Source organism: Phormidium sp. FACHB-592, assembly GCF_014695795.1.
GTDB lineage: Bacteria > Cyanobacteriota > Cyanobacteriia > Leptolyngbyales > Leptolyngbyaceae > Stenomitos.
This window is the reverse complement of sequence record NZ_JACJOZ010000047.1, coordinates 57,672-114,535: the sequence shown is the minus strand read 5'-3', so window position 1 is coordinate 114,535 and position 56,864 is coordinate 57,672. Positions and strand designations below refer to the sequence as shown.

General features: G+C 49.5%; 44 protein-coding genes and 1 other RNA gene. 20 read left to right on the top strand and 25 right to left on the bottom strand.

Features of this window, described 5'->3' with window-relative positions; translation table 11 throughout:
• Positions 1-265: 265 nt before the first annotated feature.
• Positions 266-616, bottom strand: a complete 351-nt coding sequence (locus tag H6F86_RS13615; RefSeq protein ID WP_190449146.1) for a hypothetical protein — start codon at positions 614-616, stop codon at positions 266-268.
• Between the two features lie 1,101 nt (positions 617-1,717).
• On the opposite strand from H6F86_RS13615, the gene H6F86_RS13610 reads away from it, so the two are divergent.
• Positions 1,718-4,174, top strand: coding sequence for a serine/threonine-protein kinase (locus H6F86_RS13610; protein WP_190449145.1), 2,457 nt, complete (start codon positions 1,718-1,720; stop codon positions 4,172-4,174).
• 21 nt (positions 4,175-4,195) lie between these two features.
• Here H6F86_RS13610 and H6F86_RS13605 read toward each other — a convergent pair whose 3' ends face one another.
• From H6F86_RS13605 to H6F86_RS13590, 5 genes are all read right to left on the bottom strand, one after another.
• Positions 4,196-4,795: a hypothetical protein gene (locus H6F86_RS13605; protein WP_190449144.1), complete on the bottom strand. Its 600-nt coding sequence runs from the start codon at positions 4,793-4,795 to the stop codon at positions 4,196-4,198.
• 20 nt (positions 4,796-4,815) lie between these two features.
• The gene (locus H6F86_RS13600) at positions 4,816-6,039 is read right to left on the bottom strand and encodes a type II secretion system F family protein (RefSeq protein ID WP_190449143.1); all 1,224 of its coding nucleotides are present in this window, start codon (positions 6,037-6,039) and stop codon (positions 4,816-4,818) included.
• Positions 6,040-6,107: 68 nt separating this feature from the next.
• The gene (locus H6F86_RS31915; protein WP_206756038.1) at positions 6,108-6,272 is read right to left on the bottom strand and encodes a hypothetical protein; all 165 of its coding nucleotides are present in this window, start codon (positions 6,270-6,272) and stop codon (positions 6,108-6,110) included.
• A 35-nt stretch (positions 6,273-6,307) separates the two neighbouring features.
• The gene (locus H6F86_RS13595; RefSeq protein ID WP_190449142.1) at positions 6,308-7,420 is read right to left on the bottom strand and encodes a type IV pilus twitching motility protein PilT; all 1,113 of its coding nucleotides are present in this window, start codon (positions 7,418-7,420) and stop codon (positions 6,308-6,310) included.
• 235 nt (positions 7,421-7,655) lie between these two features.
• On the bottom strand, positions 7,656-9,656 hold the full coding sequence (locus H6F86_RS13590; RefSeq protein ID WP_190449141.1) for a GspE/PulE family protein: 2,001 nt from the start codon (positions 9,654-9,656) through the stop codon (positions 7,656-7,658).
• Between the two features lie 558 nt (positions 9,657-10,214).
• Here H6F86_RS13590 and grpE point away from each other — a divergent pair.
• From grpE to H6F86_RS13560, 6 genes are all read left to right on the top strand, one after another.
• Positions 10,215-11,078 (top strand): nucleotide exchange factor GrpE, encoded by an 864-nt coding sequence (gene grpE / locus H6F86_RS13585; RefSeq protein WP_347240311.1) that lies wholly within the window; start codon positions 10,215-10,217, stop codon positions 11,076-11,078.
• Between the two features lie 155 nt (positions 11,079-11,233).
• The gene (gene dnaK / locus H6F86_RS13580; protein WP_190449139.1) at positions 11,234-13,165 is read left to right on the top strand and encodes a molecular chaperone DnaK; all 1,932 of its coding nucleotides are present in this window, start codon (positions 11,234-11,236) and stop codon (positions 13,163-13,165) included.
• Between the two features lie 121 nt (positions 13,166-13,286).
• Positions 13,287-14,423 (top strand): molecular chaperone DnaJ, encoded by a 1,137-nt coding sequence (gene dnaJ / locus H6F86_RS13575; protein WP_190449138.1) that lies wholly within the window; start codon positions 13,287-13,289, stop codon positions 14,421-14,423.
• Entirely contained in the window at positions 14,420-14,692 is a 273-nt protein-coding gene (locus H6F86_RS13570) for a sulfurtransferase TusA family protein (RefSeq protein ID WP_190449137.1), read from the top strand. Before dnaJ ends, H6F86_RS13570 begins: the two co-directional genes overlap by 4 nt.
• Before the next feature lie 122 nt (positions 14,693-14,814).
• Positions 14,815-15,912 (top strand): small ribosomal subunit biogenesis GTPase RsgA, encoded by a 1,098-nt coding sequence (gene rsgA / locus H6F86_RS13565; RefSeq protein WP_190449157.1) that lies wholly within the window; start codon positions 14,815-14,817, stop codon positions 15,910-15,912.
• A gap of 131 nt (positions 15,913-16,043) precedes the next feature.
• Positions 16,044-16,475, top strand: coding sequence for a peptide chain release factor 1 (locus H6F86_RS13560; protein ID WP_190449136.1), 432 nt, complete (start codon positions 16,044-16,046; stop codon positions 16,473-16,475).
• A 5-nt stretch (positions 16,476-16,480) separates the two neighbouring features.
• On the opposite strand, the gene H6F86_RS13555 is transcribed toward H6F86_RS13560, so the two are convergent.
• Together H6F86_RS13555 and H6F86_RS13550 are read right to left on the bottom strand one after the other, a co-directional pair.
• Positions 16,481-16,753, bottom strand: coding sequence for a hypothetical protein (locus tag H6F86_RS13555; protein ID WP_190449135.1), 273 nt, complete (start codon positions 16,751-16,753; stop codon positions 16,481-16,483).
• A gap of 86 nt (positions 16,754-16,839) precedes the next feature.
• Positions 16,840-18,015 (bottom strand): SpoIID/LytB domain-containing protein, encoded by a 1,176-nt coding sequence (locus H6F86_RS13550; RefSeq protein ID WP_199322014.1) that lies wholly within the window; start codon positions 18,013-18,015, stop codon positions 16,840-16,842.
• Positions 18,016-18,429: 414 nt separating this feature from the next.
• Between H6F86_RS13550 and H6F86_RS13545 the strand changes: the two genes are divergently transcribed.
• Positions 18,430-19,383, top strand: coding sequence for a ribonuclease Z (locus H6F86_RS13545; protein WP_190449156.1), 954 nt, complete (start codon positions 18,430-18,432; stop codon positions 19,381-19,383).
• A gap of 35 nt (positions 19,384-19,418) precedes the next feature.
• On the opposite strand, the gene H6F86_RS13540 is transcribed toward H6F86_RS13545, so the two are convergent.
• From H6F86_RS13540 to H6F86_RS13530, 3 genes are all read right to left on the bottom strand, one after another.
• Positions 19,419-19,841: a hypothetical protein gene (locus H6F86_RS13540; protein WP_190449133.1), complete on the bottom strand. Its 423-nt coding sequence runs from the start codon at positions 19,839-19,841 to the stop codon at positions 19,419-19,421.
• A 202-nt stretch (positions 19,842-20,043) separates the two neighbouring features.
• Positions 20,044-20,619, bottom strand: a complete 576-nt coding sequence (cobU, locus tag H6F86_RS13535; protein WP_190449132.1) for a bifunctional adenosylcobinamide kinase/adenosylcobinamide-phosphate guanylyltransferase — start codon at positions 20,617-20,619, stop codon at positions 20,044-20,046.
• An 88-nt stretch (positions 20,620-20,707) separates the two neighbouring features.
• Positions 20,708-23,248, bottom strand: a complete 2,541-nt coding sequence (locus H6F86_RS13530) for an EAL domain-containing protein (protein ID WP_242033511.1) — start codon at positions 23,246-23,248, stop codon at positions 20,708-20,710.
• 711 nt (positions 23,249-23,959) lie between these two features.
• Between H6F86_RS13530 and H6F86_RS13525 the strand changes: the two genes are divergently transcribed.
• On the top strand, positions 23,960-24,502 hold the full coding sequence (locus tag H6F86_RS13525; protein WP_190449131.1) for a hypothetical protein: 543 nt from the start codon (positions 23,960-23,962) through the stop codon (positions 24,500-24,502).
• 263 nt (positions 24,503-24,765) lie between these two features.
• Here H6F86_RS13525 and H6F86_RS13520 read toward each other — a convergent pair whose 3' ends face one another.
• On the bottom strand, positions 24,766-27,525 hold the full coding sequence (locus H6F86_RS13520; protein WP_190449130.1) for an SMC family ATPase: 2,760 nt from the start codon (positions 27,523-27,525) through the stop codon (positions 24,766-24,768).
• A gap of 467 nt (positions 27,526-27,992) precedes the next feature.
• Positions 27,993-28,381: a transfer-messenger RNA gene (gene ssrA, locus H6F86_RS13515) on the bottom strand.
• 130 nt (positions 28,382-28,511) lie between these two features.
• Here ssrA and cobN point away from each other — a divergent pair.
• The 3 genes from cobN to H6F86_RS13500 all read left to right on the top strand — a co-directional run bounded on the left by cobN (position 28,512) and on the right by H6F86_RS13500 (position 35,557).
• A complete protein-coding gene (cobN, locus tag H6F86_RS13510; protein WP_190449129.1) occupies positions 28,512-32,651 on the top strand; it encodes a cobaltochelatase subunit CobN in 4,140 nt (1,379 codons plus the stop codon).
• A 108-nt stretch (positions 32,652-32,759) separates the two neighbouring features.
• Positions 32,760-34,613, top strand: a complete 1,854-nt coding sequence (locus H6F86_RS13505; protein ID WP_190449154.1) for a ShlB/FhaC/HecB family hemolysin secretion/activation protein — start codon at positions 32,760-32,762, stop codon at positions 34,611-34,613.
• Between the two features lie 89 nt (positions 34,614-34,702).
• Positions 34,703-35,557, top strand: a complete 855-nt coding sequence (locus H6F86_RS13500; protein WP_190449128.1) for a type IV pilin-like G/H family protein — start codon at positions 34,703-34,705, stop codon at positions 35,555-35,557.
• Positions 35,558-35,559: 2 nt separating this feature from the next.
• Here the strand turns inward: H6F86_RS13500 and H6F86_RS13495 are convergent, their stop codons facing one another.
• Together H6F86_RS13495 and H6F86_RS13490 are read right to left on the bottom strand one after the other, a co-directional pair.
• Positions 35,560-36,384 (bottom strand): hypothetical protein, encoded by an 825-nt coding sequence (locus H6F86_RS13495; protein WP_347240306.1) that lies wholly within the window; start codon positions 36,382-36,384, stop codon positions 35,560-35,562.
• A gap of 85 nt (positions 36,385-36,469) precedes the next feature.
• Positions 36,470-37,072: a DUF1517 domain-containing protein gene (locus H6F86_RS13490; protein ID WP_190449126.1), complete on the bottom strand. Its 603-nt coding sequence runs from the start codon at positions 37,070-37,072 to the stop codon at positions 36,470-36,472.
• A gap of 396 nt (positions 37,073-37,468) precedes the next feature.
• On the opposite strand from H6F86_RS13490, the gene H6F86_RS13485 reads away from it, so the two are divergent.
• Positions 37,469-39,433 carry an ABC-F family ATP-binding cassette domain-containing protein gene (locus H6F86_RS13485; RefSeq protein ID WP_190449125.1) on the top strand — a complete coding sequence of 655 codons (1,965 nt, stop codon included), beginning with the start codon at positions 37,469-37,471 and terminating at the stop codon, positions 39,431-39,433.
• Positions 39,434-39,539: 106 nt separating this feature from the next.
• Here the strand turns inward: H6F86_RS13485 and H6F86_RS13480 are convergent, their stop codons facing one another.
• On the bottom strand, positions 39,540-40,451 hold the full coding sequence (locus H6F86_RS13480; protein ID WP_190449124.1) for a hypothetical protein: 912 nt from the start codon (positions 40,449-40,451) through the stop codon (positions 39,540-39,542).
• Positions 40,452-40,800: 349 nt separating this feature from the next.
• On the opposite strand from H6F86_RS13480, the gene H6F86_RS13475 reads away from it, so the two are divergent.
• Positions 40,801-41,145: a YbaB/EbfC family nucleoid-associated protein gene (locus tag H6F86_RS13475; protein WP_190449123.1), complete on the top strand. Its 345-nt coding sequence runs from the start codon at positions 40,801-40,803 to the stop codon at positions 41,143-41,145.
• A 216-nt stretch (positions 41,146-41,361) separates the two neighbouring features.
• Entirely contained in the window at positions 41,362-41,853 is a 492-nt protein-coding gene (locus tag H6F86_RS13470) for a low molecular weight protein-tyrosine-phosphatase (protein ID WP_190449122.1), read from the top strand.
• A 63-nt stretch (positions 41,854-41,916) separates the two neighbouring features.
• Here the strand turns inward: H6F86_RS13470 and H6F86_RS13465 are convergent, their stop codons facing one another.
• The 5 genes from H6F86_RS13465 to H6F86_RS13445 form a co-directional block, all read right to left on the bottom strand.
• A complete protein-coding gene (locus tag H6F86_RS13465) occupies positions 41,917-42,789 on the bottom strand; it encodes a lysophospholipid acyltransferase family protein (protein WP_190449121.1) in 873 nt (290 codons plus the stop codon).
• 98 nt (positions 42,790-42,887) lie between these two features.
• Positions 42,888-43,379, bottom strand: coding sequence for a tRNA adenosine(34) deaminase TadA (gene tadA / locus H6F86_RS13460; RefSeq protein WP_277881665.1), 492 nt, complete (start codon positions 43,377-43,379; stop codon positions 42,888-42,890).
• Between the two features lie 105 nt (positions 43,380-43,484).
• Positions 43,485-43,796, bottom strand: coding sequence for a glutaredoxin 3 (gene grxC / locus H6F86_RS13455; RefSeq protein WP_190449120.1), 312 nt, complete (start codon positions 43,794-43,796; stop codon positions 43,485-43,487).
• A gap of 47 nt (positions 43,797-43,843) precedes the next feature.
• Entirely contained in the window at positions 43,844-44,089 is a 246-nt protein-coding gene (locus H6F86_RS13450) for a hypothetical protein (RefSeq protein WP_190449119.1), read from the bottom strand.
• Positions 44,090-44,607: 518 nt separating this feature from the next.
• Positions 44,608-44,853: a Calvin cycle protein CP12 gene (locus H6F86_RS13445; RefSeq protein WP_190449118.1), complete on the bottom strand. Its 246-nt coding sequence runs from the start codon at positions 44,851-44,853 to the stop codon at positions 44,608-44,610.
• Between the two features lie 319 nt (positions 44,854-45,172).
• Between H6F86_RS13445 and glpX the strand changes: the two genes are divergently transcribed.
• Positions 45,173-46,210 carry a class II fructose-bisphosphatase gene (gene glpX / locus H6F86_RS13440; protein WP_190449117.1) on the top strand — a complete coding sequence of 346 codons (1,038 nt, stop codon included), beginning with the start codon at positions 45,173-45,175 and terminating at the stop codon, positions 46,208-46,210.
• Positions 46,211-46,315: 105 nt separating this feature from the next.
• Positions 46,316-47,608, top strand: a complete 1,293-nt coding sequence (locus H6F86_RS13435; protein WP_190449116.1) for a glutamyl-tRNA reductase — start codon at positions 46,316-46,318, stop codon at positions 47,606-47,608.
• A 63-nt stretch (positions 47,609-47,671) separates the two neighbouring features.
• Here the strand turns inward: H6F86_RS13435 and murB are convergent, their stop codons facing one another.
• A complete protein-coding gene (gene murB / locus H6F86_RS13430; protein WP_190449115.1) occupies positions 47,672-48,685 on the bottom strand; it encodes a UDP-N-acetylmuramate dehydrogenase in 1,014 nt (337 codons plus the stop codon).
• Between the two features lie 78 nt (positions 48,686-48,763).
• A complete protein-coding gene (gene murC, locus H6F86_RS13425; protein WP_190449114.1) occupies positions 48,764-50,305 on the bottom strand; it encodes a UDP-N-acetylmuramate--L-alanine ligase in 1,542 nt (513 codons plus the stop codon).
• A 364-nt stretch (positions 50,306-50,669) separates the two neighbouring features.
• Here murC and nadD point away from each other — a divergent pair, with 364 nt between their 5' ends.
• The 3 genes from nadD to mnmE all read left to right on the top strand — a co-directional run bounded on the left by nadD (position 50,670) and on the right by mnmE (position 54,220).
• Positions 50,670-51,416 (top strand): nicotinate (nicotinamide) nucleotide adenylyltransferase, encoded by a 747-nt coding sequence (gene nadD / locus H6F86_RS13420; RefSeq protein WP_242033510.1) that lies wholly within the window; start codon positions 50,670-50,672, stop codon positions 51,414-51,416.
• 210 nt (positions 51,417-51,626) lie between these two features.
• A complete protein-coding gene (locus tag H6F86_RS13415) occupies positions 51,627-52,640 on the top strand; it encodes a type I glyceraldehyde-3-phosphate dehydrogenase (protein WP_190449113.1) in 1,014 nt (337 codons plus the stop codon).
• Between the two features lie 200 nt (positions 52,641-52,840).
• Positions 52,841-54,220 (top strand): tRNA uridine-5-carboxymethylaminomethyl(34) synthesis GTPase MnmE, encoded by a 1,380-nt coding sequence (mnmE, locus tag H6F86_RS13410; RefSeq protein ID WP_199305265.1) that lies wholly within the window; start codon positions 52,841-52,843, stop codon positions 54,218-54,220.
• Positions 54,221-54,230: 10 nt separating this feature from the next.
• Here mnmE and H6F86_RS13405 read toward each other — a convergent pair whose 3' ends face one another.
• Positions 54,231-54,623 carry a hypothetical protein gene (locus H6F86_RS13405; protein ID WP_190449112.1) on the bottom strand — a complete coding sequence of 131 codons (393 nt, stop codon included), beginning with the start codon at positions 54,621-54,623 and terminating at the stop codon, positions 54,231-54,233.
• Between the two features lie 98 nt (positions 54,624-54,721).
• On the bottom strand, positions 54,722-56,686 hold the full coding sequence (gene sir / locus H6F86_RS13400; protein ID WP_190449111.1) for a sulfite reductase, ferredoxin dependent: 1,965 nt from the start codon (positions 56,684-56,686) through the stop codon (positions 54,722-54,724).
• Between the last annotated feature and the right edge of the window lie 178 nt (positions 56,687-56,864).

Below are 56,864 nucleotides of genomic sequence, written 5' to 3'. Positions count from 1 at the left end.
GTAGCTCCCTGCAAAAATAGCTCGGTGCCAGGTTGATTCTTAGGCAAATGGTGGGGTAGTCCAATGCGGCTATTCCACCGTTCTGTTGAGTAACCTCCTGCTTAAATCCTTCTTATAACCATCGCTGTAAGTATTAAGACACAGCATCTTTGAGAACTGACTCCATCATGTGGCGCAGAAAGTCGTACTAATTTCTTAAATACCTATCAGCTACAGATAGCCCTTGGAAAATGGAGTGCTAACCCGTAGCTGAAGCAATAACCGTTTAGGTCATTGCCTCTAATTTTATCCGCATTAATAATCGTAATGTGTCTATGTCTTTGGGCAACTTCCAACGCAAGCCTAACTTGAAATGCTGCCATACTCGCTCATAAGGCTTTGCCCTGCTCAAGGCGTACGGGTTAATTCCTAATGTATGGCAGGGTTGAAACATAAAGATCATGTTGGTCGGAATCTGTAATCGTTTTGCTCTATGAACACCAGCTTGATCCAGTTGCATGATAAAAATGTAGCCCTTATAGCGCTCACTGCCTAAGCCCAAGAACACCTGGAAGCAATTGCTATTGAGATAGGTGAATTCATAGAAGAAGTGTTTGCCTGTAGCGGGTTTCACCATACCATAAAGAGTAAGTCGCCTTGAACTGCCATTGCACTTTGCCTTTAAGCTTGACACTCTTGGTGATGATCCTACGCCCACTAACGGTCTTGAAACCGAGTCTCGTCTCATCTTGGTAAAAACAGCGCGCCTGCTCACTTAGTCCCGGCATAACTACGGCATACTAAGCTAGCAACGTGAGGTTCTAAGCGAGCTTGTTTAGATGCCTCCCGATGGAGGCATCGGTATTCGCTACGCTCACCGACGCGCCATTTTCAGTAAGGTTTTGAAACTGTAATGCACCAGTTGATGCACCGTTTTGTAGAGAGCACTTAGGTTAAGTTGCGTCTCTAACCACTGACAAATCTCACCGTAGCTGGGTTGAAGTCCTCACTTTGGTGCCAACCGTTGGTTAAGTGCCTCTTATGCCCACTGAGGAATGCTTTGCGTCCCGTTTAGGGTGAATGGGTGAGCATAGCGGCGAGACCACCAGTGCAATATACGCGGAGCCACTCTTGCACGATGACGCGATGGTAACTAAGTAGGGTCGGTAGACTAAACTGTAGTTGTCTGCCCAGTCTTGAGCAGATACAGCAGTTGGATGCGTTCTATTCTCAGAGGCAGTCTTTTGGCTGCGAAGCCATTGTTTCAAGTCTATTTCCGTTTCAGTGACCTCGAGCTTGCAAACGCCTGCCATGTCTGCTAATTGAACCCAACTGCTACTTTATACCATCTGTAGCTTAGCCTTGAAGAATTGGTAGAAGGGAGAATAGAAGGCAGTGATAGGAAGAGACAATGCCCTCTATTCAACATGCGCTCAACCAAAACTGATTGCTATGGGCACTGACTGACTTGAACTGCTAAGCCAGAAACATCAGTGACCTTGATCTACCTTGCTATAATCTGGCTCATGTCAAGTGACTGCATAAAATTCGACCCCCAAAACTTTTAAGACATCCTTTTAGCGCTAGATTTCACCTGCTTGCCAGTTGCTTAAATCAACAGGTGATTGCCATTAATGAGTTAAGACTGATCTAAATTGTAGTAGTGCCCTCTATTGCCTGTTCAGCTACATTGGTCAATTGGGTGTGTTGCTTGAAAGTCCCTCATGTAAACCTGAAGATGGCTAGAAAACTGCCGCTACCCAAAACAGAATCGCTGACTATTAAGACTCCTTCAACAACTAAGCGTTTAACCAACACACTGAAGTCTCGACTGCATGCGCCAGAGCCAGGTGGCTTTGGGCATTTTGCAGTGGGTGCATTGGCGATCGCCGCTGCTCTCCTAACTGCTAGCCAGTCCAATCTAAACCAACTCCTAGAGCGGCAGGTACAAACGCTGTTCTTTGAATTACGTGGTCCAGTTGCGCCGCCGGGGGATGTGGTTATTCTGACAATTGACGAAGAGTCAATTGCCCAGGGGACAAGCGTTTATACCAATGACCCCAAAAAATATGCGTTTTTAGAGCCATTGCAGAGATGGCCCTGGAATCGGCTAGCTTATGCCCGTGCGATCGACCGTTTAATGGCAGCAGGTGTGCGCTCAGTGGCGATCGATTTAATTTTTGATTCTCCCAGTAGCAGTGCTGCTGGTGATCGTGCCTTTTTACAAGCGTTACAGCGGCACGCAGGACGAGTAACACTGGCAGCCCAATACGAAGAGACTAATACGTCGCAAGGTATGCTAACGCAGCTCTTGGGACCGCATGATATGTTTCAGACCAAACCAATGTCAGTCGGTCTGATTAATTATTCTCTTGAGCCGAATAGCCGCATTCATCAACTAGGTAGTCAATTTGCACGACAGATGGCGCAAACGAACCCCTCTAAACCACCTCAGGAGTGGTTGATTGGTTCGCAGTCTGTGATGCCATCATTGGCAGAAGCCACGATGCGAACGTCTCAGCTTCTGTATCCAGCACCGCAGGGTGAGAATATGTTTTTCTATGGTCCTGCTGGCACCTTCAAGCAGATATCTTTTTGGCAAGTACTTGATCCTGCTACATGGGAAACGTTAGTACAACGTGGCGCGTTTAAAGACAAGATTGTGCTTATTGGACCTACCTTTAGCTTGTCCCAAGACTTCCATGCTGCACCCTTCTCAGACACTCCTCTGTATCGTCAGCCTATATCTGGGGTAGAAATTAACGCGAATGCGATCGCCACATTGCTAGAGAATAAATCGATCGCCGATGCGATCGCTAATGCTCCACTTCAAGGCGCTTTTGTCTTTGTGATCGTTATAGCCGCGGGCTATGTTCAAAGCCGAGCGAAGCGAGCCTTACGACGCTTTGCGGCAGCAATGGGCATTGTTCTCCTATGGGGTAGCTTTACCTATATTGTGTTTACCCAAGGTCGGTTAGTTTTACCAGCTGCAGTGCCTATGAGTGCCATCGCCCTCACCGGCACTACTTATCTTTTTATCGGCATTGTGAGCGAAAAAGTAAAACTTCGCCGCACTATGAAAGACTATGCAGGCTCACCGCTGATTCAAGAAATCATCAGCAAAAGTGAGCAGGATGATTTGAAAGATTTACTGCCCGAATATCGTGAGCAAGAGATGTTTGGGAAAAAACTTGCAGGGCGCTACACGATCCGAAAAGTACTTGGTTCTGGTGGTTTTGGCGAAACTTATATTGCTGATGATACCCAACGACCCGGTAATCCAGCTTGTGTTGTTAAACAACTTCGCCCTAACAGTAACAATCCTAAACTTTTTCAATTGGCACGACGGCTGTTTAAGCAAGAAGCAGAAACGCTTGAGAAACTTGGTAAGCATGAGCAAATTCCACAGCTTTTGGCATATTTTGAGGAAGAGCAAGAGTTTTACCTCGTCCAGGAATTTATACCAGGGCAACCCCTCAGCAGTGAACTTTCACTTGGCAGACAGATGCCAGAATTTAGGGTGGTAACGATTTTGCAAGAGCTGCTGACAATTCTTACATTTGTCCATAGCCATCATGTCATTCATCGCGACATTAAACCGAATAACATTATTCGTCGGCAATCTGATGGCAAACTCGTCCTGATCGACTTTGGAGCCGTTAAAGAAGTTAGTCAGTTAGCCGCAGACGAGGGGCACACGGGCATGACAGTTAGTATTGGCACTCAAGGCTATATGCCCAATGAGCAATGTGCAGGCAACCCTCGATTCAATAGTGATCTTTACGCTGTGGGCATGATCGGCATTCAAGCCTTGACTGGCTTATTACCTAGCCAGTTAATGCAAGATAAAAGCACAGGCGAGATACCCTGGAAACACCGAGCGCAGGTCAGCTACGCCCTTGCGGGAGTGCTCAATAAAATGGTGCGTTACGACTTTAGAGACCGCTATCAGTCCGCGACAGAAGCACTCCAAGCACTGAATAGTCTAGGCGACAACGTGTTAAAGCCATCCACCCCACTAGCTAATCCTTTACCACAACCTGATCCGTTGCCACTCCAATGGGAAGCGGAGACTGATACACCTGATGCACCGATCTCGGCTTCTACTCAGCCTTGGCCCGCAACTTTTGGGGATGCCAATTCTTATGTACCAACGACAGAAGCGGCGGCTGAAAACGACACCAACTTAAGTTGATATGCATCCTACCGCTAGAAATTAGGGTTCAGTCTCAGCATTGTCGCCTGCTATAACTTCCGTCGCTACAGGCTCGGACAGTTTCTCCCCATCAGCAGTAAGCGTGGGTTGAATCACGAACGGTAAAAAAGCACCTTTCAAGCCTCGTTTGATGCGTTCAGGCGTTTCTTCAAAAACGACAAAGAGGGGATAGGTGTTGTCTGCCCCTTCACTCAAAATGTGCTTATAGCGCAATGGCAGTTCCCACTCATAGCCACGGCTCAACACTACCTGCGTTTGTCGCCATCGGCTAAGTAAATCAGAGAAATCCTCCTGTGATCGATGGATAAAAACAAAAATCTCTACTCCAGTTTTAATCTTCCACTCTGGATCGCACATAAGAATCGCCAGATCGCACGGCAGACAGAGGGCTTCCGTGCCTGTACCCCCTGGACTACTAGCAGCATTACCGTGACGAAACCTGACGATCGGCAACGGGATCGTAATTAGGCTCTCATCAGGACGACGCATACTAGGCAGCATTTCGAGATAAGGGCGATACTGCTTAAGCAGGGCGATCGCCCCTAGTGCATCGCAACACTCAGCCAAAACTGCTTCGTAGTGAGTTCGGTTAATAGACATACTTTCGCTGACGATCAGACCTAGCCCAGCTTTTCAAAGACTGCAAACATTGGCAAGTACATTGAGAGCAAAATCGAACCAACCATGCCTCCCAAAAAGAGGATCATAATCGGCTCCATAATGCTGGTCAACGCTTTCACTGCTTGCTCCACCTCATCCTCATAAAAATCTGCCACTTTCATCAGCATTTGATCGATTTCTCCTGTTTCTTCCCCAATGCTGATCATCTGAATTGCCATCAGTGGAAAAACCTGCTCTCTCTGAAGCGCAATACTAATCATGCCGCCTGTTTGAATTTCTCGTCGTGCTTCATCCACCGCGTTAGCAATAATCTGATTACCCGCTGTGTCACGTACAATTTCTAAACAGGTCAGAATCGGTACGCCTGATCGTGTTAATGCACCAAACGTACGGCAGAAGCGAGCAGTAGCGGTCTTTTCGATTAAATCGCCAAACAAAGGCATTTTTAAGGAGAGACGATCGATCGTTTCACGTCCCACTCGCGTTTTGTAGTATTGCTTGTAAGCAAACATACAGACGGGAATGATAACGATTAGGATCAAAACTCTGGGGCTACGTAAAAATTCACTAATTGACATCATTACCCGCGTAAACAGTGGTAGCTCGACCCCAATATCTGCAAAGATATTTGCAAAGACAGGCAGCAGAAACACCGTCATTGCCACGAAGATGATCGTTGCCAAGACTCCTACCACTACGGGATAAGAAAGCGCCGCCTTGATCTGGTTTTGTAGTCGCGCTACGTCCTCCAGCAGTTTTGCTAAACGGTTTAGCACCTCATCCAACACACCACCGACTTCACCAGCTTGAATCATTGCGACATAGAGGTTGTCGAAGCAGCCAGGATGCTTTCGCATTGCATCTGAGAGGTTCATCCCTTGTTGTACATCAGCACTGATATCTAGTAGAGCTGATTTGAACTTAGGGTTTGTGCATTGTTCAGATAAAACGCCCAGCCCTCTCACCATTGCTACGCCCGCATTAACCAGCACAGCAAACTGTCGGGAGAACACGGCTTTGTCTTTGACTGTCACCTTCGCCATTGAAGCTTGGAACTTCTTCATGTCGAGGTTGAAAGATAACCCTTCATCTTGTTTCAAGTCTTGAATGAACAGACCCCTTTCTCGCAGAGCCGTACGGGCATCACTAATGGTGTCGGCAACGATTTTTTCTTTCTTAGCGTTTCCTTTAACGTCCTGAACACGAGCAACGAAAGTAGGCATAGTGGATACCAAAATAGCAAAATGATTAAACCGATAAACCCGCACGCTCTTAATCGACTTTTAGTACTTCAGGCACTGCTGAGAATGGTACCGAGGTAAGCGTACTTTGAGACGTTGATAACAGATTGTACTGCTGCAAAAAAGCGATCGCTCAACGAACAAGGAGCCAAAGCGGCTAGCGTCCAGTTAAGAATGCCTCTAAAGAATGACAAACCTTGAAAGCGATCGCTCAATTAACTTTAGCTGTCAAAACACAGAGGATAAACTACTAGCGTCTAGCGGCTCCAGCAGGCGCTGCACCCGCAGGCGCTCCACCGATAAGCCGCTGAATTTCATCAGGACGTGATGTTTTTGACATCGCAGCTTCAAAAGAAATTAGACCCGCTTTGTACTGGTCAGCAAGTACCTTCTCTAGGGTTTGCATCCCGATCTTGCCCCCCGTTTGAATCGCAGAGTAGATCTGAGCCGTTTTGCCTTCTCGGATCAGGTTAGAGATTGCAGGTGTAATAATCATGATTTCCTGCGCCATAATCCGACCATATTCACCTGGTTTAGGGTTTTTCTTTGGTACTAGAGTTTGGCTAAAGACCGCTACAAGCGAGTTAGACAACTGAACTCTTACCTGTGTCTGCCGCTCGGAGGGGAAAACGTCAATCATCCGGTCAACGGTTTGCGAGGCTGAACTAGTATGTAGGGTGCCGAAAACAAGGTGCCCTGTTTCAGCGGCAGAGATGGCAAGAGAGATAGTTTCTAGGTCACGCATCTCACCAACGAGCACAATGTCAGGATCTTCACGCAGAGCGGCTTTGAGGGCGTTGGCAAAACTCTTGGTATCTTCGCCTAACTGGCGCTGGTGTACCAGGCTTTTAATAGGTTCGTAGACAAATTCGATCGGGTCTTCGATCGTCAGAATATGTTCAGCACGGGTACGGTTGATCAGGTCGATCATGGCAGCCAGAGTGGTCGTCTTACCAGAACCAGTGGGTCCAGTTACCAAGATCAAGCCTCTGGGTTTTTCAGTCATGTCGCGGACAACATCTGGAAGACCAAGTTTCTCAAAGTTAGGGATCTTTGAGCTGAGCGCTCTTAAGCAAGCGGCGTAGGTGCCTCGATCTTTATAGACGTTGACCCGGAACCGTGCTAAACCGCGTACCCCATAGGAACAGTCTAGCTCCCAGTTTTGCTCCAAATTTTTTCGCTGCGTGTTGTTGAGCATACTGAAAATCAGCCGTTGACATTCTTCAGCCGTAAGTGACTGGTCGCCGATCGGCTGCAAGTGACCGCTGATGCGAAAGTACGGTGGTAGACCAGCCGTCAGGTGCAAGTCGGAGCCACCCATCTCGATCAACTGCTCCATCAGGTCTTCAATCATCAACTCCATAGAGCTTGCTCCTTTGGGAAATGGTTTAGTGCATTGTCGATCGTCTGCCATTAAGGGAACGATCGCCTGATCTAGAAAATGATCACGGGTTCAAAGAATGTGAACAGCTAGGCATATAGTCTACCCATTCATCATGCCTGAACCCTCAGAGTTGAAATGACTTTTTTGCTTTAATGAGCGTGCTTGCCAACCAAAAGCTAACGATAAAGAACCAACTATTTCCTAAGTTCAATTCTTAATCCTGAAAGCGTTGGGTCATACAGTACGGACAATCGATCCACTCCTGTTTGAGGTCGGCGCTGCAAACGCGGCAAGTCAAGGCAGACTTACGCTTGGCGCGTAGTTCAGCTTCCAAGCCAGTATCAGTAAAGGTAACTCGTTCAACCTCCTCAAGCGTTGTTTGACCAGTGCGAACAAGATTCAAGCTATACGCTAATAGCGTTTGCATCCCCTCTTCGACGGCAACCTCTTTGATCGCTTCAGTCGGAGCACCATCAGTGATAAGGTTTTGCAGCCGTTCAGTGATCCGCATAACTTCATAGACACCAGAACGTCCTTTATAGCCAGCCCCACCGCATTTGGCGCAGAGTTGGTTGCGCGCTCGCGCTTCCTGAATTTCGTTTGGTTGTAAAAAGTTAGCTTTATAAAGCGTCAGCTCACCTTCACTAGAAGCAGATAAACCGAAGCGGGCTAACTCTTCCCTGGTAGGCGTGTAAGGAATACGGCAATCACTACAAACGCGGCGCATTAGACGTTGTGCCACTACTCCCAGTAGAGCACCAGAAACCATAAAGGGTTCAACGCCCATTTCATCTAGACGGGCGATCGCGCCCGCTGCATCATTAGTATGCAGTGTCGTTAACACTAAGTGTCCGGTCAAAGCCGCTTCGATCGCTGTCTTGGCTGTCTCTCGGTCACGAGTTTCACCCACCAGAATTACATCTGGATCTTGACGCAGAAAAGCTCTCAGAATGGCAGCAAAGTCCATCCCCTTCTCTCGAATAACCTGTACCTGTGTCAAACCAGGTAAGGAATATTCAATCGGGTCTTCGGCTGTGCTGATATTGACACCGGGATCGTTACGTTCTGCTAACGCCGAATAGAGTGTAGTCGTCTTTCCAGACCCCGTTGGACCGGTCACCAGAATCAAGCCAAAGGGTCGCCGCACCATCTCCTGCACAATTTGCAGCGATTCCGGGTCAGTAATTAATTTATCCAACCCTAGCTGCGTAGCAGAGTTGTCAAGAATCCGCAACACAACTTTCTCACCGTAGCGACTTGGCAGTGTGTTAACCCGGAAATCCACTTTGCGACCGTCATAAATACGGCGAATTCGACCATCCTGAGGTGCGCGACGTTCAGCAATATCGAGTTGGGCAATAATCTTGAAACGAGCCGTAACAGCGGGAATAATCTTTTTAGGGAAGGGTTCGGCAAATGGTTCTCTCAACACACCGTCTTTGCGAAACCGCACACGCAAAGTTTCTTCCTGCGGCTCAATATGGATGTCTGAAACACCTTCCTGGAGCGCCTTGATCATGATCTTGTTAACTAGGGCGATGACAGGTGCAGCTTCGGCATCTGAAACATCCAGGTTGGCATCATCTTCATCAGGGGCATCCTGCAAATCCAGGTAGCCCAACCCTTCAAGATCCTTGTTGACATCAACTTTGGACTGATCTTCTAGTTGCTTATCGCGCTTCTCTTTCTCGTCTAGATATTGATTAATAAGGCGGCGGTAATCTTCTACCGTGATGACGAGCCGCTGTAACGCCAATCCTTGAGGGCGCAAGCGACGATTCAGGTCATCCTGAGCTTGCAGGTTATCTGGGTCAACCATTGCCACCAGCACAAATGGTGGCTGATTGTCACTTTTGGAGAGCGGTACAAGGTTATAACGACGGCATAGATCGATCGGGATTAGCGTATCGATCAACTCGCTCACTTGAGTGCTAGTAATCTCGCTGACTTCAGGGTCAAGTGACTCTACACCATAAAGAATCTTCAACTCAAAGAGCTGCTGCTTCTTATACTGACGGAGTAGATCAGGCGGCAGTTGCTGTCCTGTGATTGACTCCAGCACGTCGAGCAGCGCTTTGCCAGACTTGCGGCTTTCGATCAGCGCCTGTTGCATCTGGGCGTTGTTGACGTAGCCAGACTGGACGAGCTTGTTACCAAAGGGAGAAAAATTATTTTGAACGACGAGCGCACGACGTGGAGAAGAAGAGTTAGTCATAGCGAGTTGAAGAAGGTCTCCTGGTTTACTAGAATATGCCCACAAAACTTACAAAGAATCTCTAAAGCACTGTCTACGTTTTTCGGCGATCGCCCTACAGATCTGCTTCTTACCAACTGTGACGCTAAGACTAAGCAACGATCGAGGTACCAAAACTGATTGCTAAATTATGCTTACTAACTGCTGAATCGAAAAATTACTAAGTAGAAAAACTACTACCACCCGTCTACGCGCATCGCCTATAGCTACATGGCATAACTAAAGTCGCTGTGTGAGAGTCCGGGAGGAAACCGCGATCGACTAAGCCATAAGTGAGTTAGCCGTAACATATATAAATGAAACCATTAGGCTCGGCTACCTAACCTGGCTGATCCATGTCAAATTTTAACTTGTAAAAATCATAGCCCCTACAGCCTAGTTCGTCAGACGTTTGCAAGGTGTTTCATTTGAGTTCGCATGCGATCGCGGAGTAATTAGGCTGCATAATGCATCTGACTCACTTTAGACTCGATACAATACTTTGTATCGATGTGAGGCACAAAGCGGCATCTAGCATTTGTGTCGCTACGCAGATTTAGAGGCGTTCAGACGAATTTCTGCCATCGCTTCATTCTCAAAGCGTATAGGATTAAGTCTGGTAGCCGACCAAGCAGTCTTGAGGATTGGGATGAAACAGCAATGATTGATGAAGAGAATCAGCATGAGAGTGCACAAAGTTCAACATCTGGCACGTCAGAGTCCTCGGTGAATGCCGTTGATGCCCCGCTTCCAGATGGCTTTGGTGGAGAGCCTGCAATTGACTCTACCCTAACCGATAGCGACGTGACGGATATTCCTGTCGAGAACGCACAGGCTACCGTCGTGAATGAAGAACCGCTTCCGAGTCAAGGTGGTTCGGCTGCATCAGCAGAGAAGGACAATGAAATCAATCTTTTGAGAGCGCAGCTAGAAGAGCGCACTGGTCAATACGTACGTATTGCTGCCGATTTTGATAACTATCGCAAACGTACTCAGCGAGAAAAAGAGGATCTGGAGCTACAAGTAAAATGCTCAACGATTAATGAATTGTTGCCAGTAGTTGATAACTTTGAGCGCGCTCGATCGCACATTAAGCCTCAAACGGAGCAAGAAACAACAATTCACAAAAGTTATCAAAGTGTTTACAAGCAACTAGTCGATTGCCTCAAACGGATTGGGGTGGCACCAATGCGCTCTGAGGGCAAAGAGTTTGACCCAGCTCTTCATGAAGCTGTCATGCGCGAGCCGACCGATCAGCACCCTGAAGGCACAGTGATGGAAGAACTAGTCCGTGGCTATGTCTTAGGTGAACGTGTGCTGCGCCACGCGCTGGTGAAAGTTGCTGCTGCCCCAGAGCCCGTGATAACCTCTGAGGAGACTGATCAGAGCGGTGCAGAAACCTAATTTTGCTTGATACGTTTAATTTCAAATTAAATTTGGGAATGCTTGAAACCAGCACAGGCGAATGCCGTTTTCGTTGAAGAACATCAGCTTGACTCTTTGTCTGTGCTAGTTTCAAGCACTCACGTCCACCCCACGTATTCTTACCGCCACTTGTTATGGGAAAAGTCATTGGTATCGACCTGGGCACGACAAATAGCTGCGTTGCTGTTTTAGAAGGCGGTCAACCGATTGTCATCTCCAACTCAGAAGGCGGACGAACCACACCAAGCATGGTTGGCTTTGGCAAAGCTGGCGATCGACTCGTTGGTCAACTTGCTAAGCGGCAAGCTGTTACTAACGCTGAAAATACCGTTTTTAGCATCAAACGCTTCATCGGTCGTCGTTGGGAAGACACTGAAATGGAGCGATCGCGCGTTCCTTACAATTGCGTTAAGGGCAAGGATGATACGGTCGATGTCCAGATTCGTGGGCGCAACTTTACTCCCCAAGAAGTCTCAGCAATGGTGCTGCAAAAGCTCAAGCAAGACGCTGAGAATTACTTGGGCGAACCCGTTCAGCAAGCTGTAATCACTGTACCTGCTTACTTTAGCGATGCTCAACGCCAGGCAACTAAAGATGCTGGCACGATCGCAGGGCTGGAAGTCTTACGGATTATCAACGAGCCAACGGCAGCTGCACTTGCCTACGGTATGGAAAAGCAAGATCAAGATCAATGCATTTTGGTCTTTGACTTGGGCGGCGGCACCTTCGACGTATCGATCCTCCAAATGGGCGATGGCGTTTTTGAAGTTAAAGCTACATCAGGCAACAACCATCTGGGTGGCGATGACTTCGACGATTGCATTGTCCGCTGGATGATTACTAGCTTTAAAGATCAGGAAGGCATTGATCTATCGATCGACAAAATGGCGCTTCAACGGTTGCGTGAGGCGGCTGAGAAAGCAAAGATCGAACTCTCAGGTACACTCACAACCTCGATCAATCTACCGTTTATTACAGCTGATGAAACAGGACCCAAGCATCTAGAAATGGAGCTGAATCGCTCGACGTTTGAAGAATTGGTCAGCCATTTGGTAGAAGGTACCATTAAACCAACGGAGCAGGCACTTAAAGATGCTGATTTAACCATTGATGCCATCGATCGGATCTTGCTAGTAGGTGGCTCTACTCGCATTCCAGCGGTGCAAGATGCCATTCGCAAACACTTTAACAACAAAGCACCGGATCGTTCAGTAAATCCGGATGAAGCGGTCGCATTGGGTGCTGCTATTCAAGGCGGTGTTTTAGGCGGCGAAGTTAAAGATTTGCTGCTGCTTGATGTAACGCCTTTGTCTTTGGGGATCGAAACGCTGGGTGAGGTCTTTACCAAAATTATTGAACGCAACACGACTATTCCTACCAGTAAGACCCAAGTGTTCTCAACAGCAACGGATGGACAAACGTCTGTTGAAATCCATGCTCTTCAAGGCGAACGAGCAATGGCAAAAGACAACAAGAGCCTGGGTAAATTCCAACTTAATGGCATTCCTCCAGCCCCGCGCGGTGTGCCTCAAATCGAAGTTTCGTTTGATATCGACGCAAACGGCATTCTTAAAGTAGCTGCGCTTGATAAAGGTACAGGTAGAGAGCAGAGCATTTCAACCACTAACACGGGTGGTTTAAGCTCCAGTGAGATTGAGCGACTTCGTCTTGAGGCAGAACTCTTCGCTGATGAAGATGAGCGTCGCAAGAAACTCGTTGCGTTTAAGAATCAAGCAGACAGCTTGTTCTACAGCTATGAAGATACACTGCGCGATGCTGGTGAATTCATTGCAGATGACCTTAAAGCGCGGGCATTGGAAAAAGTGACGGACTTGAGAGCCGCTGTTGCTAATCCCACGATTTCGCCAGAAGATTTCAAGCAACGCCTGGATGCTCTGCAAGAAACTCTATTTGCGCTTGGTGCCTCGGTTTACCAGCGCACTGAAGCCACTGAGGACGATGATGCTACCCACGTTAGCTCCCCGAACGAGGCAATTGATCCAGAGGATGATTACAGCTTTGAAAACGATGCTACTGTTACAGCCGATTATGAGGCTGTAGATTAGTTAAGGTATAGGAGTGGTTGATCGAAGGTGATGGTAGAAAAATCTGTCTAAAGCCAACCTTCTAGACCCAGAACTTAGCCCCCCGCTCTAAAAAACTCTTTACCCCTCGCAGCAGCATTCTATGGCTCGTGACTATTACGAAATCCTTGGCGTTTCGCGCGACGCCGACAAGGAGGATATTAAGCAGGCGTATCGTCGTTTAGCACGTCGGTATCATCCTGATGTGAATAAAGAAGACGGAGCTGAAGAGCGCTTTAAAGAGATTAATCGTGCTTACGAAGTGCTCTCAGAACCAGAAACCCGTGCCCGCTACAACCAGTTTGGTGAGGCAGGTGTTGGCTCAGCCGCTGGAGGAGGCTTCCAGGACTTTGGCGATATGGGCGGGTTTGCCGATATTTTCGAGAGTTTCTTCAGCGGGTTTTCTGGTGGTGGTGTACCTGGTCAGGCTAGTCGGCGGCGCAGTGGTCCGATGCGGGGAGATGACCTGCGGCTTGACCTGAAGCTAGAATTCCGTGAGGCAATTTTTGGTGGTGAGCGCGAAATCCGCATCAATCACCTTGAAACCTGCACAACTTGTAGCGGTTCGGGTGCTAAACCCGGTACACGTCCTCGTACTTGTTCGACCTGTAGCGGTGCGGGGCAAGTGCGTCGTGCTACCCGCACACCTTTTGGCAGTTTCACGCAAGTATCTGTCTGCCCAACCTGTTCTGGCAATGGGCAGGTTGTAGAAGAGAAGTGCGAGGTTTGTGGTGGTAATGGTCAGCGGCAGGAAACAAAGAAGCTGAAGATCAATATTCCTGCTGGGGTCGATAATGGTACTCGGTTGCGCGTCTCTAACGAGGGCGATGCTGGACAGCGTAGCGGACCATCTGGTGATCTCTATGTTTATCTATTTGTCAACGAAGATCCAGAGTTTCAGCGTGAGGGTATCAACATTCTCTCAGAGCTAAAAATCAGTTACGTGCAAGCAATTCTTGGCTCTCGTGTAGAAGTGAATACGGTCGATAATGAACCTCAGGAACTGTTGATTCCGCCAGGAACTCAGTCTGGTAAGGTGCTGACATTGGAAGGTAAAGGCGTACCGAAGCTTGGCAATCCAGTGAGTCGTGGTGATCATCTCATCACTATTTCGATCGACATTCCGACGAAAATTTCTTTGGAAGAGCGGGAGTTGCTGGAAAAGCTAGCGAAACTACGGGGCGATCGCATTGGCAAAAGCGGCATTGAGGGGTTCTTTGGTAAGGTGTTTGGCGCATGAATCCAGCACAATCCTTTTCTGCGACTCCCGATGCCCAACTCGATTTGCGCGGCACACCCTGCCCTATCAACTTTGTTCGCACCAAGTTAAAGCTTGATCAGATGCAGCCAGGTACACTTTTAGAGGTGTGGCTTGATCCGGGTGAGCCGATCGAGCAGGTACCCGACAGCTTAACTATGGAAGGGTATAGCATTGAGCAGATTGAAGAACGTTTAGGCTTTTTTGCAATCCGGATTCGCCAACCTGTTCTAGAACGTGGAGAGCCTTGATTAAGGTTAAGGTACTTGTCGTAACGCAATTTTCTCACACGAGTTATGAGTGTTGAGTTATGAGTTCTCACTTGAACGACCATCTCAACATTGACAGTAAGGCTGAAGCTAAGAACCCCACTATGCAACTTTGGGGCATCGTTCTGGCAGTGCAGGCAAATTACTATCATGTGCAGCTTGATGCTGCTCAGCGGTCAGCAGATAATGATGATTTGCCAGCGGCGACTTGCAAACTGCCCGTGCCACAGATGCTGCTTTGCACTCGTCGATCGCGCCTCAAAAAGATTGGGCAACGTGTGATGGTGGGCGATCGTGTAGAAGTCGTAGAACCCGACTGGGATGGAGGGCGAGGAGCGATCGCGCAGGTGTTGCCTCGGCGATCAGAGTTGGATCGTCCGCCGGTCGCTAATGCTGATCAACTTTTGCTGGTCTTTGCAATGGTTGAGCCGACGCTAGACCCGCATCAACTAAGCCACTTTCTGGTTAAAGCGGAGACGACACAGCTGCAGGTTTGTCTTTGCTTAAATAAGAGTGACCTTGCAAGTGCTGATGAGCGTGAGCATTGGCAAAAGCGTTTGCAGCAATGGGGCTATACGCCGTTTTTGATTAGTGTGCATCAGACATTGGGGCTGATTGATTTAGGAGCACAGCTTGGCGATCGCATCACCATTGTGTCGGGTCCTTCCGGCGTTGGCAAGTCAAGCTTAATCAATCGGCTGGTACCTAGTTCTGATCTGCGCGTTGCGTCCGTTTCTGGGAAGTTGGGTCGTGGACGGCATACTACCCGCCATGTTGAGCTGTTTGAATTGCCCACTGGTGGGCTGCTGGCAGATACACCAGGATTTAACCAACCAGATTTAGACTGTGCGCCTGAAGACTTAGCGAACTACTTCCCTGAAGCACGGGCACGTTTAGCTATGGCAAGCTGCCAGTTCAGTAATTGCCTGCACAAGGATGAGCCAAACTGTGCCGTGCGTGGCGATTGGGAACGCTATGAGCATTATTTGCATTTTCTGGAGGAGTCGATCGTTCGTCAGGAAGCGTTAAATAAGCTTAGTAATAGCGAATCAACCCTGAAGCGTAAAAGCGATCGGGCTGGCGAACAGTATGAACCTAAGCTCGAAACAAAAAAATATCGCCGCCCCTCGCGCCGTGTTCAGCAACAAACCCTACAGGGAATGCGGTATGACTTGAAGGATGCGTCTCTAGATGGGGACTAGAGACGCATGATGGTGGACGAGAAGAGTTGAGCATGACTTGAGTTGATTGGCTCTTTTTGCTGCTGCGCTGAACTGAGGCTAGAATCACACTATTGAGCGCAGGCTGGGAGCTTTCCAGTCGTATCCGTTTTATGAGAAAACCGCTGGATCGGCTGAAATTATTGCCTTGGCGATCGCTGTTTCAAGCAGCATTTGTGGCTGTCGTGCTGTTGGCACTGCCAGTCGATGTTTTGTTGCTACTTGCAAGCCGCTATGCCGCTCAATCTCCTGCGTTAGAGAGTCTTCTTAGCCTGCTTCTGTCGCCCCTGCTCTCTCTAATCATTAGTCTTGGGTTGCCAATTGGTTTAGGAGCCTTAGCAGTTTACGTTTTGGAGCGAATTGACCGTTCCAGCATCAGTACAGGCAGTTTGTGGGGCTTGGTGCTGTGTGTCTTCCTGCTGCTCTTGTTAGAGAAAGGGATCATTTTGGGAGCGCCCGGATTTAGCATGACGGTATTAGCGCTTATTGCAGTGGGTGTTTTTTGGAAAGGGCGATCGCACTGGCGCTCCTACAGGCGATGGTAACTCTCTTAGGATGGAGGCAGATCGGCGGGATCGACAGCAGTGACTAGGTGCTCTAACGCGTCGGTTAAGCGATCGAGCCGTTTGAGCGATTCCTGCTGGGTTTCGGTTAGGGTTTGTACGGCATCACTAAGCGCAAACAGTTGATAGCCCTGCTGCTGTACCTGATTGGTCAATGTATCCATCCGTTGCGAGAGGCGATCGACAGTTTCGATCGTCGCCAGGACGGCTTCGCCAATCTGTTGCACAATCAATTCCAAGTCCGGTCGTTGAGCGTCCACAGTGTACAAGCTAAATGTCAGAGCAGAACATAGAACCCTCGCAGTGAAGGTTCTACGAAAGAAAACAATCGGTTGGAAATACGACCCTACTTGACCTGAATTTTTGCCAGCTCTGTGTTCTGGTAATAAAGTTTCAAGATTTGCTGATAGTTGTTGCCACCTTGAGCCAAGTTGTAGGCACCCCACTGACTTAAGCCGATCCCATGACCAAACCCGCGACCAATCACTTGAAAGGTTGTAGGGGAAGCCTGCGCTTTACCCTTACTTGCTTCTAGCGCAGGCTGAGGCACGATGCTAAAGAGGGTACTTCTTAGGTTAAGGGCACGTTGTAGTGCTTCACCACTTAGTTTTTTGCTACCGCGATCGCCCACAACTTGCATTGTCTTGATGCGTCCGCAGGGAGTCATATCAACAGGCTGAAATGAGACGACGTTACCGACTCCAGAAATGCGCTTGCTCAATTCACTGCGGGAAACGTCAAGTGACCACTGAGCAACGGGCGAAACCTCGGTAAAGTTTTCTTTTACCGATTTCAAGTAAGGGACCGGATTTAGCCAAACATTTTCAGAATTTTCGGTGCAGCCGCCTGCTGACGAATGAAAAACTGCTTCAACAATCTGACCACCCGAAATGAGCACTTGTTCGGCTGTAGCATTAACCGCTGCTTGAGTACCCGTTGATTCATCTCGGATACCTCGGTAGACTTGCGAAGCCGTTGTGTCTACTACATCGTAAATGCCGTTATTTGATTTTTGGCGATGATATAGCGCATAGGAGCGGGCTGCAACTGCCTGCGCTTTCAGTGCTTCTTGGGGCCAATTGCCGTTCATTTCGCCACCCAAGACGCTGTAGAGATAGTGTTCTAGGTCTACATAGTTAACAGCCGTAAGTCCACTTTTGCTAGGCACAACGGCTGTACGACCGCGATACCAACGATCGCCAATATACACATAGCCGCCGCCTGTAGGCTCGACCCACAGTTGACTAGACTGCCAGCGATCAAGACTGACGCTGCCTTGTTTGGGTTGGGCAATGAAAGCATTCATTGGTGCAATCTCACCCAGTGGACGCCCATTGCTGTCACGCACGATCGCTTTTGTTGAACTGCCAACAGCAATTTGGCTCACACCATCGGCGATCGCTACTCGTAGCTCTAATGCGGCTTGAGCGGCACGACTGCTGGCGCTTTCAACTAAAGAAAACGCTGCCATCCAGACAAGAATGCCTAACCACCAACTACGTCCATTTAATTGTGTCAACATTCTCATTTGAGAGAGTGAAAAGGGGAAGCGTTTCGATGACATTTTCAGAATCCTTACAGGTTCAGGCGTTAAGGGGCTAGGTAGTCGTGGCAATACGATCGCAGACAGCAAAATATAGGCTATATCCTACGTCAGGCTCGTTACACGCTGTCTGAAGTATGGGGCAACGACGCTTAATATACGTCAAATTGCTTTGTATGGAGTCAGTTTTTTGAGCTTTGATGTTCCCTACTTATGCCAGATATGCTGTAGTTGAACGCGCAACTTTCGTGCCTCACCTTGTATCTTGTGTTTTCGATGCTTTGTAACGTTTATTAAATCAGATTTGTCGCTCAAGCGCTGTTGTCAAGCCCTTATTTCCTTCGCCTGTGTCAGTATAGGTTCAGGAAGGAAACCCGTTTGGAACGCTACGTTTTGCAGATTACATTCCTTGGAACCAGTTCTGGTGTGCCGACGCGATCGCGCAATGTTTCTAGCGTAGCGGTTCGCTTACCTCAACGGGCAGAGTTTTGGTTGTTTGATTGTGGTGAAGGCACGCAACATCAGCTTTTGCGCAGCGAGATTAAGAGCAGTCAGTTAACCCGTATTTTTGTGACTCATATGCATGGGGATCATATTTATGGGTTGATGGGGTTACTAGCAAGTTGTGGTTTGGCAGGCAACGTTCAGCGTGTCGATATTTATGGGCCACCTGACCTGGATGAGTATCTCAAAGCCTGTCGGCGGTATTCGCAAACGCATTTCTCCTATCCGGTGAAGGTCCATACTGTACGTCCCGGTGTTGTTTATGAAGACAGCGAGTTTACGGTGAGCTGTGGGTTACTCAAGCATCGCGTGCCTGCGTTTGGCTATCGGATTACTGAAAAAGATCGTCCTGGGCATTTCGATGTTAAGCAAGCTGCTGCATTGGGCATTCCGTCGGGACCGCTCTATGGCAAGCTGAAGCGCGGCGAAGTCATCACGTTACCTGACGGGAGATCGGTGAACGGGGCAGACTTGTGCGGGCAGACAGAACAGGGACGCAAGCTGGCGTATTGTACAGATACAGTTTTTTGCGAAACTTCGATCGAGTTAGCACAGGATGCAGATGTGTTGATTCATGAAGCCACATTTGCCCATCAGGATGCTGACTTGGCATATCAACGGTTGCATTCAACCTCGACAATGGCAGCCCAAGTCGCTCTGGCAGCACAAGTAAAGCGGCTGATTATGACCCATTTCAGCCCACGTTATGCACCTGGTAATGCGATCGAACTCAAAGATCTACTTGCAGAAGCCCGCTCTATTTTTCCCAACACAGAGATGGCTTCTGATTTCTGGACGTACGAGATTCCTCGGCGAAACGCCGCCGCAATGGCAACCGTTTAGTCTGTACTGAGTATTCTGTACTGGGTGGAACGGCCTTATTCGCCGTGAGACTGGCGGAGGCGATCGCGCAGTTGCCCCATCCTTGTCTGGCTTTGGATAGGCGCACGTGGAGATGGCAGTTCGGTGTTGGGCCATCCTGGAAGATCGACACAGGGGCATTCCAACGCAGCAACGCCTTGAACTTTTACCGGCACCGGCATGGCACAACGTGAACAGGGATCAACATCCCAGGCAGGACTCAGGAGTTCGGCGATCGTCTGCTCCGTGCCTTCCAGGTAACAATCCCCCGACGCTGGCGAACAGACCTGCTGCCAACACGCTTCAAATTCTGGGCTATAGCGATCGCCCTGAATGATTGGACGAGGCAAGACGCGCAACCTACCACCGTTGATTAGAACTGGCTTGCCTAACTGAAACCAGTAAGCAAGATACTGCCTGACGTGTTGTTCGGATGCCATAGTGTCAAATTAAAAGATCAAATTTAGAGGGCTAAAAAGTTTTGTATTAGTTCACTGAAGCCTTAGTCTTCCTACATTCAGAAGCCGCGAATTGCTTTCGCTCAGGGTGTGTATCACCAGGGTAGCTAGCCTAATAGCTCTATGCTACTTTGTCTGAACTCGCATCTCATTAGTTTAAAGCTGTAGCTCAGGTTAAGCTTCTTCACTGCGTCAGCTCTAGGGCTTGATGCAGCGGCGTGCCGAGGCTGCTAAGGTTCAGGACATGTCCACCTGTCACGAGGTAAACAGGATGAGCGATCGCGCCTAGTTGACGGGTAAGAATGCCGAGGCGATCGCGAAACAAGCGACCCATTGGGTAGACAGGCACAACTCCCCAGCCAGTTTCTTCTGCTACAAAGATGATGCTACTGGTTGTATGGTGCAAACTGTCTAGTAAGCTAGCCAACGTTTTGCTCCAAGTGGCGTCGTCTTGATCAAGTAAATTTGCTAGCCATGTGCCTAAGGAATCAACGAGCAGGCAACTGTTTAAGGGAGCCATGTGAATGGTTTCTGCCAAGGCGATCGGAGTTTCGACTGTTGTCCAGGTAGGCGGGCGGCGTTGGCAATGCTGGTCAATACGGTCTTGCCATTCGCGATCAGATGGATCTCGTTGAGACGTGGCAATATAGAGTACAGACCTGCCAGAGCGAACTGCCAGAGTCTCTGCCCACTCACTCTTGCCTGATCGTGCTGGACCCGTCACTAAAATAAGTTGACGTTCAGAAGCTTGTTCAACCATCTTGACCTCTCAGAACGTGTGGCTCGATCGCTACTCTCTACACAGTTGCAAGCAGTTGTTTCACCGTGATGTTTCTCATGCTGCACACTCACCATTGCGGATCGCTTTTTAATAGAGCGGTTGCGGCTTCTACCACAAGCGGTTTAGAGAAGAAAAAGCCCTGACCGTACTCACATTTCAGTGTGCGTAAGCTGGCAAGCTGTTCGGCTGTTTCCACGCCTTCTGCCACAATATCCATACTCAGGTTGTGCCCCAAAAGAATGATGGTCTGGACAATTTGAGAGTCCTCACTTTCATCGCCCATGCGGCTCACAAAGGAACGATCAACCTTGATGGTGTTGGTCGGGAAGCGATGCAAATAGCTCAATGATGAATAGCCTGTACCAAAGTCATCAATGCTGAGTTGTAGATGGAGTGCTTTGAGCCGTTGGAGGAGGGCGATCGTAGACTCCACATCAGTCATAGCAATGCTTTCGGTAATTTCGAGCTTCAGGCTATGACCACTTAGTCCCGTCTCTTGCAACGTTTGTTCAATTTGCTCCACTAGATTTAGCTGTGAGAACTGCTTGCCTGACAGGTTAACACTGACGAGCAACGGTTGCTCTTGCGGAAATTGTTCTTGCCAGATTTTTAGCTGACGGCAGGCTTCATGAGTAATCCATTTCCCCATTGGAATGATTAGCTCAGTTTCTTCTGCTACTGGGATGAAATCGTTAGGCGGTACCAATCCACGATCGGGATGTTGCCAGCGAACTAACGCCTCAAAGCCAGCAATTTTGCCTGTTTGTAGGGAAATGAGCGGTTGGTAGTGCAGGCGGAATTCCTGTCGCTCGATCGCACGTCGCAGATCGGTTTCAAGCTGGAGGCGCGTCATTACCTGCACGCGCATTCCGGCCACAAAAACCTCATGGCGAGCCTTGCCTGATGCTTTCGCGCGGTGCATGGCAGTGTGGGCATCACGCAGGATGTCTTCAGGCGCATAGTTTGAGTTGGAGCGTCCGAGCACAATCCCAATGCTGGCGGTGCTGAATACGTCTTGCCCATCAAGCTGGATGGGCAGTGTCATTTGCCGTTGCAGTTGATCTGCTAGGTGCGTTACTTCGGCTGGATCTTGCACGTTGCGTCGTAAGATTGCAAATTCGTCGCCGCCGACCCGTGCAAACTGATCGGTAGGATGCAGGCAGGCTTTAAGTCGATCGGTGGTGGTCACTAGAAGCTGATCACCTAGGCGATGCCCAAAGCTGTCGTTAATGGCTTTGAAGCCGTCTAAGCCCACAAACAAAACGGCGATCGAGGGCGCGTCTGATGACCCAAACCTTCGACTAAAGGGGTGATGGTGTTGAATGACCCACTGAAGTTGTTTGATAAACAGAGCGCGGTTTGGTAAGCCTGTCAGTGCATCATGAAACGCATCGTGCAGCAGCCGATACGCTACAATACCCAGCGTTGCCAGCCCAAGGGCGATCGCGGCTGGCACCACTGGCACCCAGCCTGACTGCAACAAAATACCAAAACAAAGGCAGTATAAACCGCCGCTAGCTACTGCTATAGCAAATGCCAACGCACCAGGATGCCGAAACCGCCATGCCAGGATGCCGCCCACCATTGACCAAACCCATACCCAAGCAATTTCGCCTGGTTCCGACCAGTACCATAGCAAGGCTCTGCCATCTAAGACTTGACCCAGGATTTGACTCACCATTTGTGCATGAATCAAGACTCCAGGCGTTTTGGGGTTTTGTTGCGTTGCCGTTAAGTTGTAAGGCGTTAAGAATAAATCTTTGCCGCTAGGGGCTGTTGTGCCAATCAGCACGAGTTTGTCTTTCACCCACTCTGGCTGTAGTTCGTCTTTCAGCACCTGCGTCAACGTGACCTGTTGTGCCACAGTATTGCCGCGGTAATTCAGCAACACCTGATAGCCACGATCGTCGAGCGCCTGATAGTTGCCAGCACGTTTGTCGAGCGCTGGAAAAATGGCTGTGCCAATGTGCAATGCCTTTGCGTCAAAGCGAAACGGTAGCTGTTTGTCTGCCAGATACTGAAGGCTTGATCGGAGGGCAAACGAGTAATATTTTTCGTTTTTCGCAGTGACAAAAAGTAGATTGCGCCGTATGACTGCATCGGGGTCAATAACAAAATCACTGAAACCAACGCGATCGCGTGCGACTCCAGGTGGCGGTGGCACACTGCCAGTATCTTCATCGCCCAGCAGCATCACTGTTGTAACGTTGCTAGACTGCAACTGTTTCAGCAAGGTTGCGTGCCCTGGCTGCTGAGGCACATCACGATACAGATCTAACCCAATCACTTTTGGCTTGTATTGATCCAGCTTTGCTAGCAGTTGGGCAATGACTTGATCTGAGATGGGCCAACGGTTTTGCGATCGAATGTCATCTTCAGTAATATTCACTACCAGCAACCTGGGATCAGCACCAGCGCTAGGGCGTAGTCGAATCATCTGGTCGAACGCCAATAACTCTAGTGACTGGAGTCCGCTCACTTCACGCACGCCAAAAACTAAGCCTGTCACAATAATGCTAGTCAGCAGCGCAGGATGTTTGAGGGTCAGCGTCAACAGGCGGCGACCGTTTCTGATCATGCCTTTGAAGTTAAAGGGAAAATCCGTCATGTGAGCTGCCAAATCTGGAGGAGGGCAAGTGAAGAAACGGTAGAGCTTTAAGCCAAGTTATCCGCAGGCACAACAAAGCTGTGACCGTTGTAATCACCCTTACAGCAGGCAGAGACTTACAAAAATGGTACTGTCGATCGCGGCGGCTACGATCGCTCAGATAGATCGCTTTGTATGAGTAGATGATCACGACCAACCATCTGCATAGTACCCAACGCAGCCCAACACTAAACAGTTGTGGAACTGTCACTTAACGTAATTGTTTCAGCCTGCGAATAATGATTTGATGGTTATATCGGGATTGGAGAGAAGACAATAGCTTCAAAGCTGTTTTGCGCGCTGCGCGGTTTTGAGCCGTTAACACTGAGCAGGAGTGTTCTGCTTGTTCATGGAGCTTTGTTTTTATCTGTTGCTTGTTTCCGCCGTCGGCAGTTTGAGCAACGTTTAAGAGGCAAAGACAGCTACCCGAAACGCATGATCTAAGGTAATTGACACCTGTCTTACATCTCTACCAAAAGTGGCGCAAATTCATCCACTTAGGTGAGTCAGAGGGATGAGGTTAAAAAGATGAATTCTCTATAACCTGTTTATATGTTTCGGAATCAGCGCTAGCGGGTTTGTATCCATCTTCATCACCCCAGTGAAACATCCCTGGTGCCGGGACGGCACTTTACAAGGCAGCTTTTCGTTTAGTTCCAGAGGAGAAATACGATGCGAAACCCAATTACTACCGTTATCTCGCCGTGGTTCTCTCAGGCTTGTCGCGCCCGTCGTATTCTAGCAGGTTTATCGTTAACTGTTGGTCTTCTTGGTGCTGGATTGCTACCTGCAATTGCGAATACTGAAGCATCCAACAAGCCCCAAGCTGCTGCCAAGCAAGCTCTACCTGATGGTGTTTACCTGTATGGGCAATCGACGCAGCCCGATCAGGTTGGTCAGGGATACTTTGTTTTTGAGTCGAAGCAAGGAAATGTAGTTGGGGCGCTGTATATGCCACGCTCGTCGTTCGACTGTGCGTCTGGCAAGTTTCAGAACGACCAACTGGCGTTAACTGTAGTTAATAGCTACGATCGCACGACCAATCCCTTTGAAATTGCCTTAGAGCGTAACTCAAATGTGGCTTCACAAGGCAACCCAGCTTTTTCTAACCTTGGTCTACAAGGATTTGAGCGCATCAGCAATGTTAGTGAGAATGATCAACGCATTTTAGACGTCTGCAAAGCCGATTTTCAAAAGCAGACGAAAGCTAAGTAAAAAGGAAGCTAAGTGGTGAGCATGGTTCTAATTGGCATGACTTTGCTCACTGTCTTAGTATCGAGATTACATGGTTAACTCTCAAGCAGCAAGTAACTGGTTTTTGAGACAGTGGATAGCTTTTGCACCAATGCTCCGCCAAAAAGATTTTGATTAAGCTAACTGAGCCGTAAGGGCAGCTTTAATAACCAGATTGGCAGTTAAAGATTGGCTCTCTGGTGAAGCTGCTTCTACCTAACGGTATATTTTTGCTTGGAAAGCTCCTAAGCTTCCCGCTCCACTAAGATGATGTTTTCAGTCACCTTCTCGAAGGTGTCGTCGTGGCTGATCACAAAGAGTTGACGGAAGGTTTTGATGTTGGCGATCGCCTCTGCTAAATGATCACGTCGAGGTTTGTCCATATTCGTTGTTGGTTCATCAAAGAAGGCGATATCAATATCTGCCAACACTTTGAGTAGCGCTAATCGCACTGCTAACGCTGCACACATCTGTTCACCACCAGAAAGGTTGATAAAGCGGCGAGTGTGAGCACCTTCTTGTACCAGGATCTCGTACTCCCGAGTCCACTCTAGCCCTACATTAGGACGATTGAGCAATTCACGAAACAGGCGATCGGCTTCGCGGGAAATGTTTTGCACATAGCGTTCTGTGATACGGGGTCCTGCTTTCTTGTAGGCATCACGGGCAAACTTAACAAAGCGCTGGGTCTTTCGCTTTTGTTCTACTAACCCTTGAGCCTGTGATCGCTTAGTCTGGATCGTTTCTAGGCGTATTAGCTGTTGGTCTAGATCGGTTAGATACTTGAGTTTGTCTGGCAGACTGGCATTCAGCGCAATACTCTGTTCTTTCGTCTCCTGGTAAGCCGTTTGTACAGTTTGAAAACGCGCTGCATCAAAGGTTTCATTCAGGCGATCGCGTTCAGCACTCATAGCTTTTGCGTCTTGCTCTAAGGTTTGCAGTTGCACGATCGCAGTCTGTAAGAGCTGATCGCGCTCACGTCGGCTGTTTGCCAGTTTTTGATGCTCTAAGTATTCCTGATGTGCAGCGCGGTGTTGCTCTCGTAAGGCTTGCTGCTTTTGTAGCGTTTCTGCTAGGTCAGCAAACGCGGCGAGCTGTTGATCAAGCGTAGTGATCGCCCGCTGATCGATTGTCAAAGAGTTCTGCAATGCCTGAATTTTTACTTGCAAGTCAGGCTCTTGCTGAAGTTCCTGTTGCTGAAGACGACAACGACCGCGGGGATCGCCTAGAACGTCAAGCTCTTGACCTAGCCGTATGTGTTGCTTCTTCAAAAGCGGTTCGCCTGCCAGTTGAGTGTGCAGTTCGGTCAAGCTGGCTTGGAGCGCGATCGCCTCTTCGATTAACTGCTCTCGATCGTTCAGCAGACGGTCCAGGCTGGAAAATTCAACCTGTTGCTGACGAGCAATCTTTAAATCTGCTTGTAATTTCTGTAATTGCTGCTCCAGGCGGGTTTCCGATGTTTGCTCTGCTAAATCTTTGAGAATGTCTTGCAGCGCTGTCATCAGGTGCTCTTGCCAATGCACGCTACTTTGAAGCGTTGTGAGTGCGAGTTCCAGCGGCTCGCTCCACAGTGGCACGGTTTGCTGTAGATCTTTTAGCGTTGCTTTGGCTTGAGCAACTTGAGTGAGGTAACGATCGCCTTTTGCTGCTGACTGCTCCAGCAGTTGCCGTAAGTCTGCTTCAAACTGAGCGGCGGCGGCAATGCGACTCAGTTGTTGCTGGTAGCGTTGCTGCTGTTGCTCCAGGTGTGGAATCTGCTGCACCTGGGCTTTTAGTGCCTGAATCCGGCTAATATTTTGATCAATTTGAGTCACGCGGGTTTGTACCTGAGCAAGCCGTTTTTCCTGGTCTTTCAGGCTTCGCTGCCAATTGACACACTCCTGAAGCTGCTGATTAAGACTTTGTAAGGATTGTTCTAGCTGCTGCTGTTGTCCAATTAATGGCTCCAGTTGGATTATTTCGGCTCTTGCTTGCTGAAGACGATCGAGTTGATGGTTCAGGGTTGCCAGCTTCGTTTGACGATCGCGCAACTGCTCTTGATTCTGTTGTCGCTTTTGCTGAAGTTGGCGTTCCGATCGCTGCTGCTGTTCTAATTCATTAAGCGCTTTTTCTGCGAGTCCATACGCCTGAAACGCCTCGCGATTAGCTGTGCAGATTGCCACCGCTTTTTCCGCTTCTTGCAAATCAAGGCGCAATCGTTCAACTAATGCTGTTTCAGTCTGGATGCGAGCGACAAGCTTTTCTAATTGGCTATCAAACTGTTGGAGCTGAGTTGCCTGTGTGCTGAGTTGTGACTGCTCGTGCTGCCATTGCGCCAATGCTACTTGTACTTGCTCAAGCTCTGTTTGGACTCGTTTAACGTCTTCGCTTTGCTCCTGGCGCTTTTGCAGTAGCGGTGTCAATGCTGTTAAGTCGTCGTCATAGTGAGCAATTTCCTGTTCTAGGCCTTCTACCTGACCCTTCGCGTACTTTTCTAGATCACCTAGCTTTTTCCAGCTTTGCTGATATTCTTCAACCTTTAAGATCTTGTCAAAAATCGGCTTGCGCTTCTCCTTCGTCAGCAGAAAGTCAACGGCAAAGGTTCCTTGTGGTACGCCGATCGTGCTGGAAAAGAGCTGGCTCAAATCGGTTCCTGGGGCTACGCCCAAATGTTCGCGCAGCCAGGGTATGACTTCTTCTTTGATGCGGCTGTAAGGGAGGCGCTCATCAAGCTGGGGATCGTAAAGTGTATAGCTTTTGCTGGTGCAACGCTGGACTTCGTAAGTACGTCCGTCGCGGCTAGAGATAAAGGCAACTCGCACTTGAGCACTCGCAGCCCCATTCCGCACTAAATCCTCTTTGTTGTAGTCGCCAGCATAGTCGAACAGTGCCCAGGCGATCGCTTCTAGAATGCTTGTCTTCCCCGCACCATTTTCGCCACAGATAGCGTTGGTTCCTGGCTGAAAAGTAAAGTGGCGATCGCTGTGCGACTTGAAGTTCTTAAGGCTAACCGAGAGAATTTCCATGATGAATGCGTTCAGTTAGCAGTGAGAATTGAAGACAATCGTGTTCGAACAATTGTACTAACTATGGTTCGAAAGGTATAGTAATTTGCCTGTCACCGTCCGGAGCCAGCAATCAAGAGCGATCGCAGACTACTGATCGCTTCGCTGCAATCATTTAGCTGAAGGGGTTTGCCCAAGGTAAAGTAAGCGCCTTAGTTGGTCTTTCAGTAGGCTTGATCGACTAAGTTGACACCAAACAAGCTGCCTGCTTCGTCGAGCGCGCAGCCTTATTGTCTCTCAAGTTAGAACTTAGGCTTAAATGATTGGCTGAATCAGGGGTATATCTAGTCAGGGCACATCTGGTTGAGCGAGCTTGCACAGCAACCTTGCTGCCAAAAAGCAATCCAGGCAACTTGTAATAGTATTGAAGCGCGAAGCTAGGAAAAAAGCTGAACCGAGTAGAAGATTACTTTTACTTGATCGGTTTTAAGTGGAGCTGACGGGAGTCGAACCCGTGTCCGCCCTGGGTATTGGTACACCGTTCGTTCACAGGCTTAGCTTCTCTAATCCTCAAAGCGGGAACCATCCATTATCCCGGACGGTGGGATTCTCTGATAATTTCTTAGCTAGAAAGCCTACCAGAGAAAGCTTCCTAGAGCATCCGTTGGGGGTTGTCTGTCATACTTAACGGAGTCTGTATGACAAACGCTCGAACCGGTTAGAGGTTGTTAGGCAGCAACTAGTGCTTGCTTACGAGCAAAGGGTACAATGTTGTTCGCATGTACGTTGTTTGAGCCATTGATTTATGAGAGTTAGCTCGCTCTCAGCCTGAATCACACTGTATTGTTCGCCAAAACGTCGAAACCGTTACAGCCCCATACATCTCTATATTATACCTTCTCTTTGCAGATGTAGGTTGCTGTGGAGTAACACATCGCGACGGTAAACGCGTAGTTCAACTGCAATAATGGTAGCCACTGTCCGCTATCGTTACTTGTTAAACGCTAATGCATCGTCTTGCTACTTTGCCGGGAGGCTGGAATCCATCCTCAGATGGCGTGATTTTTGTTGAACAACAGCCCGCGCCGATCGTCGTGATTACCGCTGCGGATACTGATATTCAAACGCTTGCTGTTGCTGTTGCCCAACTACCCGCAGGCTTTCCGTCGTTACGTGTAGTGAATTTGCTGCAACTTCAGCAGCAGTTGACGATCGACACATATGCGGAAGATGTTTTAGCCAACGCAACAGTCATTATTGTGCGCTTGATTGGCGGGCAGTCTTACTGGAGCTATGGGTTAGATGTAGTTGAGCAAACGGCGAAAGAAACGGGTGCCGCGCTCATTTTTATTCCTGGTGATGAACGTCCTGATCCAACGCTGACCAGTCATTCTTCTGTTTCGCTGGCGCTGGTCAATCAGGTGTGGCAGTACTTTATTGAGGCGAGCAGTGAGAATTATCAGAATCTACTGAGGTTTGTTGCGGCGGAGTTTTTGCAGCAGGCGATCGACTACAAGCCGCCGCAATCAGTACCGCGTGTTGGGCTTTATAGACCCTCTGGCACGTCTTTGGCGGAGGCTACTGTTCATACAGATTGTTGTGGCTTCAATGAAAGCCCTCTCCGGGGGACTTCCCCCCGGTCCCCCGCCGCTTGGGGTCCTAACTCCCCCAAACCCCCCGAACAGGAGGGTTGTGGTGAAAAGCAGGTATGGCTTGAGGGTGATCTATTAAATGCTGAAGTTTCTGGGGAGACGGCGTTAGAAAAGCCTGTTGCAGTGTTGAGTCATGAAAAAGATGGAAAAAAAACGCGGGGCGTGGCGATCGTCTTTTATCGGGCGCATTATTTGGCAGGTAATACAGCAGCGATCGATGCTCTTTGTGAGGCATTAATTAGGCGGGATTTAACGCCTGTACCCATTTTTGTTTCGTCACTTAAAGAGCCGGACGTACAGGCAGAACTTAAGTGCTATTGCAGCCAGAATGTTGACGTTTTGCTGAACACGACTAGCTTTTCGTTGGCGAGTTTAGAAACTGATACGCCTAAAGTTGATTTATGGCAGACGTTGAATGTGCCTGTTTTTCAGGTCATTTTTAGTGGTGGTACTCGTGAGGCTTGGGAAGCAGGTGTACAAGGATTAACGCCTCGAGATATGGCAATGAATGTTGCCTTGCCAGAAGTGGATGGCAGAATCATTACGCGAGCCGTTTCTTTCAAAACAGTGCAGACTCAAAATGCACTTTTGCAAACGGATGTAGTGGTTTATGAACCAGAGCGATCGCGTATTGAATTTGTCGCAGCATTGGCTTCTAATTGGGTGAAATTGTGTCAAACTCCGATCGCAAAACGAAAAATTGCGCTTATTCTCGCGAACTATCCCAACCGTGATGGACGGTTAGCCAATGGAGTGGGTTTAGATACGCCAGCAAGCTGCTTAGAAATCTTGAAAGCGCTTCAGAATGCTGGTTATACCGTGCCGGAGTTGCCTGAAACCAGTGATGATCTGATGCAACTGCTTGCGGCTGGAATCACAAATGATCCAGAAAGCTTAGATCTACGATCGGTCAGCCAAGCCTTACCATTGAAGGATTATCAAGCTCACTTTCAAACACTGCCGCTGCCAGTGCAAACAGGCATTCAAAATCGTTGGGGTAAGCCTCCTGAAACAGATGCCTTTCCGATTGCAGGTATGCAATTTGGCAATGTGTTTGTTGGCATTCAACCAGCGCGTGGATACGATCGTGATCCCACTCTTAACTATCATGCGCCTGACTTAGAACCGACCCATTCGTATCTGGTGTTTTATCACTGGGTAAACGCTCACTTTGGTGCCAATGCTGTTGTTCATGTAGGTAAACATGGCAATTTAGAATGGCTACCAGGGAAAAGCGTGGCGCTATCAGAAAATTGCTATCCCGAAGCGGTTTTTGGTGCCATGCCACATTTCTATCCCTTCATCGTGAACGATCCGGGTGAAGGTTCTCAGGCAAAACGTCGATCGCAAGCAGTCATTCTGGATCATCTGACGCCACCGATGACCCGCGCTGAGTTATACGGTAGTTTGCATCAGTTAGAAGGCTTGATTGATGAGTATTATGAAGCCCAAACGCTTGATCCAGCACGAGTTAGTTTGATTCGCGATCGCCTCATGCAACTCATCCAGCAGGAAAATCTTCACAAGGATTTGGGCATTGAAACTGAGTTGTCTGATGAGGCTATTACTAAGGTTTTAACTGCTGCTGATGGCTACTTATGTGAACTTAAAGAAGCTCAAATTCGCGATGGTCTGCATATTTTTGGGCAATGTCCTGATGGGCGACAACTGCGCGACTTAATCGTTGCGATCGCTCGTAATCCCAACGCCAATCGTCTTGGTTTAACCCGCGCGATCGCCCAAGATTGGCAACTCGACTTTGATCCACTCACCGCTACATTAGGCGATGTTTTAGAACCCACTCAGCATCCCGCTCTCCAAACTTGCCGCATCATTGGCGATGCTGTCGAAGTCATTGAAACCCATGCTGCCACCCTTGTCGAAGCACTTCTTACTCATCCAATAGCTTTAGTTACAAACGCTAAACCCCCTTCGATCGCTCCTGTCTCTCTACCTAAGACTTCCTATTCAGGGGACTTCCCCTCGGTCCCCCACATGGCGGGGGACCGAGGGGAAGTCCCCCGGAGAGAGCCTGAAACCGAACTAACAGTGCCTGCATACGATCTCTGTCCGCAACACACCATTGGGCAGCAAACGCAACAAGAATTGCTTTGGGTGCGCGATCGCCTCCTCCCCGCCCTCCGCCAAACCGATCAAGAAATCATCAACCTCCTACGCGGCTTAAACGGACACTACATCCCCAGTGGTGCCTCCGGTGCTCCCACTCGTGGGCGACCAGAAGTATTGCCTACCGGACGCAACTTTTACTCTGTAGACATTCGCGCCATCCCCACTGAAACCGCTTGGGACATCGGACGCAAAGCTGCCGAAACCCTGATAGAACGATATACTCAGGAACACGGCGAATACCCCAAAACCTTAGGACTATCCATCTGGGGAACCTCAACCATGCGAACCGGTGGCGATGATCTGGCAGAAGCACTCGCCTTGCTAGGCGTACAGCCTGTCTGGGATGGCGTCTCACGACGGGTCATTGATTTCGAGATTCTGCCCCTATCCTTTTTGGGTCGTCCACGAGTAGACGTAACCCTGCGGATTTCTGGCTTCTTCCGCGATGCATTTCCTAATTTGATCGACCTTTTTGATAGCGCCGTGAACGCTGTAGCAAATCTCAACGAACCTGCTGACCAAAATCCCCTTGCCGCTCAAGTGCAGCAGGAAACCTTGCGCTGGGAAGTTGAAGGACTGATGGCAGAACAGGCAGCCACACGATCGCGCTACCGCATTTTCGGCTCCAAACCCAGTGCTTACGGAGCCGGACTACAAGGCTTAATTGAAGCGCAAAACTGGGAAAGCGACGATGATTTAGCCCGCGCCTACATTAACTGGAGTGCTTACGCTTACACCCGCAACGCCGAAGGGAAATCAGCCCCTGAAGCCTTTACTCAAAGACTCGGCACCATGCAAATTGTGTTGCAAAACCAGGACAACCGTGAACATGATTTACTCGATTCAGACGATTACTATCAGTTTCAAGGTGGCTTAACAGCGGCAGTACGCTCTGTATCAAAAACTTCTCCAGAAATCTACTTTGGCGATCATTCCCGTACCGCACAGCCTAAAGTCCGTAAACTGAGTGAAGAAATTGCCCGTGTTTACCGTTCTAGAGTGGTCAATCCTAAATGGATTGAGGGTGCAATGCGTCATGGCTATAAAGGTGCGTTTGAAATGGCAGCGACACTTGATTATTTGTTTGCCTATGATGCCACCACTCACTGCGTTGAAGACTTCATGTACGAAGGCGTTGCAGCGGCGTACGTCTTTGACCCAGCCGTGCAGAACTTCATCCAAAAAAGTAACCCCTGGGCACTGCGCGACATGGCAGAACGACTGCTAGAGGCGAACCAGCGCGGCTTATGGTCACAGCCTGATCCTAAAATGCTAGACCGCTTAAAAGCGATCGCTAACGAAGCCGAAGGGACGATCGAAGCACAGTATCCTGAAACACAGCATTCTGCCATTCACCTCACATGAGATGATGAAGGAGATATTTTTTGTAGAAAAATTTAAGACGTTTTGCCCTTCAAAAAGTTCTAAGTCTTGTCACTCCTGGGTATATAGATGTCGTGGCTTACTGGTTCTATGCAGAGTGCTTCTACAACGTTCCAGCTTGGGTGCAGTGTACTAATTGCGGTTAGTCTTGTTACCGCAAAACCTGTGAAGGGTCAGGATGTGGAACCAGAGCGATCGCCCCAGCTTTTGCTGACTGTACCCACGGTTGCAAAACAGCCTCATCCGCCAACGGTGCTGTCAACTACGGTTGCCCCAGTGAGCCAGCTTACAATCGCTCAAGGCATCCCTGCTAACGCTGCGCCACAACAACTACCACGAGAACCGTCGCCACCGTCTACGCAACCGCCTCCAGCTTCTACCCCTGCACCCTTACCGCCCCCTGATCAGCTGCTGCCGCGACCCGGTTCACAGCCAGCAGCGCCATTTGAAAACACGCTTGAGACCATTACGGTCGAGCGCTTTGAGGTTGTTGGCAGCACCGTGTTTAGTGCAGCAGAGTTTGCCAAAATTACGGAACCGTTTACTAAGCGTCCACTCGCGATCGTCGAATTGTTTCAGCTTCGGTCTGCCATTACGCAGCTTTATCTTGACAAGGGCTACATTACGTCTGGAGCCTATGTGCCACCACAAACGCTTCAGCGTGGAGTCGTGACCATTCGGGTCATTGAAGGTAAGTTGGAGACCATCACCGTTTCAGGTACCCGCCGACTCAGCCCAAACTACGTGCGATCGCGGCTGGCAATCGCAACAGGCGCACCGCTGAACCGTGATCGACTACTAACAGCCTTACAGCTGCTCCAGCTTGATCCACTGCTGCAATCCCTTTCGGCAGAACTCTCTGCTGGCACCCGTCCCGGCGAGAGTGTGCTGTCGGTACAAGTAACAGAAGCTCGTTCTTTGAACTCGCAGCTTACTTTTGATAATGCACGTGCGCCTAGCGTAGGAACTAATCGTCGCCAAATTCAGATTAGTCAGGGAAACACTATAGGTTTGGGCGATCGGCTGAGTGCTTCCTACACCAACACAAATGGCAGTAACGCGATCGATTTGGGCTATGTACTGCCGCTCAATCCGCGCAATGGCACTCTGAGTCTCAATTATGGCAGCGCTGCCAGCTCGATTATTGAGCCACCCTTTGATGTGCTCGAGATTGAGTCCAAAGCCCGCTATTATGAACTCGCGTTTCGCCAGCCGCTCGTCCAAACGCCTACCCGCGAACTGGCAGTTGGCATTACCGCCACCCATCGCCAAAGTGAAGCCACGCTGTTGGATGGACTCATTCCCTTTCCAGCGTTGGGAGCTGATCCCGATGGCAAAACACGCCTTACTGCCCTGCGTTTTTTTCAGGAAGCAACCTGGCGCAGTGGTACAGAAGTGATTGCACTCCGCTCCCAGTTCACCGTCGGGCTAAACGCTCTCAGCGCCACTATTAACCCTGACTCCCCCGATAGCCGCTTCTTTGCATGGCGTGGACAAGGGCAGTGGGTGCGGCTGCTAGCTCCCGATACCTTGCTGTTGGTGCGCGGCGACTTACAACTGGCAGACCGACCGATGCTACCACTGGAACAGTTTGGTTTGGGTGGTCAAGACAGTGTGCGTGGCTATCGTCAAGATGCACTGCTGACTGATAACGGTCTGTTTACTTCAGCAGAAGTGCGCTTTCCCATTCTGCGCCTACCTAAATTAAATAGCCTGTTGCAACTGACCCCCTTTATTGATCTCGGCACCGCCTGGAACCTGGGAAACGCACCCAATCCCGACCCAAGAACGCTCTTAGCGGTTGGTTTGGGGCTGCGGTTGCAATATAGCGATCGCCTGACGGCTCGCCTGGACTGGGGCATACCACTTACTGACATCAGTGGTGCAAAAAACACATTGCAGGAGAACGGGCTGTATTTCTCGATCGTTATAAGACCGTTTTAATGCGAAAGGAGAAGCAGAGGAACAATTCAAAGCTCAAAACTTTCCCTCCTTCCTCCTGACCGGTTCTGGTAAAGGTAAGATTGCTAGACATGAAGACCCTTTTAACTAATACTTGCGCTCAGTTGGCGATCGCAATGACACTCGTTGCGTGTAATCCTTCTCGACCACCTGTCACCTCTTCGCCACAGCCGGATGCACTGCCCGCCAGTCCCATAATTGCTAGCCCTTCACCGCAATCAACGGCGATTGCCAATCCGTTTGTGAAAGGTGTGGACAAAGCAGCGAGTGCCACTCAGTTAACGCAGTCTGCTCAAACTACAGACGATTGGAGACTGGTCGTTAGCCAATGGGAGCGAGCGATCGCCTTTATGAAAGCAGTGCCGCCATCAAGCCCTAACTACAAGGCGTCGCAGAAACTGCTACCGAGCTATCAGCAAGCCCTGATACGTACTCAACAACAAGCAAAACGCGGTGGCACCCTACCATCATCGAGTGTTGCCCAAGGTAGTGCAGAGGGCGGTGTTCCGCTGATAGCGGGCGACCAATCTGGTGCTAGCCCTGACGTATCAAAAGATGCTGTGAAAACGATGGAGGCTGCCATTACTATCAGTGCTTTATTGCAGCAGCAGCAGCAGTTTTTTGTTAAACAGAAGCGTTTTGCTTCTAGCCTCACAGAGTTAGGTACTAGCATTCCTGCAAGCACACCAAACTATAGCTACAGCACTGGTGTGAAGCAAGCCAAGCAAGTTATTGCTACAGCGACAGCGAAGCAAGACGGTATACCCAGCTACACAGGCGCGATCCTGTTCGCTAAGGATGACAAAAACAACGCAACGCCAGTGGCTGCCGTTTGTTTCACTACCCCGTTTGGAAGGACACCGCCGCCCCCGCCCCAATTAATTGGCAAGGACGCACAGTGCCCAGCAGGTTCTACTAAAATGTAAGGCTAACGTCGCCGACCAAAGCTACGTGATCGGGAACTACCAAAACCTCGGCTAGGGCTACGATAGGTGCGGTTGGGACGATCGGAGCGTCGCAGTGTGCTGTTGCCATAGCCAGTGCCAGTGGAACGATTCGCTTGTCCGGTGTTGCGCGTTCTGGCAGTACTGGAGGACGGTGATCGCAACTGTCCGGTTGTCCGCAACTGGTTGTTACGCACTGCTGCCGGAGGAGCCTGATACCGCGATTGGTATCGGTTTACGGCTTGATTGTAAGAGGAGCCATAGCCGCCGTATCCAGTCATAGGCACACCTGGTTGATACATGGGTGGCATATAGTACTGCGGTCTAAAGAGTAAGCTGCCGATCGCTTGCCCTGCCAATGCGCCTGCAAACGGTGTCCAGAAATTAGACTCTTGACGTACTACAACGGTTTCTGGGCGACCTGTCTCTGGATTGTTTTGAGTTTCCGTCACGTTATGAACGTACTCAATTTTAAAGTCCTCGGTGAGATGAAGAGACGGTTGACCCTTCTCAACCTTGAGGTAACTCTTCTTACCAGCCGCAATTTCTTCTTCAGTTAAACGAGCCATCTGTAGGTTGGTGGCGCGAAACGCAGATGATTCACCCGGTTTTGTATTGAGTACAGCTACGTTGTATTCGCCACCATCATCGTTGTAAGTTGCCTGCTGTACAGGGTACTCACCATCCGAAAGGCGGCTTTGGGCAACTGGGCGAGTTGATTGAGTTGGCTGCGATCGCGTTTCAGTATTTGAGTTGTTTGCAAGAGGACTGCCGCACCCGACCGAAGTCCAGATGAGCGTCAAAGTCATTGAGAGAACTAAAAATTTGCGAAGCATACGTCTAAAGGTGATTAAAGGTGTCAGTGAGTAAAGGGGCAGCCAAGGAAGAGTCAATTTAAAGTGGAATAAGCTCTGGGAAGTTGCTAAGCACCTGATCAGGTGTCAACTCATCGCCTAACCGTGCGGGCGAAAAGTGCACCTGAACGGCCCGTAGCCTTTCCTGGTAATGCAGATTGATCATTGCCTTTAGCCCTATTCTCAAAGCACTCATGTTGGCAAGATCAGTTTCCAGCTCTGGTACTTCGCCCTCAGAAGCAATCGTTAGCATTACAACAAGGTTACGGGTGGCAGGTAGGGTTAGCGGGTCACCAGCAGTCCCAACTGACTCCAGCGCTGGGGTACTGAGATAACGCTGTGCCGAATCGGTAAACAATTCTGTAACAAAATCGCCTGCCTCGCCTTCATCCCAAAAGACCTCCCCTTCGTTACCAGCAGCTTGCCAGTAGATGTCGTGCTGAAGTAAGCCCTGGCAAATTTCGACTAAGCCTTCTCCTAGCTCTTGCATGTCGCCTTCTGTATCTACAGCGTCACGCGCAGCACTATTAAGGATGCCTAGCAGCGGAGCGACTTCATCACCTACTAGATGGATAAAGATCCGACAAACAACAAACCGAGTTTTGCCAGTGAATTGATTAAGGCGATCGCGCCACGCATTCATGTCTTCTTTCCTCTGGTAATAGTGATAGTCGCGTTAATCAGGCTAGTCCTGCCACTACTGTATGCAGCCACTCGCATAAAACTATCTACCTCAGGTGTAGCCCACATTCTGGTCTGCATAAGGTGCGGATTTCTGCCCATTAGGTGACGGTTGGCAGAAGGCAAAAGGCAAAAGGTAGAAGGCGAAAGGCAAAAGGTAGAAGGCAGAGGGCAAAAGGCAGAAGGTGACATTTACTAATGGCTCCCCTAGCCCCCCTTCCCTCCTGCACCTCTGCTCCCTAGCTTCCCTAGCTTCTCCTCCCCCTTACTCCCTTGCCTCCTTGTGAGTGCTACCGTAGAACGGTGCTGAAAGAGTTTTGCAGCCATTATTCTTTAATTCAAAAGCCAAAATCGTTAGATGAGTATTTTTACGCTGCGATCGCTCCACAAAGACTTTGGCATCAAAGAGATTTTGCATGGTGCCAACTTTAGCCTGGATGATGGCGACAAGGTGGGGTTAATTGGCACCAACGGCTCTGGTAAATCCACGCTGCTCAAAATGATTGCGGGGCAAGAGTCGATCGACAGTGGCGAAATTCTCGTTAACTCTGGTGTTCGCATTGTCTATCTACCGCAGCAGCCAGAGCTAGACGACGATCGCACCGTCCTAGAACAGGTCTTTGCAGACAGTGGCGACCAGATGGCATTGGTGCGGGAGTTTGAGGAGGTTTCTGATAAGCTGGCGCACGGGCATGGTGATCCAGACCAACTGATGGCGCGACTTTCTAGTCTGACGCATCGCCTAGATGCAACCGGAGCCTGGGACTTAGAAACCAATGCCAAAATTATTCTGACTCGGCTTGGCATCGAGGACTTTGATGCCAAAATTGGCAGCCTTTCAGGTGGCTATCGCAAACGTATTGCCCTGGCAGCAGCGTTACTGTCGGAACCAGATGTGCTGCTGATGGATGAGCCAACTAACCATTTAGATGCGCTCTCAGTCGAGTGGTTGCAAAGTTATCTCAACCGCTTTCGAGGCGCACTGCTGTTGATTACTCACGATCGCTACTTTCTCGATCGCGTGACCAATCGCATTCTGGAGATCGATCGCGGCGACCTTTACACCTACAGCGGCAACTACTCCTACTACTTGGAGAAAAAGGCACTATCAGAAGACTCTGCCGCCAGCACCGAGCGCAAGCATGCAGGACTGCTGCGACGCGAGCTGGAATGGCTGAAACGCGGTCCGAAAGCGCGCAGTACGAAACAAAAGGCACGCATCGATCGCATCCGTGCCATGCAGGCAACCGAATTCAAGCAAGGGCATGGCAAAGTTGATCTGGCGACGGCAGGGCGGCGCATTGGCAAGAAAGTCATTGAGCTGGTGAATGTCTCGAAAGGCTACGGCGATCGTACATTAATCAAAAACTTCACCTACGAGTTCAGCCCCGAAGATCGCGTGGGGATCATCGGTGGCAATGGTGTTGGCAAGTCTACCTTGATGGACATGATCACCGGGCGCCTGCAGCCCGACTCTGGCACGGTCGAAATCGGCACGACTATTCACATCGGCTACTTTGACCAGCATTCCGATGACCTTACGCTTAAGCCTGAACAGCGTGTGATCGACTATCTCAAAGATGTCGCTGAACTGGTGAAAATTGCGGATGGTTCCGTCATCACTGCCTCTCAAATGCTGGAACGCTTTCTATTTCCTGGTAACCAGCAGTATGCCCCGATTAGCAAACTCTCTGGTGGTGAAAAGCGCCGTCTTTTCCTGTTGCGCGTGCTTATGAGTGCTCCAAACGTCCTCATCTTGGACGAGCCGACTAACGACTTAGATGTGCAAACCCTTGCCGTCCTGGAAGATTATTTAGAAGACTTCAACGGTTGCGTAATTGTTGTTTCTCACGATCGCTACTTCCTCGATCGCGTGGTTGATACCATCTTTGCCTTTGAGTCTGACGGTACTCTGCGTCAATACCCTGGAAATTACTCGGTGTATTTGGACTATAAGCAGGCAGAGGAAGGTGAGGAGAAAGGAGAAAGGAGAGAGAGAGAGGCGAAAGAGGAGAGGGAGGAAAAAGAAGAGCGGAGAGCGGAGAAAGACGTTCAACCGGAGCAACCCTTGCCCCTTGCCCCTTCCCCCTCACCCTCTAAAGCTCGCAAGCTTTCCTACAAAGAAAAGCGCGAGTTCGAGCAGTTAGAAGCACAGATCCCCGCTATGGAAGCGGAGAAAGAGCAGATTGAGCAAACGTTGTATAAAAACCCGCCGTCAGGTTTCACTGAAGTGCAAACACTGTCTTCTCGGCTAGCCGAGTTGAATGCTGCGATTGATACTGCAACTGATCGCTGGCTAGAGCTATCTGAACTAGCGTCTTAGCCCACAACAAGCTTTAATCTGTAACAGGTTTAATCTGTAAGATTGCGTCTATAAACTCGCACTAAAGGGACTGGAACAGAACCTTTCACACAGAGCTATAGCAATCTTAAACAAATTCGCTCTCTGGCAAAAAGCCATAGCAAAGGGCAACGGGTGAATCTAAAACACCGTTCATCCCACATTCTTTGCGCCCGCAGTGAATGCAGTCTGATTGGGTTGGCAACACTAATTCGATCGCAGGATAGACGCTGATCCCCTGATTAATAAAGCCCTGCGCTTCCAAATCTGAGAGGACACTGCAAATTAGAAGTGCCTGGGTAACACCAAGTGCTTCCCGCTGGTAGTTGATTTGCTTTAGCGTTTCTCCAAACCCCTGAGTATCAGGTTTAATCAGCACCAGCACTTTTTCCGTCAGGCTAATGAAGCAATTCGGTTTGTCTTGCTCAAACAAATCCTTGTACTGAAGCGTAAACGTGCCATCGGGGTAGCGCAATGTGCGAATCTGCCGTAAGAAAGGCAGGGTGAAGTTGCCCATCTCATCGATGGTATACCACCAGGATTTGTGCCACGCGTCAAAGGGCAAATGCAAGATTTCCTCAATTTGCTCTGGGCGAAACCCTGCTTCTACTAGCAGCGAGACAGTCAGTGACAGCGACAGATTTTTACCCAGCATCTGCATCTCTGATTCATGCTGAGTAAGTCTTGCCAACTCTCGGCTCTCTTGAGTGCGGCTATTGCTTTTAAACAAGCGCTCTACTTCCCCAGGCGGTGCCAGCTTGCAATAAACCACTTCAAAATGCACGATGCCATCAGCCGTCTGTTGATAGCCTGTTGGTACACCAACCTGCGTCGAAATAGTGCGAATGGAATGCCCCTGAGCCAGTGCAGGGATGCAGTTTTCTAGCAGTGACTTGAGTACGTAGCTGTCAGCGATCGCCAGCGCCAGTTGGATCTGGTCATGCAGATTGGGTGCTCTTACAGCATCACTCACCGGATGAAACAGCGGATTCGTTGGCATAGCCTATTACCCATCGCTACTGCAGAATAAACGCTATTGTCGAACAGTTTTGACAGAACATCCCTACACTTGCACTTCTCTTAAGAAATCGATAGCTTTTGCCTGCTTGATAGTAGTGCTCGCTACGAAGCACCAACAGCCAAAAGGTATAGGGAAGCAGCCAGCGTTCAGCTAATAATGTTTCGGTATGAGTAGCCGCACTGCACTAAGGTCAATTGCTCAATAGCGTGTGAATAATCTGGCTTGCACCCAAATCCAGCGATTTTGCAAAAAATGATGTTGCCTGGGTGTGCGATGGCATAATGGAGCAACTGACTACTTATGTTCCATTCGCAACCCGCTATTAGTTATGTCACAAGGACAGGGATTTGGCTTCGGTCTTGGCAAGATGAAGGAGCTGAAAGAAGCCTTCACGAAAGCGCAACAGGTTCAAGAGGGAGCCAAACGGCTTCAAGAAGAACTGGAACAAATGGAAATTGAAGGAGAATCGGGTGGCGGTTTGGTGAAGGTTGTGCTCAGTGGCAACCAGGAACCTCTTAGCGTTACCATTTCGCCCGATGCTCTCGGTGAAGGTGCAGAAGTGCTTTCAGATTTGGTTACGGCAGCGATGAAAGATGCTTACAACCGCTCAACCGCCACCATGCGCGAACGGATGGAAGAGCTAACCGGTGGGCTAAATTTACCAGGAATGTAGAGATTGAGAGGCAGTTAGACGGCAGGGTTAATAACACTGCTTTACGGTGTGTCTGGTGACTAGACCCTGCTTCTGCATTTGGCATTCTGCTGTGGTGTGCCAAACCTATTAATCTCCAAGTGCTTCCAGTTATATGCGCTACATTTGCTCTGCTGTTCGTCTACGAAAAGCTGTAGCTGTTCCGTTTAAAGTTTTTCTGTCCCTACGGCACAACTAATGCCCTATACGCTGCTGTTCGTTTGTCTTGGTAATATTTGCCGTTCTCCCTCAGCAGAGAACATCATGAATCATCTGATTGCTCAAGCCGGTTTAAGCGATCGCATTCAATGTGATTCAGCAGGCACTGCTAGCTACCATGTTGGTAGTCCGCCTGATCGTCGGATGGCGGTCGCCGCACAACGGCAAGGTCTTACACTGCGTGGCAGAGCACGGCAATTTACAACGGCAGATTTTGAGGCATTCGATCGCATTCTGGCAATGGATCGAGAGAACTTTAACAATATCTGCGCCCTTGACCCTGCTGGTAACTATCGGTCTAAGGTGCAGCTCATGTGTGATTTCTGTACTCGGCATACTTTACAAGAAGTACCTGATCCTTACTACGGTGGCTCTGAAGGGTTTAATCAGGTGATTGATTTATTGTTTGATGCCTGTGAAGGGTTGCTGCACGACGTAAACCAGCAGCTAGCGACGAGCAAAATGCTTTAACAAGCTAGCTTGTAGCAGGCAACTTTTTAATTGTAAGCACCACTCTAAAGTCAGACAAGCAACTTAAAGTGCTTCGATCGCTTGCTTCAGATCAGCCGTCAGCAATTGAGCGCTTTGCTTCGGTGTCTTTGCATTATATGCAGATACCTGTATTGGCTGACCAATGCAGACCTTAACTTTGCAGCGCCACGGCACAGATGGATCGCTGTAATGAATACGAATTGGAACAATCTGGATACCAAGCTTGGGTCGGCTACTTTCTGCCTGTAGCGCCAACCGCGCCAGACCTGGCTTGAGGCGCTGTACTGGACCATCGCGAAAGATATTGCCTTCCGGGAAGATCACAAGGGTTTCGCCATCTTGTAGCAGATCAACCCCATGACGTAGGCTAGCGATCGCCGGACGTTTGGGATCGATGGGAAAGCCGCCTAACCGTCGAATAAACCAGCCTTGCAGCCCTCTAACTTCATCTGCCGAAACCATGAAGCGCGGGTGATGTCCTGTGATATCGTGTCCCGCAGCATAGGGAATCATCATGGCATCCCAGCGAGAACGGTGAGTGGGGGCAAGAATCACGGGACCAGTCCGAGGAAGATTGCTGCGCCCAATAACTTCAACCTGCCTAAAATAAGCGGGCACAAGAAGATAGCGACCAAGCGGATAGACTAATGATGCTAACCATGATGAACACTGGGACGACGCAGCGATCGATGCGCTTTGACCCTGGCTTTGACCCTGAGAGATGCCACCTTTAAGCAGTTGCACAAAAAGCGAATTCTTCGATGCTGGCTGCTCAGAGTCAATCTTCGATGGATCAGAGTGATAGCACTCCCGGCACTTTTCTGGCTCTTGGTCAAGTGAATTTACCAACGAATCGGCGCTGGTTGGCAGTTGCCCTGAAGCGTAGAGTGGTCTAGTTGGATCGAGCGAGTTCATAGGGTGACGAGGGGAACGAGGTGCGGAAACAACACGTAAACCTACCCTAGAGCGCTACGCGATCGTCGTTGTTATTGCTAAGGACACTTTCTAGGGTGTCATGAAGTATGATGACGTCGCTGAGCAAACCAATCCTGTAGCTGCTGTCGGCAAGGCACTTCTAGCACACCACCCATGACAGGAAGACGATGGTTAGAACAATCGCTGTCAGGTATATTTAGCACCGATCGCACAGCCCCAGCTTTAGGATCATCGGCTCCATACACTAGCTGCCCCAGTCGTGCCAGCACTAGCGCCCCTGCACACATTGGACAGGGTTCCAACGTGACGTAAAGGGTGCATTGGGTAAGATGCCAGTCATTAAGTACCCGTCCTGCTGCTCGTAGTGCGAGAATCTCCGCATGAGCAGTTGGGTCATGGTCCCGCTCACGCCGATTTTCTGCCTCTGCGATCGCTCGTCCATTCGCATCGACAATCACGGCACCTACCGGCACATCTCCTGCTTCGCCAGCCATCCGAGCCAGGGCGATCGCTCGTTCCATCCACTGCCGATGTCGCACGTATTCTGGATGATCAAAGGGAGAAGGCAAGGGGTGAGGAGTGAATGGGTGAAGAGGAGTAAGGAGTGAATGGGTAAGGGGGGAAAGGGGGAATTAAGTGTCGGCTTTTGCCTTCTGCCTTTTGCCTTTTGCCTTCTAACTGCTAGCTGCTAACAGCAAGTCGAGCTTTTGTTCTTGATCAAGCTGGTAGAGGTCATCACAGCCACCAATGTGCTTTTGATTGATAAAAATCTGCGGCACAGAACGTTTTCCGTTAGAGCGCTCTGCCATTTTAGTTCTGGCTGCTTCATCACCATCAATTTTGTATTCTGTAAAGCTAGCTCCTTTCCACCATAAAAGCAGTTTGGCGCGAATGCAGAAGGGACACGTCTGCCAGGTATAGATTTCTACGTTAGCGTTGACTTGCTCAGGATGTCGTTTGAGCAAGGAATTGAGCGTTTTCAGCATCGGTTGATCGCTCCATGATCGCAGGTATAAACAGCTTGAAAAACAGTCTAAAGAGAAGGAAAGGGCGTTACTACTAGTATGCCAAGCCCGGCAAGGGCGATCGCGATTGAAAAGACTAGTAGTTTGAGTCGATTCTGCCAGGCTGGGATAGTCGATGGTTCTTCTAGTTTGCGCGAGCGGGGTGGAACAGACGGCACAAACCAAAGGAGCACACTGCCCAACGCCATGAGGCTGCCGAGAATAGCAGCGGTGCCAGCGATCCAGGTGAGAGCAAACCAGAGGCTTTGTGACATGGAGCGTGTCTCAAGACATTTAGTTTTGTACCTTAGATGGTTTGATGTCTGCCGTCTAGAGTCGGGCACGTAGTTACACAGCAGTTCTTCTATCAATTCAACAAGTGCTGGTTACACATTTCCCCTCTTGATCCTCAATTCTCTTTAATAAGGTGGAAGCTTGATTCGTAGCATCTAGAACGGGCATTGGTAAGCAGGAGGGCTAAATTAAGCACCACTGAGAGACTGGGTTTCGACTGCGCTCAACCCGCCGGCACATAGGACTGAGAGCATTAAGACTTCGGCGCGAGCTTTCGACCTGAGCGCTCAAGCCAAAGGGTCTTCAGTCGAACGCGAAGTCGAAAGGCTTCTTATCAATTAGTTACACCCAGCTACTTACTACCTGAATCAGATCATCCGACACCTACTTAACTTTATCAGCCGCGCTGTAGGCTGGGAAAGGCTACAAAAACCCCCTGGCTGCAGCCAGGGGGTCAGTAATGTTAAGCACAACTTGCTAGAATCATGCGCCAGCTAGCTTAGACATCGTAAATGCGACATTCTAAAGCGTCAGGGCGTTCTTCGCAGTAGCGATCGAAGTTAGTCTTTTGGTGCAAGCGACGATCGGAGCTTGCCGCTTGCATTTCTTCTACAGCATCCCAGGCAACGGCGCATTCACTGGAAAGTTCGCCATTGTTACTACAGGCAGAGCGTGCTTGCTCAAGCATGGATTGCAACTGCTGTTCAAGAGGGGCAGTATTGTTCGTTTCAAGTAATTTAGACATTGTATGAGGCTCCTTTATGGGTTTATGTAGCGTTAACCCGTTGATTCGCACGTTTGTATCGAGTGCTTAGATCTAATCTAACGCTGTTGTTATGGTTTGACAGTAGAGAAAACTAGCAACTAACGTGCGGTAATCTGGCTAGCCTCTACACATAAACACGGGGAGAAAGTAGTTCAGATGTCTGGGCTAACGCAGCAAAACTTAACATAGTGAAGCGAGAAGATTGCTGTCAAGCACGTCTCCCCCTTTTGGTAGACTTAAAGACTGAGATCAGAATTAACAAAACCGCGCAAACTCAAGCAGTTGGAGGATTTACTTCGTGGAGAACACGCTCGGTCTAGAGATTATTGAGGTTGTGGAACAGGCGGCAATCGCGTCTGCCCGCTGGATGGGTAAGGGCGAGAAGAACATTGCCGATCAGGTTGCGGTAGAAGCCATGCGTGAACGCATGAACAAGATCCACATGCGGGGTCGTATCGTCATTGGTGAAGGTGAGCGCGATGACGCACCCATGCTCTACATCGGTGAAGAAGTCGGTATTTGTACACAAGAGAATGCAGAAGCCTTCTGTAACCCTGATGAACTGGTTGAAATCGACATCGCGGTAGATCCGTGTGAAGGGACTAACCTCGTTGCTTATGGACAACCTGGTTCCATGGCAGTGTTGGCAATCTCTGAAAAAGGCGGGCTGTTTGCTGCACCCGACTTTTACATGAAAAAGCTGGCAGCACCCCCCGCAGCTAAAGGCAAAGTTGATATCAACAAATCTGCGACGGAGAACCTCAAGATTCTGGCGGAATGCCTTGATCGGGCGGTTGAAGAGCTGGTTATTGTCGTTATGAAACGCGATCGTCACGCTGGCTTGATTAAAGAAATTCGTGATGCTGGTGCCAGGGTCTCTCTCATTAGTGATGGCGATGTGGGCGCAGCGATTTCTTGCGGTTTTGCTGGCACAAACATCCACGCACTGATGGGCATTGGTGCGGCTCCTGAAGGGGTCATCTCTGCAGCAGCAATGCGGGCAATGGGTGGGCACTTCCAAGGGCAACTCATCTATGACCCTGAAGTTGTGCAAACAGGGCTGATTGGCGAAAGCAAGCAGGCTAACATCGATCGCCTCAAGAGCATGAATATCACTGATCCGGACAAAGTGTATGATGCCCATGAACTTGCTTCTGGTGAAACTGTCTTGTTTGCCGGATGCGGCATCACAACGGGCAATCTGATGCAAGGCGTACGGTTCTTTGGTGGTGGCGCTAGAACGCAGTCGTTAGTCATCTCCAACCAGTCCAGTACGGCTCGCTTTGTAGACACAATCCATATGTCTGGGCAGCCAAAAGTCGTGCAGTTGCACTAACTTGTTAGTAGTTGGTTGTTAGTTCTTAGGCCAATGGCGGCTAATAGCTAACAACCAACCGCTACGCATTGAGATTCGGTTCACATAAAAAGAGCGCATTTTGAAATGAACATTGCCGTTGTAGGGTTAAGCCACAAAACAGCCCCGGTTGACGTTCGAGAAAAATTAAGCATTCCCGAAACCCTTTATGAAAGAGCGATTGCTCAGCTTTGTGCCTGTCCTCACCTTGAAGAAGTTGCTGTTCTAAGCACCTGCAATCGCCTCGAAATCTATCTGGTTACTAGCGAAACTGAGCAGGGCATCCGCGAAGTAACCCAATTTTTAAGCGATCATAGTAAGCTTTTTCTCCCGCAGTTACGTCCTCATCTTTTTACCCTGTTGCATCAGGATGCGGTGATGCATCTCATGCGTGTTGCCTCCGGGTTAGATAGCCTTGTGCTTGGTGAAGGACAAATTCTGGCTCAAGTTAAGCACTGTCATAAGCTAGGGCAGCAGCATGAGGGCATTGGGCGTGTGCTCAACCAGCTATTTAAACAAGCGCTGACAGCTGGTAAGCGCGTTCGCACTGAAACCAGCATTGGCACTGGAGCGGTTTCAATTAGTTCCGCAGCCGTAGAGCTGGCACAGCTTAAAGCGCAAAATTTAGCTGCCTGTCGTGTAGGCATTTTGGGTGCGGGCAAGATGTCTCGCCTCTTGGTGCAACACTTACTCTCTAAAGGCGCAGTTAATATTTCGATTCTGAACCGCTCCTTAGAACGGGCGCAGGAATTAGCTAAACTTTTTCCAGACGCAGAGTTGCACCTGCATCCGCTGTCTGACCTGCCGACCGTATTAGCAAATTCCGACATCGTGTTTACGAGTACAGCGGCTACAGAACCCTTGCTCGATCGTGCCAAGCTGGAAATGGTCTTGGATCCGGCACAGCCGTTAATGCTATTTGATATCGCTGTTCCGCGCAATGTTCATACTGATGTCAACGAGTTGCCTCATGTACAGGCATTTAACGTCGATGACCTGAAGGCAGTAGTAGCGCAAAACCAGGAAAGTCGTCGCCAAATGGCAATGGAGGCGGAGCTACTCCTGGATCAGGAAGTGGATACGTTTGATAGCTGGTTACGATCGCTCGAAACCGTCTCCACTATCAGCAGCTTGCGTGAAAAGGTCGAAACTATCCGCGCTCAAGAACTCGAAAAAGCGCTGTCTCGTTTAGGCACTGAGTTTGCTGAAAAGCATCAGGAAGTGATCGAAGCGCTTACTCGAGGCATCGTCAACAAAATCCTTCATGACCCGATGGTGCAGCTACGGGCACAGCAAGACATTGAAGTTAGACGGCAGGCAATGCAAACGCTTACTACTTTGTTCAACCTGGAATCTACGTCAAACAAACAGTTTGGGTAAGATTACAGCCAAGCTTCCCGACTTCTTTAGGAAGTCGGGAAGCTGAAACACTGAGTAACTAACTTAGGCGCCTAAAGCCTGAAAGTCACCTAAAACCTTAACTTCTGGCTCCAGATGCAGTGACCAATGTTGTTCAACTTGCTGCTGCACATGATCAATCAACCGAAAGATATCGCTTGCTAGAGCGTTGCCGCAGTTAAGGATGAAGTTAGCATGTCGTTCAGCAATCTGGGCACCGCCAATCTTGTAGCCTTTTAGTCCAGCTTGCTCAATCAACCAGCCTGCCTTGTGTTGTTCGTTGGGATTGCGGAAAACGCTACCACAACTGGGCAGATGGTAAGGCTGCGTCGTACGACGTTGGTTAAGGTGCTGGCTGGTCAAGTTAGTGAGCGCTACCGGATCAAACCCTGGCTGAAGTTGAAACGTTGCTTGCGTCACTAGCCAGTTCTTTCCTTGCAGTGCCGAGGTACGGTAGCGATAGCACAAGTCTTGTGGAGTCAAAATCTGGGTAGTGCCATCAGGTAGCAGCACGTGGGCGTTAACCAGAACATCTGCTGTGCAACCACCATGAGCGCCAGCATTCATGACAACAGCACCGCCAACTGTCCCTGGAATGCCCACTGCCCACTCCATGCCCTGCCAACCACGTTCGGCTGCCAACCATGCCAGGCGGGGGAGAGGGTCACCTGCGCCAACCGTTACCTGCCCTGACTCGGCATCAAATTGATATTGGCGTAGACGGCGAGTGCTAATGACTAAGCCCGGTAAGCCCCGATCGCTGATCAGCAAATTTGAACCTGCCCCCAACAGCGTTAGGGGTAGAGCATTCGCTTGTGCCCATTCAAAGCTTGCCTGTAATTCAGCAAAGTGTTTGGGTGCAGCATACCACTGTGCTGGACCACCGACCCGAAAAGAGGTCAACGATGCAAGCGGCACTTGAGGTTTGATTAGGCAGTCAGTACCAGCGAGCCGGATTGGTTGCGCAAGAGAGAGTGGAGCGCCACGTTTAAGTGATTCAAAACTCGGTCGAGTTTTGCTGGAAATAGCTACTTTTGGAGGATCGTACGAGAGCGTCATGGTAGTAAATCAGGTTTGTGACCCAACCGGTTAGCGCCAGTGGGTGCGATCGTCTCAGGTTCTGTCAGGTTTGTGGCGTTAAGCCTGGTTGCACCAAGCTTGCGATCGCCCTTGTTCAATCGTCTGATGAAACGCCATGACTTCGGGAATCAATTGATTGAGATTTCCCGCTCCCAGAAAGAGGGCAATGTCTCCGGGTCTTAACAGTTTAGTCAAGTGCTGACTTATTGCTTGGAGAGACGGTTGGTAGTTTACTTGAGGATGATACTTTCCAATTAAATTAGCAACCTGCTGACCACTGATATTTCCTGGATTTGCTTCACCAGCACTGTAGATGTCACTAATAACCACTACATCAGCATCGCTAAATGATGTGGCAAAGTCTTCTAGAAACGTGAGCGTGCGACTGTATCGATGTGGTTGGAAGATTGCTACCACTCGACGCTTGGAGGCTGAGCCGTTGTCGCTTTGCAGCCGTGCAGCAGCCAGCGTTGCCCGCAATTCGCTTGGATGATGGGCGTAGTCATCAATAAAGGTGATGCCGTTGTATGCTCCACGGTGCTCAAACCGTCGCCGCGCACCTTCAAAGGTGGAAATCGCCTGCGCGATCGTTGCGAACTCCAGCTTTAGCAAGCGCCCCAAAGCAACCGCTGCCAGCGCATTACTAAGGTTATGTTTCCCTAAAAGCTTGACGTTTAACCGCCCCAGAATGACACCCCGTTCCCAAACCCGTGCTGTCGTACCGTCTGCTCGGCAGGTAATACAGTCAACTGTGTAGTCAGCACCTGTATCCACATCAAGGCTATAGCTGATGGTCGGCTGGAGCTGATCTCGCACTGTGGCACAATCAATGCTGCCGATCAGCGTTTGACAGCGCCCAGCAAAGGTTTTAAAGATAGCAATGACTTCATCTAGAGTGTTGTAGTGATCGGGATGATCGAGTTCGATGTTGGTGACAATACCAATGCTGGCTGCCATTTTCACCAGCGAACCATCTGACTCGTCCGCCTCTGCTACCAAATGGGCACCTTGTCCTACACGGGCGTTACCTTCCCAGGCATTCACTTCACCACCAACAACGATCGTCGGGTCAAGCCCTGCTTGCAGCAGCATATAGCCAATCATGCTGCTGGTTGTTGTCTTGCCGTGGGTGCCTGCCACTGCAACGCTTTCGTACTCCTGCATCAACCCCGACAATACATCAGAGCGATGAAAAATCGGATAGCCTGACTCCCGTGCTGCCCGATATTCAGCATTCGCTGGATGAATCGCAGTGGAACAGATAACCTGCGGCAGTAACGTTGGCTGTTGTATGGGCGATCGCGAAGAAGTTGATCGATTACCCCCAGGGTTTGTTTTTGTAACGCTCACAGCAGATGCTAGTGACTCCGTTGCTACACTTGCAGCCGTTTGAAAAAAATCTAAATTGCTTGGATCTTGGCTCCAAAAAATATGAGCGCCTTCCTCTTGCAGCCGTTGTGTAATACGACTGAGATGCAGATCCGATCCAGATACGGGTAGTCCACGCTTCGCTAGTACATAAGCAAGGGCTGACATTCCAATGCCACCAATGCCAATGAAATGAAATGGTCTACCGCTGAAATCGACAGAATTCAGCATTTTAACTCCTCACACACCACACCAATATCTCGGGCTATCATATCAAGGATTATCTTCTCGGGATACAGCCTCTCAAAAATCTTGCGATTTAAGATGAATAGAGGCTCTCTGTCAATAACCAACGTTTAATCGTCACGAAAGTTATACCATCAATTTGGGAATCTTCCGGTTAGCTTTGGCTGAAAGGCTGACAATTTTACTCGCATAGGCTTGTTTGTAAAGGTGTTGCGATCGCACCAGTCATTACATAGATTAGATGCTCTTGCTTTTACAGTTAACTACAACCCTGTAATGCTTACGTCCGGATCGATGGTCGTCTATGTTGAAGACCTTGAACCGTTAAGTGAAGCTATTAACTGATCGAATGAAGCTGCCCTTTATTCGTTACAACGTAAACGCTTTGATTAAGATGCCCAATATTGCGATTTTTGGCGGCACCTTTGACCCTATTCACTGGGGGCATCTTCTTATCGCGGAGACAGCACTTGATCAGTTTCATCTTGATCGAATTATTTGGGTACCTACCTTTCGACCACCACATAAAGCGCCACCTTTAGTAAGCTTTGAACACCGTCTAGCAATGGTTAGCTTAGCGATCGCTGGTCATCCTGCGTTCCATGTCTCTGCTGTGGACAGCCAACAGCAAGGCACCTCCTACGCGATCGCCACCTTCAAGGCTCTGCAAACTCTTGAACCCAACGCTTGCTGGTACTGGATTATTGGCAATGATGCCTTTCAAAGTCTGCCCCACTGGAGAGCTAGCCAAACATTAGCCGCACAATGCATTTGGCTCGTTGCACCGAGATTGATGCAGAGGGCGGGAGAGGGAGAGAGGGCAGCAGGGGAAGAGAGGGCAGCAGGAAATGATCAACCTTTAGAGGTGGCAATACCTCTGGATGTCTTTACCTCGTCGCAAAGTGGCAGTAAGCTAAACTCCTCGCGCCTTATGCCTTACCTCCATCTCAACGGGCACCGGCTAGAAATGCCTTCAGTAGCAGTTTCTTCTAGCCTCATTCGGCAGCAGTGTCGCGATAAGCGTTCGATCCGGTATCTGGTACCGGAGTCCGTTCGTTGCTATATTACAGAAAAACTCTTGTACCAAATGAGTTAAAATACCTAGCTAAGGCATGAATGATACAGAAAGTAATACAGGCTTAAGTCAAGTGTTGGGGCGGAAGTTCTTGTCAGAGGCGCGATCGCCATTTGTCAGACCGTTCCTAAGCAGGATGACGTTAAAGCGAGTTATTGCACTCGTATCCTTAGGGTCTTATGATCAATTTGACTACCAAGAATCTCTTTAATAGACAGAGGGCAAGACGCAGTGATTAGAGTAGCGATTAACGGATTCGGACGCATCGGGCGCAATTTTACGCGGTGCTGGTTGACTCGCGCCGACAGTCAGATTGAGGTAGTTGCTATTAACGACACCTCTGACCCTAAAACAAATGCCCACCTGTTGAAATATGACACCATGTTGGGCAAGTTTGATGCTGACATTAGCGCCGATGAAAATACGATCACTGTCAACGGGCACACGATCAAATGTACGTCCGATCGTAATCCTGAAAACTTGCCCTGGAAAGACTGGGACATTGACCTCATCATTGAATCAACGGGTGTCTTTGTCAGCAAAGAAGGTGCCTCAAAGCACATTAAAGCTGGCGCGAAAAAGGTGCTGATCACGGCACCTGGTAAGGGTGATGATGGCACGTTTGTAGTTGGTGTTAACCATCAAGACTACACTCATGAGAATCACTGGGTGATCAGCAATGCCAGCTGCACCACCAACTGTCTGGCACCGATCGCCAAAGTGCTTCACGAACAGTTTGGCATTGTGAAAGGCGTGATGACTACAACCCACAGCTACACAGGTGACCAACGTCTGCTGGATGCTAGCCACCGGGATTTGCGTCGGGCAAGAGCTGCTGCCATGAATATCGTACCCACGTCTACAGGCGCAGCTAAAGCGGTCGCAATGGTGTTACCAGCCTTAGCGGGCAAGTTGAACGGGATTGCCTTACGAGTACCTACACCTAATGTTTCGATCGTCGATCTAGTTGTGCAGGTAGAAAAGACCACGTTTGCCGAGCAAGTGAATGAAGTGTTGAAAGATGCGTCTGAAAACTCGCTCAAAGGCATCTTGAAGTATTGCGATTTGCCGCTTGTCTCTAGCGATCATGCTGGAACAGATGAGTCTTCTATCATTGACTCAGCACTCACAATGGTTATGGGCGGTGACTTGGTAAAAGTTGTTGCGTGGTATGACAACGAGTGGGGCTATAGCCAGCGTGTTGTTGACCTTGCAGAACTCGTTGCCGAGAAGTGGGCTGCGTAATGCTGTCAGCGTCTCTTCTTGCTGAAGCAACTGGAGCAATGCTCTTTGTTCGCTAACGGTTCGGTGCTATCTTGATTAGCCGCATTCACCGTTGATTTCACTCTGAACAGTCAGATTGAAATCGGCGGTGAACGCTTTTTAGAGGCAGTCGTCTCCATTCAGTTGTTTTCAATTCCTTTAGGCGTTTCATCACGGTTTTTATGTCCACATTGGGCACGATCGCTGCCATTGCCACTGCTATTGTTCCTGCACAGGGTAGCGTTGGTATTGTGCGTCTATCTGGACTAGAAGCGGTGGCGATCGCCCGCACTCTCTTTCATGTGCCAGGTAATCAAATTTGGGCAAGCCATCGCATTCTCTACGGCTACGTGCGGCATCCTGGCACTGATCAAGTAGTGGACGAAGCGCTTCTGTTGCTCATGCTAGCTCCCCGCTCTTATACCCGTGAAGATGTCGTAGAGTTTCACTGTCACGGTGGCATTATGGCGGTGCAGCAGGTTTTGCAGCTTTGCCTGGAGCAGGGAGCACAGCTCGCGCAACCCGGCGAATTTACGCTGAGAGCCTTTTTGAATGGGCGACTAGACTTGACACAGGCAGAGAGTATTACCGACTTGGTGGGGGCACGATCGCCCCAAGCGGCGCAAACAGCTTTGGCTGGTTTACAAGGCAAACTCGCACAGCCCATCCGTCAGCTCCGCGCTAAGTGTCTCGACATTTTGGCAGAGGTAGAGGCACGCATTGACTTTGAAGAAGATCTGCCACCGCTGCATGAAGCCGAGATTCAAAGACACCTGGAGCTAGTGCTGGTAGAGATGAGCCATCTTTTGGCAACGGCTGATCAAGGTGAACTACTGCGATCGGGGTTGAAGGTGGCGATCGTCGGTCGTCCTAATGTGGGTAAATCGAGCCTGTTGAATGCTTGGAGTCGGAGTGATCGCGCGATCGTCACCGATCTCCCTGGCACAACCCGTGATGTTGTGGAATCACAGCTTGTGGTCGGCGGCATTCCCATTCAGGTGCTAGACACGGCAGGCATTCGCGACACGGATGACAAGGTAGAGAAAATTGGCGTAGAGCGATCGCGTCTGGCTGCTCAGAATGCTGATCTCGTTTTGCTGACCATTGATGCTCAAACAGGCTGGACAGATGGCGATCAAGCCATCTACGAACAGGTAAAGGATCGCCCCTTGATCCTGGTATTTAACAAAATCGATTTGCTTGACTCCCTCTCTATACCTCTACTTCCTACTCCCCACTCCCTACTCCCCTCCGCTAAAACTGCCGCTGCTCTTAATCAGGGTATTGATGACCTTGAAGCCGCTATTTTAACGATCGTCCAGTCTGGCAGACTTCAGGCTGCGAATTTAGATATTGCGATTAACCAACGTCAGGCTGCAGCTCTGACCCGAGCCAAAGCAGCCTTACAGCAAGTACAGGGGACAATCGCCGATCAACTGCCTCTTGATTTTTGGACGATCGACCTCCGTAGCGCCATTCAAGCCTTTGGCGAAATTCTGGGTGAAGATGTAACCGAATCTGTCCTCGATCGCATCTTCAGCCGTTTTTGTATCGGCAAATAGCCACAGTGGACTATTTGACTGAGGTTCTTGCATGTTTTTTGCCAACCAAGGCCATCCACGTATCACGATCGCTAACACGATCAAACTCTGAATCAAGTTTCATTGGTGCTCTGATACGCCAAAGCTTGTTGCTTAGTGCTGCCCAATCAGGATAAAGAAGTTTGGGCAAGACCTCTTGATACTCTTGTTCAGAAATTTCAAACGGTTGCCAGCTAAACCTGGGACTCATGCTACCACCAACCCATCCTCTAAGAAGAAGAACATTGAGAATGTGTAGCGGTGGAAAAACGTTGCAAGCAGTTAAAATTGGCAAGTCATAGAGAAAAGTACTTAAAGGCTCTTCCCTATCGCCACACTCGCAATGAGACCAGTCCTTTCTGGAATATCTGATGATTCTTTCCATACTCTTTGGAAGAACTCAAACTTAGATCATTGAATAGAAAGGGTTCAATCTGCTACTCCACAAGCAATCCTGTGCTTAACTCCTGTTTACTTTGCGACCTAGCCTTGCTCAAGGGTGCTCAAGTAAGCCGCGATCGCTGCATTCGCCAACTGGCTTGCGGGTTGCCCTTCTCGCAGCGCAGCTTCTTGTAACCGCGCATAAACATCTTCTTGAATGGTGACGCGGCGACGGGCTTTGTTTGCAGCTTTTAGCATTTCACTCTGCTGAGCTGTAGCTGGCTCAATAGTTGCAGCTATAGCGCTTTCGGGCTGATACTGAGCAACATACTGATGAATGGAGGCAAGACCAATGCGATCGCAGAAATCCCCGAAGCTTTCGCTTGGCTGGCGAGACTGCTTGAAGTAGACAAAAATCGGTTCAAACGCCGTCTCCAGTTCATTGATGTGGAGCTTCTCCAGATACACCTGCGCCAGCCGCGTCTGATTAGGCGCGGCGCCAAGCCAGATCTGGTAGGTATCGGGACCGTTGCCAACAAACCCAAGCTCTGCGAGATAGGGACGGGCACAGCCATTGGGGCATCCCGTCATTCGAATGATGAACTGCTCTTGCTCCAGTCCAACTTTGTTTAACAGGGCACGAATGCGATCGAGAATACTAGGGATTGCCCGTTCTGATTCGGCTGTAGCCAGTCCGCATGTAGGCAGAGCAGGGCACGCCATCGAGTAGCGCACGAGTGGATCAATTTCTGTCTCACCCTTGATGCCACAACGGGTCAAAACTGCCTGAATTTGAGCTTTCCGAGCTGGGTCGATGTCGTAAAGAATCGCATCCTGGCTTGGTGTCAGCAGCATGGGCAAGTTGAAAGTCTGCACTAGCTCTCGTAGCGCTGTTTTAAGCTGTAGCGACTCGTCATCCTTCACGCGCCCATTTTGAATGGAGATGCCAACAAAGAGCTTGCCATCACCCTGTTCATGCCAGCCGAGAAAGTCGAAATATTTAAACTCAGGCAATGGCTTGAAGGGTTCGATCGGCTTCCCAAAGTAACTTTCGACCTTCTCGCGGAAGCGATCAATTCCCCAGTCTTCGATCAGGTACTTCATCCGGGCATGACGACGATCGCTACGATCGCCATAGTCCCGTTGGGTTGCCAAGATTGCCTTCATCAAGTCATACACGTCGGCTTTGGCAACATAACCGATCGGATCAGCAAGACGAGGAAAGGTTTCTTCTTTGTTGTGTGTACGTCCTAAACCACCACCCACAAAAACGTTAAACCCTTCTAGTTCGCCTTGTTGGTTGGTCAGCACCACTAGGCTGACATCCTGCGAGTACAGGTCAACTGAGTTGTCACCTGGCACAGTGACGCTGATCTTAAACTTACGGGGCATATAGTGCTTGCCGTACAGCGGTTCTTCTGGCTCATGAAAAATGGTGCCGTTACCGTTGCGCTGACGAGCTGCAATCACTTCTGGATTTTCTTCTGCCGAAATTGCCTTCTCGCCATCCAGCCAAATTTCGTAGTAGGCTCCTGTTTGAGGGGTTAACAGGTCGGCAATATTGTTGGCATACTCACGAGCATACTCGTACTCTGGCTTGTTCCGATACGGTGCAGCAGGAGCCATCACGTTGCGGTTCAGGTCGCCACAAGCACCCAGCGTTGATCCCATGCTGTTAACGATCGCAGCGATCGTTGCCTTCAAATTCCGCTTAAGGATGCCATGCAACTGAAAGCCTTGGCGCGTTGTCGCCCGTAGCGTATGGTTGCCGTACTCATCAGCTAGGCGATCAAGCGTCAGATACAGTTCTGGCGGGATGTATCCACCAGGGCTACGTGTCCGCAGCATCATCTGGTAATCTTTTTCCTGCCCTTTAAGGCGATTATCCCGGTTGTCTTGCTGATAGGAACCGTGGAATTTCAGAATTTGGATCGCGTCCTCAGTAAAATGCGTCGTGTCCAGCAGCAGTTCAGACGCAACAGGTTCGCGCAGAAAATTACTGCGGTCTTTAAGACCTTCAACTTTAGAGGGTTTGCGAACGGTGGCAGGAGTTTGAGTGTTAACCATCAGGAGGGCGGCAAGAGTAAGTCAAAGACAAGAGAATGCAGCTTTTGGCGCTGGTTGTTTTTCCAGTAAGCCAGTCGGAATTGCGTAAATACTAGAAAGATCCTATCACTGCTGCTTTGTTTTAGGCGCAGCTAACCGTCTTTAGAGCGAATTGAATGCCAGTTCTAAAAACAAGCGT

Coding starts and splice junctions, on each gene's coding strand:
- H6F86_RS13495 (WP_347240306.1), bottom strand. CDS start 36,384: ATGACTTTGACGCTCATCTGGACTTCGGTCGGGTGCGGCAGTCCTCTT.
- H6F86_RS13550 (WP_199322014.1), bottom strand. CDS start 18,015: ATGTTGACACAATTAAATGGACGTAGTTGGTGGTTAGGCATTCTTGTC.
- dnaJ (WP_190449138.1), top strand. CDS start 13,287: ATGGCTCGTGACTATTACGAAATCCTTGGCGTTTCGCGCGACGCCGAC.
- H6F86_RS13570 (WP_190449137.1), top strand. CDS start 14,420: ATGAATCCAGCACAATCCTTTTCTGCGACTCCCGATGCCCAACTCGAT.
- H6F86_RS13600 (WP_190449143.1), bottom strand. CDS start 6,039: ATGCCTACTTTCGTTGCTCGTGTTCAGGACGTTAAAGGAAACGCTAAG.
- H6F86_RS13505 (WP_190449154.1), top strand. CDS start 32,760: ATGCAGAGTGCTTCTACAACGTTCCAGCTTGGGTGCAGTGTACTAATT.
- nadD (WP_242033510.1), top strand. CDS start 50,670: ATGAAGCTGCCCTTTATTCGTTACAACGTAAACGCTTTGATTAAGATG.
- cobU (WP_190449132.1), bottom strand. CDS start 20,619: ATGGTTGAACAAGCTTCTGAACGTCAACTTATTTTAGTGACGGGTCCA.
- H6F86_RS13475 (WP_190449123.1), top strand. CDS start 40,801: ATGTCACAAGGACAGGGATTTGGCTTCGGTCTTGGCAAGATGAAGGAG.
- H6F86_RS13525 (WP_190449131.1), top strand. CDS start 23,960: ATGCGAAACCCAATTACTACCGTTATCTCGCCGTGGTTCTCTCAGGCT.
- H6F86_RS13445 (WP_190449118.1), bottom strand. CDS start 44,853: ATGTCTAAATTACTTGAAACGAACAATACTGCCCCTCTTGAACAGCAG.
- H6F86_RS13485 (WP_190449125.1), top strand. CDS start 37,469: ATGAGTATTTTTACGCTGCGATCGCTCCACAAAGACTTTGGCATCAAA.
- H6F86_RS13490 (WP_190449126.1), bottom strand. CDS start 37,072: ATGAATGCGTGGCGCGATCGCCTTAATCAATTCACTGGCAAAACTCGG.
- murC (WP_190449114.1), bottom strand. CDS start 50,305: ATGCTGAATTCTGTCGATTTCAGCGGTAGACCATTTCATTTCATTGGC.
- H6F86_RS13560 (WP_190449136.1), top strand. CDS start 16,044: ATGAGAAAACCGCTGGATCGGCTGAAATTATTGCCTTGGCGATCGCTG.
- cobN (WP_190449129.1), top strand. CDS start 28,512: ATGCATCGTCTTGCTACTTTGCCGGGAGGCTGGAATCCATCCTCAGAT.
- murB (WP_190449115.1), bottom strand. CDS start 48,685: ATGACGCTCTCGTACGATCCTCCAAAAGTAGCTATTTCCAGCAAAACT.
- H6F86_RS13500 (WP_190449128.1), top strand. CDS start 34,703: ATGAAGACCCTTTTAACTAATACTTGCGCTCAGTTGGCGATCGCAATG.
- H6F86_RS13450 (WP_190449119.1), bottom strand. CDS start 44,089: ATGTCACAAAGCCTCTGGTTTGCTCTCACCTGGATCGCTGGCACCGCT.
- H6F86_RS13540 (WP_190449133.1), bottom strand. CDS start 19,841: ATGGCATCCGAACAACACGTCAGGCAGTATCTTGCTTACTGGTTTCAG.
- H6F86_RS13435 (WP_190449116.1), top strand. CDS start 46,316: ATGAACATTGCCGTTGTAGGGTTAAGCCACAAAACAGCCCCGGTTGAC.
- H6F86_RS13470 (WP_190449122.1), top strand. CDS start 41,362: ATGCCCTATACGCTGCTGTTCGTTTGTCTTGGTAATATTTGCCGTTCT.
- sir (WP_190449111.1), bottom strand. CDS start 56,686: ATGGTTAACACTCAAACTCCTGCCACCGTTCGCAAACCCTCTAAAGTT.
- H6F86_RS13605 (WP_190449144.1), bottom strand. CDS start 4,795: ATGTCTATTAACCGAACTCACTACGAAGCAGTTTTGGCTGAGTGTTGC.
- H6F86_RS13610 (WP_190449145.1), top strand. CDS start 1,718: ATGGCTAGAAAACTGCCGCTACCCAAAACAGAATCGCTGACTATTAAG.
- dnaK (WP_190449139.1), top strand. CDS start 11,234: ATGGGAAAAGTCATTGGTATCGACCTGGGCACGACAAATAGCTGCGTT.
- grxC (WP_190449120.1), bottom strand. CDS start 43,796: ATGCTGAAAACGCTCAATTCCTTGCTCAAACGACATCCTGAGCAAGTC.
- mnmE (WP_199305265.1), top strand. CDS start 52,841: ATGTCCACATTGGGCACGATCGCTGCCATTGCCACTGCTATTGTTCCT.
- H6F86_RS13405 (WP_190449112.1), bottom strand. CDS start 54,623: ATGGAAAGAATCATCAGATATTCCAGAAAGGACTGGTCTCATTGCGAG.
- H6F86_RS13590 (WP_190449141.1), bottom strand. CDS start 9,656: ATGACTAACTCTTCTTCTCCACGTCGTGCGCTCGTCGTTCAAAATAAT.
- H6F86_RS13520 (WP_190449130.1), bottom strand. CDS start 27,525: ATGGAAATTCTCTCGGTTAGCCTTAAGAACTTCAAGTCGCACAGCGAT.
- H6F86_RS13615 (WP_190449146.1), bottom strand. CDS start 616: ATGGTGAAACCCGCTACAGGCAAACACTTCTTCTATGAATTCACCTAT.
- H6F86_RS13465 (WP_190449121.1), bottom strand. CDS start 42,789: ATGAACTCGCTCGATCCAACTAGACCACTCTACGCTTCAGGGCAACTG.
- H6F86_RS13595 (WP_190449142.1), bottom strand. CDS start 7,420: ATGGAGTTGATGATTGAAGACCTGATGGAGCAGTTGATCGAGATGGGT.
- rsgA (WP_190449157.1), top strand. CDS start 14,815: ATGCAACTTTGGGGCATCGTTCTGGCAGTGCAGGCAAATTACTATCAT.
- H6F86_RS13530 (WP_242033511.1), bottom strand. CDS start 23,248: ATGACGGATTTTCCCTTTAACTTCAAAGGCATGATCAGAAACGGTCGC.
- H6F86_RS13480 (WP_190449124.1), bottom strand. CDS start 40,451: ATGCCAACGAATCCGCTGTTTCATCCGGTGAGTGATGCTGTAAGAGCA.